General features: G+C 74.8%; 58 protein-coding genes (2 of these 58 running past the window's edge). 23 read left to right on the plus strand and 35 right to left on the minus strand.

From position 1 onward, the window contains the following. Positions 1-328: the 3' portion of a PAC2 family protein gene (locus ACQUFX_RS08795; RefSeq protein WP_067372944.1), read on the plus strand. 542 nt of this gene lie to the left of the window's left edge; the window shows 328 of its 870 coding nt (coding positions 543-870); the start codon falls outside the window, past its left edge; its stop codon occupies positions 326-328. 127 nt (positions 329-455) lie between these two features. After that, entirely contained in the window at positions 456-1247 is a 792-nt protein-coding gene (locus ACQUFX_RS08800; protein ID WP_428966905.1) for a GntR family transcriptional regulator, read from the plus strand. A 177-nt stretch (positions 1248-1424) separates the two neighbouring features. On the opposite strand, the gene mshC is transcribed toward ACQUFX_RS08800, so the two are convergent. From mshC to ACQUFX_RS08830, 6 genes are all read right to left on the minus strand, one after another. Continuing rightward, positions 1425-2663 carry a cysteine--1-D-myo-inosityl 2-amino-2-deoxy-alpha-D-glucopyranoside ligase gene (gene mshC / locus ACQUFX_RS08805; protein ID WP_428965522.1) on the minus strand — a complete coding sequence of 413 codons (1239 nt, stop codon included), beginning with the start codon at positions 2661-2663 and terminating at the stop codon, positions 1425-1427. A 104-nt stretch (positions 2664-2767) separates the two neighbouring features. Beyond that, complete coding sequence (locus ACQUFX_RS08810; RefSeq protein ID WP_428965523.1) at positions 2768-3586, minus strand: SCO1664 family protein; 819 nt, start codon at positions 3584-3586, stop codon at positions 2768-2770. Then, positions 3583-4161: a DUF3090 domain-containing protein gene (locus tag ACQUFX_RS08815; protein ID WP_067372963.1), complete on the minus strand. Its 579-nt coding sequence runs from the start codon at positions 4159-4161 to the stop codon at positions 3583-3585. Before ACQUFX_RS08815 ends, ACQUFX_RS08810 begins: the two co-directional genes overlap by 4 nt. A 130-nt stretch (positions 4162-4291) precedes the next feature. After that, positions 4292-4996 (minus strand): MSMEG_4193 family putative phosphomutase, encoded by a 705-nt coding sequence (locus ACQUFX_RS08820; RefSeq protein WP_428965524.1) that lies wholly within the window; start codon positions 4994-4996, stop codon positions 4292-4294. A gap of 89 nt (positions 4997-5085) precedes the next feature. Next, complete coding sequence (locus tag ACQUFX_RS08825; RefSeq protein WP_428965525.1) at positions 5086-5922, minus strand: undecaprenyl-diphosphate phosphatase; 837 nt, start codon at positions 5920-5922, stop codon at positions 5086-5088. After that, positions 5919-6971, minus strand: a complete 1053-nt coding sequence (locus ACQUFX_RS08830; RefSeq protein ID WP_428965526.1) for an LLM class F420-dependent oxidoreductase — start codon at positions 6969-6971, stop codon at positions 5919-5921. The genes ACQUFX_RS08825 and ACQUFX_RS08830 overlap by 4 nt, the downstream gene beginning before the upstream one ends. 221 nt (positions 6972-7192) lie before the next feature. On the opposite strand from ACQUFX_RS08830, the gene ACQUFX_RS08835 reads away from it, so the two are divergent. The 3 genes from ACQUFX_RS08835 (at position 7193) to ACQUFX_RS08845 (ending at position 9077) form a co-directional block, all read left to right on the plus strand. Then, positions 7193-8164 carry an aldo/keto reductase gene (locus ACQUFX_RS08835; protein ID WP_428965527.1) on the plus strand — a complete coding sequence of 324 codons (972 nt, stop codon included), beginning with the start codon at positions 7193-7195 and terminating at the stop codon, positions 8162-8164. A gap of 224 nt (positions 8165-8388) precedes the next feature. Then, positions 8389-8796, plus strand: coding sequence for a hypothetical protein (locus tag ACQUFX_RS08840; protein ID WP_428965528.1), 408 nt, complete (start codon positions 8389-8391; stop codon positions 8794-8796). Positions 8797-8885: 89 nt separating this feature from the next. Then, positions 8886-9077 (plus strand): DUF5703 family protein, encoded by a 192-nt coding sequence (locus ACQUFX_RS08845; protein WP_053655860.1) that lies wholly within the window; start codon positions 8886-8888, stop codon positions 9075-9077. Positions 9078-9221: 144 nt separating this feature from the next. Here the strand turns inward: ACQUFX_RS08845 and ACQUFX_RS08850 are convergent, their stop codons facing one another. Continuing rightward, the gene (locus tag ACQUFX_RS08850) at positions 9222-9875 is read right to left on the minus strand and encodes a hypothetical protein (RefSeq protein ID WP_428965529.1); all 654 of its coding nucleotides are present in this window, start codon (positions 9873-9875) and stop codon (positions 9222-9224) included. Between the two features lie 62 nt (positions 9876-9937). Next, the gene (locus tag ACQUFX_RS08855) at positions 9938-11266 is read right to left on the minus strand and encodes a M20/M25/M40 family metallo-hydrolase (RefSeq protein WP_428965530.1); all 1329 of its coding nucleotides are present in this window, start codon (positions 11264-11266) and stop codon (positions 9938-9940) included. Between the two features lie 83 nt (positions 11267-11349). Here ACQUFX_RS08855 and ACQUFX_RS08860 point away from each other — a divergent pair, with 83 nt between their 5' ends. From ACQUFX_RS08860 to ACQUFX_RS08870, 3 genes are all read left to right on the plus strand, one after another. Continuing rightward, positions 11350-11940, plus strand: coding sequence for a hemerythrin domain-containing protein (locus ACQUFX_RS08860; RefSeq protein WP_428965531.1), 591 nt, complete (start codon positions 11350-11352; stop codon positions 11938-11940). Between the two features lie 119 nt (positions 11941-12059). Beyond that, positions 12060-13073, plus strand: a complete 1014-nt coding sequence (locus ACQUFX_RS08865) for a LysR family transcriptional regulator (RefSeq protein WP_428965532.1) — start codon at positions 12060-12062, stop codon at positions 13071-13073. A 19-nt stretch (positions 13074-13092) separates the two neighbouring features. Then, complete coding sequence (locus ACQUFX_RS08870) at positions 13093-13329, plus strand: hypothetical protein (protein WP_428965533.1); 237 nt, start codon at positions 13093-13095, stop codon at positions 13327-13329. An 81-nt stretch (positions 13330-13410) separates the two neighbouring features. Here the strand turns inward: ACQUFX_RS08870 and ACQUFX_RS08875 are convergent, their stop codons facing one another. From ACQUFX_RS08875 to ACQUFX_RS08885, 3 genes are read right to left on the minus strand one after another with little or no spacing between them, the layout of a single operon-like run. Then, complete coding sequence (locus tag ACQUFX_RS08875) at positions 13411-13761, minus strand: DUF3140 domain-containing protein (RefSeq protein ID WP_067373614.1); 351 nt, start codon at positions 13759-13761, stop codon at positions 13411-13413. Beyond that, on the minus strand, positions 13761-13928 hold the full coding sequence (locus ACQUFX_RS08880; RefSeq protein WP_428965534.1) for a hypothetical protein: 168 nt from the start codon (positions 13926-13928) through the stop codon (positions 13761-13763). Before ACQUFX_RS08880 ends, ACQUFX_RS08875 begins: the two co-directional genes overlap by 1 nt. A gap of 13 nt (positions 13929-13941) precedes the next feature. Beyond that, a complete protein-coding gene (locus ACQUFX_RS08885; protein WP_428965535.1) occupies positions 13942-16488 on the minus strand; it encodes an ATP-dependent Clp protease ATP-binding subunit in 2547 nt (848 codons plus the stop codon). A gap of 90 nt (positions 16489-16578) precedes the next feature. Here ACQUFX_RS08885 and ACQUFX_RS08890 point away from each other — a divergent pair, with 90 nt between their 5' ends. The 5 genes from ACQUFX_RS08890 (at position 16579) to ACQUFX_RS08910 (ending at position 21703) form a co-directional block, all read left to right on the plus strand. Further along, positions 16579-16959 carry a hypothetical protein gene (locus tag ACQUFX_RS08890; protein ID WP_428965536.1) on the plus strand — a complete coding sequence of 127 codons (381 nt, stop codon included), beginning with the start codon at positions 16579-16581 and terminating at the stop codon, positions 16957-16959. Between the two features lie 165 nt (positions 16960-17124). After that, positions 17125-17385 carry a hypothetical protein gene (locus tag ACQUFX_RS08895; protein WP_067373605.1) on the plus strand — a complete coding sequence of 87 codons (261 nt, stop codon included), beginning with the start codon at positions 17125-17127 and terminating at the stop codon, positions 17383-17385. Positions 17386-17395: 10 nt separating this feature from the next. Continuing rightward, complete coding sequence (locus tag ACQUFX_RS08900) at positions 17396-18373, plus strand: hypothetical protein (RefSeq protein ID WP_428965537.1); 978 nt, start codon at positions 17396-17398, stop codon at positions 18371-18373. Beyond that, positions 18366-21044: an FtsK/SpoIIIE domain-containing protein gene (locus ACQUFX_RS08905; RefSeq protein ID WP_428965538.1), complete on the plus strand. Its 2679-nt coding sequence runs from the start codon at positions 18366-18368 to the stop codon at positions 21042-21044. The genes ACQUFX_RS08900 and ACQUFX_RS08905 overlap by 8 nt, the downstream gene beginning before the upstream one ends. Next, positions 21041-21703 (plus strand): hypothetical protein, encoded by a 663-nt coding sequence (locus ACQUFX_RS08910; protein WP_067374274.1) that lies wholly within the window; start codon positions 21041-21043, stop codon positions 21701-21703. Before ACQUFX_RS08905 ends, ACQUFX_RS08910 begins: the two co-directional genes overlap by 4 nt. Before the next feature lie 94 nt (positions 21704-21797). Here the strand turns inward: ACQUFX_RS08910 and ACQUFX_RS08915 are convergent, their stop codons facing one another. From ACQUFX_RS08915 to ACQUFX_RS08965, 11 genes are all read right to left on the minus strand, one after another. Then, positions 21798-23081 (minus strand): cupin domain-containing protein, encoded by a 1284-nt coding sequence (locus tag ACQUFX_RS08915; protein ID WP_428965539.1) that lies wholly within the window; start codon positions 23079-23081, stop codon positions 21798-21800. Between the two features lie 10 nt (positions 23082-23091). Further along, the gene (locus ACQUFX_RS08920) at positions 23092-23334 is read right to left on the minus strand and encodes a hypothetical protein (protein ID WP_396890558.1); all 243 of its coding nucleotides are present in this window, start codon (positions 23332-23334) and stop codon (positions 23092-23094) included. Positions 23335-23508: 174 nt separating this feature from the next. Continuing rightward, positions 23509-23937, minus strand: a complete 429-nt coding sequence (locus ACQUFX_RS08925) for a DUF2267 domain-containing protein (protein WP_428965540.1) — start codon at positions 23935-23937, stop codon at positions 23509-23511. Positions 23938-24303: 366 nt separating this feature from the next. Then, positions 24304-25176, minus strand: coding sequence for a DUF72 domain-containing protein (locus ACQUFX_RS08930; protein ID WP_428965541.1), 873 nt, complete (start codon positions 25174-25176; stop codon positions 24304-24306). 46 nt (positions 25177-25222) lie between these two features. After that, positions 25223-25621, minus strand: a complete 399-nt coding sequence (locus ACQUFX_RS08935; RefSeq protein ID WP_428965542.1) for a TraR/DksA family transcriptional regulator — start codon at positions 25619-25621, stop codon at positions 25223-25225. Positions 25622-25763: 142 nt separating this feature from the next. After that, entirely contained in the window at positions 25764-26402 is a 639-nt protein-coding gene (locus ACQUFX_RS08940; RefSeq protein ID WP_428965543.1) for a nucleoside/nucleotide kinase family protein, read from the minus strand. 39 nt (positions 26403-26441) lie between these two features. Then, the gene (locus tag ACQUFX_RS08945) at positions 26442-27050 is read right to left on the minus strand and encodes a winged helix-turn-helix domain-containing protein (protein WP_428965544.1); all 609 of its coding nucleotides are present in this window, start codon (positions 27048-27050) and stop codon (positions 26442-26444) included. A gap of 310 nt (positions 27051-27360) precedes the next feature. Then, positions 27361-27951 (minus strand): winged helix-turn-helix domain-containing protein, encoded by a 591-nt coding sequence (locus ACQUFX_RS08950; protein WP_428965545.1) that lies wholly within the window; start codon positions 27949-27951, stop codon positions 27361-27363. A gap of 53 nt (positions 27952-28004) precedes the next feature. Beyond that, the gene (locus tag ACQUFX_RS08955) at positions 28005-28499 is read right to left on the minus strand and encodes a rhodanese-like domain-containing protein (protein ID WP_428965546.1); all 495 of its coding nucleotides are present in this window, start codon (positions 28497-28499) and stop codon (positions 28005-28007) included. A gap of 53 nt (positions 28500-28552) precedes the next feature. After that, a complete protein-coding gene (locus ACQUFX_RS08960) occupies positions 28553-29014 on the minus strand; it encodes a cysteine dioxygenase (RefSeq protein WP_428965547.1) in 462 nt (153 codons plus the stop codon). Positions 29015-29205: 191 nt separating this feature from the next. Next, positions 29206-29586 (minus strand): cupin domain-containing protein, encoded by a 381-nt coding sequence (locus ACQUFX_RS08965; RefSeq protein WP_428965548.1) that lies wholly within the window; start codon positions 29584-29586, stop codon positions 29206-29208. A gap of 51 nt (positions 29587-29637) precedes the next feature. On the opposite strand from ACQUFX_RS08965, the gene ACQUFX_RS08970 reads away from it, so the two are divergent. Next, positions 29638-30030: an ankyrin repeat domain-containing protein gene (locus ACQUFX_RS08970; RefSeq protein ID WP_428965549.1), complete on the plus strand. Its 393-nt coding sequence runs from the start codon at positions 29638-29640 to the stop codon at positions 30028-30030. Positions 30031-30171: 141 nt separating this feature from the next. Continuing rightward, positions 30172-31095 (plus strand): DUF3500 domain-containing protein, encoded by a 924-nt coding sequence (locus ACQUFX_RS08975; RefSeq protein WP_428966906.1) that lies wholly within the window; start codon positions 30172-30174, stop codon positions 31093-31095. Between the two features lie 131 nt (positions 31096-31226). Here ACQUFX_RS08975 and ACQUFX_RS08980 read toward each other — a convergent pair whose 3' ends face one another. The 5 genes from ACQUFX_RS08980 to ACQUFX_RS09000 form a co-directional block, all read right to left on the minus strand. Next, positions 31227-31724 carry a DUF2231 domain-containing protein gene (locus ACQUFX_RS08980; protein WP_428965550.1) on the minus strand — a complete coding sequence of 166 codons (498 nt, stop codon included), beginning with the start codon at positions 31722-31724 and terminating at the stop codon, positions 31227-31229. A 203-nt stretch (positions 31725-31927) separates the two neighbouring features. After that, positions 31928-32668 (minus strand): GAF and ANTAR domain-containing protein, encoded by a 741-nt coding sequence (locus ACQUFX_RS08985; protein ID WP_428966907.1) that lies wholly within the window; start codon positions 32666-32668, stop codon positions 31928-31930. A gap of 189 nt (positions 32669-32857) precedes the next feature. Further along, positions 32858-35149 (minus strand): accessory Sec system translocase SecA2, encoded by a 2292-nt coding sequence (secA2, locus tag ACQUFX_RS08990; RefSeq protein WP_428965551.1) that lies wholly within the window; start codon positions 35147-35149, stop codon positions 32858-32860. A gap of 116 nt (positions 35150-35265) precedes the next feature. After that, a complete protein-coding gene (locus ACQUFX_RS08995; RefSeq protein WP_428965552.1) occupies positions 35266-36354 on the minus strand; it encodes a zinc-binding dehydrogenase in 1089 nt (362 codons plus the stop codon). Continuing rightward, positions 36347-37357, minus strand: a complete 1011-nt coding sequence (locus ACQUFX_RS09000) for a Gfo/Idh/MocA family protein (RefSeq protein WP_428965553.1) — start codon at positions 37355-37357, stop codon at positions 36347-36349. The genes ACQUFX_RS08995 and ACQUFX_RS09000 overlap by 8 nt, the downstream gene beginning before the upstream one ends. 227 nt (positions 37358-37584) lie before the next feature. On the opposite strand from ACQUFX_RS09000, the gene ACQUFX_RS09005 reads away from it, so the two are divergent. The 5 genes from ACQUFX_RS09005 to ctaD all read left to right on the plus strand — a co-directional run bounded on the left by ACQUFX_RS09005 (position 37585) and on the right by ctaD (position 43382). Beyond that, on the plus strand, positions 37585-38565 hold the full coding sequence (locus tag ACQUFX_RS09005) for a glucosyl-3-phosphoglycerate synthase (protein ID WP_428966908.1): 981 nt from the start codon (positions 37585-37587) through the stop codon (positions 38563-38565). A 37-nt stretch (positions 38566-38602) separates the two neighbouring features. Next, positions 38603-39763 carry a glycosyltransferase gene (locus ACQUFX_RS09010; protein ID WP_428965554.1) on the plus strand — a complete coding sequence of 387 codons (1161 nt, stop codon included), beginning with the start codon at positions 38603-38605 and terminating at the stop codon, positions 39761-39763. Positions 39764-39917: 154 nt separating this feature from the next. Further along, positions 39918-40406 carry a DUF4383 domain-containing protein gene (locus ACQUFX_RS09015; RefSeq protein WP_428965555.1) on the plus strand — a complete coding sequence of 163 codons (489 nt, stop codon included), beginning with the start codon at positions 39918-39920 and terminating at the stop codon, positions 40404-40406. 148 nt (positions 40407-40554) lie between these two features. After that, positions 40555-41283, plus strand: a complete 729-nt coding sequence (locus ACQUFX_RS09020; RefSeq protein ID WP_428965556.1) for an ATP-binding protein — start codon at positions 40555-40557, stop codon at positions 41281-41283. 95 nt (positions 41284-41378) lie between these two features. Further along, a complete protein-coding gene (ctaD, locus tag ACQUFX_RS09025; RefSeq protein WP_428965557.1) occupies positions 41379-43382 on the plus strand; it encodes an aa3-type cytochrome oxidase subunit I in 2004 nt (667 codons plus the stop codon). 99 nt (positions 43383-43481) lie between these two features. Here ctaD and ACQUFX_RS09030 read toward each other — a convergent pair whose 3' ends face one another. From ACQUFX_RS09030 to ACQUFX_RS09040, 3 genes are all read right to left on the minus strand, one after another. Next, positions 43482-44354, minus strand: coding sequence for a SigB/SigF/SigG family RNA polymerase sigma factor (locus ACQUFX_RS09030; RefSeq protein WP_428965558.1), 873 nt, complete (start codon positions 44352-44354; stop codon positions 43482-43484). 273 nt (positions 44355-44627) lie between these two features. Further along, the gene (locus ACQUFX_RS09035; RefSeq protein WP_428966909.1) at positions 44628-46019 is read right to left on the minus strand and encodes a hypothetical protein; all 1392 of its coding nucleotides are present in this window, start codon (positions 46017-46019) and stop codon (positions 44628-44630) included. Positions 46020-46186: 167 nt separating this feature from the next. Then, entirely contained in the window at positions 46187-47305 is a 1119-nt protein-coding gene (locus tag ACQUFX_RS09040) for a baeRF2 domain-containing protein (RefSeq protein ID WP_428965559.1), read from the minus strand. Positions 47306-47498: 193 nt separating this feature from the next. Here ACQUFX_RS09040 and ACQUFX_RS09045 point away from each other — a divergent pair, with 193 nt between their 5' ends. Further along, entirely contained in the window at positions 47499-48047 is a 549-nt protein-coding gene (locus ACQUFX_RS09045; RefSeq protein WP_428966910.1) for a hypothetical protein, read from the plus strand. A 24-nt stretch (positions 48048-48071) separates the two neighbouring features. Here the strand turns inward: ACQUFX_RS09045 and ACQUFX_RS09050 are convergent, their stop codons facing one another. Both ACQUFX_RS09050 and ACQUFX_RS09055 read right to left on the minus strand, forming a co-directional pair. Then, positions 48072-48659 (minus strand): hypothetical protein, encoded by a 588-nt coding sequence (locus ACQUFX_RS09050; protein WP_428965560.1) that lies wholly within the window; start codon positions 48657-48659, stop codon positions 48072-48074. A gap of 133 nt (positions 48660-48792) precedes the next feature. Beyond that, the gene (locus ACQUFX_RS09055; protein ID WP_428966911.1) at positions 48793-49134 is read right to left on the minus strand and encodes a DUF3817 domain-containing protein; all 342 of its coding nucleotides are present in this window, start codon (positions 49132-49134) and stop codon (positions 48793-48795) included. Positions 49135-49312: 178 nt separating this feature from the next. Here ACQUFX_RS09055 and ACQUFX_RS09060 point away from each other — a divergent pair, with 178 nt between their 5' ends. Together ACQUFX_RS09060 and ACQUFX_RS09065 are read left to right on the plus strand one after the other, a co-directional pair. Next, the gene (locus ACQUFX_RS09060) at positions 49313-50794 is read left to right on the plus strand and encodes a glutamate--cysteine ligase (protein WP_428965561.1); all 1482 of its coding nucleotides are present in this window, start codon (positions 49313-49315) and stop codon (positions 50792-50794) included. A gap of 36 nt (positions 50795-50830) precedes the next feature. Next, entirely contained in the window at positions 50831-51253 is a 423-nt protein-coding gene (locus ACQUFX_RS09065; protein WP_428965562.1) for an SUKH-4 family immunity protein, read from the plus strand. 100 nt (positions 51254-51353) lie between these two features. Here the strand turns inward: ACQUFX_RS09065 and ACQUFX_RS09070 are convergent, their stop codons facing one another. The 3 genes in view from ACQUFX_RS09070 to treY are tightly spaced (at most 49 nt apart) and all read right to left on the minus strand, a layout consistent with a single transcriptional unit that may run on beyond the window. Beyond that, positions 51354-52100 carry a class I SAM-dependent DNA methyltransferase gene (locus ACQUFX_RS09070; RefSeq protein ID WP_428965563.1) on the minus strand — a complete coding sequence of 249 codons (747 nt, stop codon included), beginning with the start codon at positions 52098-52100 and terminating at the stop codon, positions 51354-51356. A 49-nt stretch (positions 52101-52149) separates the two neighbouring features. Next, positions 52150-53883, minus strand: coding sequence for a malto-oligosyltrehalose trehalohydrolase (gene treZ, locus ACQUFX_RS09075; RefSeq protein ID WP_428965564.1), 1734 nt, complete (start codon positions 53881-53883; stop codon positions 52150-52152). Continuing rightward, a protein-coding gene (gene treY, locus ACQUFX_RS09080) for a malto-oligosyltrehalose synthase (RefSeq protein ID WP_428965565.1) crosses the window boundary here: on the minus strand, positions 53880-55100 show its 3' portion. The gene runs 1122 nt beyond the window's last position; only the last 1221 of its 2343 coding nucleotides appear in the window; its start codon lies off the right edge, out of view — the gene reads right to left on this strand; it ends in the stop codon at positions 53880-53882. Before treY ends, treZ begins: the two co-directional genes overlap by 4 nt.

Raw genomic sequence — 55100 nt, forward strand, 5'->3', positions numbered from 1 at the left:
CGCGGTGTCGTTCTGGGTGCACGTGCCGCACTACGCCAACAACCCGCCCTGCCCCAAGGCCACCCTGGCGTTGCTGCACCGGGTCGAGGAGGTGCTCGACCTGCCGGTGCCCATGGCCGACCTGGCCGAGGAGGCCGCCGAGTGGGAGCAGCGGGTGCGCAGCGCGGCCGAGCAGGACGCCGAACTCGGCGAGTACGTCCGGGAGTTGGAGGAGCGGGTCGGCGACGCCGGGATCACCCCGCTGACCGGGGACGAGATCGCCCAGGAGTTCGAGAAGTACCTGCGCCGCCGGGGCGGCTCCGCCGGCCCGACCGCCGGCTCCTGGTAGGCCCGCTCCCCCGCCCCGCGCAGTGACGGGCCCCGGTGTTCCCGGGGCCCGTTTTCGCGTGTCCGGGGTGGCGCGGTCACCCCGTCTACGGCATCCTAGGAACCTAGCCGTGATCGTGGAGGTGGGGATGCAGATCAATCCGGGAGCGGCCGAGTTCCCGCACCGGCAGATCGCCACGCAGCTCAAGGCCCAGGTGCGCCGGGGTGACTGGGCGCCGGGCGAACGGCTGCCGTCCATCCCGGCCATCGCCGAGATGTTCGGGGTGGCCAAGCAGACCGTGCAGCGCGCCGTCGACCAGTTACGGGTCGAGGGAATCCTGATCACCAAACCCGGCTCCGGTACGTACGTGCGGGGCACCCGGCGCCGGCTCAACCGGCTCTCCCGGGGCCGGTACGGCGGCTTCCGGGGCTACCACACCGACCTCGCCGCCCGGTACCGGCAGCACCTCGTCTCGGTCGGCCGCTCCCCCGCCCCGCCCGAGGTGGCCGACGCGTTCGGTGTCCCCGACGGCACCGACCTGCTCTGCCGCCGGCACCTGGTCCGCACCGAGGACTCCCCGGTCGAGGTGGGCGCCTCCTGGTTCCTGCCCGCCGACACCGCCGGCACCCCGCTGGAGCGCGCCGAGGCGTTCGGCCGCCCGCTGTACCAGGAGGCGGAGGAGGCCACCGGCCGACGGTACGTCACCGCCACCGACACCATCACCGCCCGCCAGCCCAGCCGGGAGGAGGCCGAGACCCTCCAGATCCGCCCGGACACCCCGGTGCTGCACCTGCTGCACGTCGCCTACGACGAGCGACGCAAGCCCGTCGAGGTCGCCCAGGCCACCTGGCCCGGCCCGATGACCACCCTGACCGAGGAGTACAAGATCCCCGCCCCCACCCCCGACCCGGACCCCGACCCCGGCCTCGTCCTCGGCTGACCCCCCGCCCTCCCCCACGCCCCCGCCCCCGTTCACGGCGATCTTGCAGTTCCCGCCCCGCCATAACGGGACAAAGAACCTGAACCACCGGCCCACAGTGCAAGATCGCGCGAGGAGGGCGGGCGGGGGCAGGATGACGCGGGGACGGAGCACCCCGGGTACGCCACCCAGACCGGTTCAGAGGTGGATGCCGAGGAGGGCGTCGGTGGTGGCGGCGAAGAGGGCGGGGGCGGCCGGGTCGTCGGCGGCGCCGGCGAGGACCCGGTCGGCGAACTCGTCGGCGAGCCGCAGCGCGCCGGGCGAGTCGAGGTCGTCGGCGAGGCGCTCGCGTACCCCGGTGAGCATCGCCATGCCGGACGGGCCGGCGGGCGCGGCGGCGGCCCGCCGCCAGCGGGCCAGCCGCTCCTGCGCGGTGGCGAGCAGCTCGTCGGTCCAGGACCGGTCGGCCCGGTAGTGCCCGGCGAGCAGGGACAGCCGGACCGCCATCGGGTCGACCCGGTCGGCGCGCAGCCGGGAGACGAAGACCAGGTTCCCCTTGGACTTGGACATCTTCTCGCCGTCGAGGCCGATCATGCCGGCGTGCACGTAGTGACCGGCGAAGGGGGTCACCCCGGTCAGCCGTTCGGCGTGCGCGGCGGAGCACTCGTGGTGCGGGAAGATCAGGTCGTTGCCGCCGCCCTGCACGTCGATCCGGTCGCCGAGCAGGTTCAGCGCGATGACCGTGCACTCGATGTGCCAGCCGGGCCGGCCCGCGCCCAGCTCGCCGCCGGGCCAGGAGGGCTCGTCGGGGCGGGTGCCGCGCCACAGCAGCGGGTCGAGCGGGTCCCGCTTGCCGGCCCGGAGCGGGTCACCGCCCCGCTCCGGGAAGATCTCCAGCATCTCGGCCCGGGACAGGTTGGACTCGTACCCGAACCGGGGCGCGGCGGCGAGGTCGAAGTAGACATCGCCGGTGCCGTCCTCCAGCCGGTACGCCGCACCGTCCTTGAGCAGCGTCAGCACCCGGTCGGCGATGTCCGGGATCGACTCGACCGCGCCGACGTAGTGCGCCGGCGGGATCATCCGCAGCGCCTCCATGTCCTCCCGGAACAGCGCGGTCTCCCGCATCGCGAGGACCTTCCAGTCCTCGCCGTCGCGCTCCGCCCGCTCCAGCAGCGGGTCGTCGATGTCGGTGACGTTCTGCACGTAGCGCACGGAGTGCCCGGCGTCACGCCAGAACCGCTGCACGAGATCGAAGGCGATCATCGTGGCGGCGTGTCCCAGGTGGGTGGCGTCGTACGGGGTGATGCCGCAGACGTACATCGTCGCGGTGCCCTCGGGTGTGCTCGGGTGGACGCCCTGCCGCGCCGAGTCGAACAACGCCAGCGGCCCGCCCCGGCCCGGCAGTCGTGGCACCTCGTGTCCCGCCCAAGACTCCATGACCGTCAGCCTAACGAGCCGTACGACACCGGGGACCCACCGTGGGGGTGATCAACGCGACAACGACTCGCGTCCCGGGGCGACGGCGCAGCGCGGCGCGGACGTCAGATCGGCGGCCAGGGCATGGCCGGCCAGTCCTGCGGGGGCAGCGGGAACCGGCCGGTGTCGCGGAGCCGCTCGATCCGCCCGCCGAGCGCGCCGATCTCGCCGATGGTGAGGTGCGCGGCCAACTCCTCGCCGAGGTCACCGGCGAGGAGGAAGGCGAGCTGGTCGAGGGCCTCGACGGCGTCGGGGGGCAGCTCCCTGCCGGCCCACCCCCACAGCACGGTGCGCAGTTTCGGCTCGACGTGGAAGCTGACGCCGTGGTCCACGCCGTAGAGCCGGTCGTCGGGCCCGGCCAGCACATGCCCGCCCTTGCGGTCGGCGTTGTTGATCACCGCGTCGAGGACCGCCAACCGGGCCAGCCGGGGGTCGTCGGCGTGCGCCAGGGCGTACGGCGTGCCGTCCTCGTCGCGGGCGGCGGCGACGGGGAACCAGCGCGGCGGCACCGCGTCCGCCGGCACGAACCCGACCAGCGGATCGGCGTCGGTGGGCTCGTCGATCCAGAGCTGGCAGGAGCCGGGGCCGAGCGGACCGTCCCGCAGCACCGTCGGGGGGACCAGGTCCCAGCCGACGCCCTCGGAGACCAGGTACGCGGCGACCTCCCGGTCGGCCAGGGTGCCGTCGGGGAAGTCCCACAGCGGCCGTTCCCCGCGCACCGGCTTGTAGACGCAGCGGGCGCGTACCCCGTCGAGGGTGAGCACGGCGCGCAGCGTGGTGTTGGAGGCGTCGACCAGCCGCCCCTCCAGGTCGAGATCGCCGTCGTGGAGCAGGCGCAGCGCGGCGGCACCGTCCTGGAGGGGGTGCAGCTCCGACGAGGTCACCGGTGGTAGCCGTTGTGCCGCGGGCAGAGGTGACCGGCGGGGTCGAGCGGTTGGCCGCAGAGCGGGCAGGGCGGTCGGCCGGCGTTGACCACCCGCCGGGCCCGTTCGATGAACTCGCGGGTCGCCTCGGGGGTCAGCCGGACCCGGAGCCGGTCGAGGTCCTCGTCCGGCTCCTCGTCCTCGTCGTCGGTGTCGGTCTCGTCGTCGCCCAACTCGACCTCGGCCTCCGCCTCGCCGGCGGCGATCGCCTCGATGACGACGGTCGCGGTGTCCACGTCGAAGGCCAGCCCGAGGGTGCCGACCCGGAACTCCTCGTCGACCGGGGTGTCCAGCGGGTCGTTGTCGCCGGTGGAGACGGCCGCCTCGGGCAGTTGCACCCCGAAGCGGCGCTGCGCCTCGGTGAGCAACTCCTCCAGCTTCTCCGCGAGCAGGGAGACCTGGACCTTCTCCAGCGCGACGCTGACCAGCCGGCCACCGCCGCGCGCCTGGAGGAAGAACGTGCGCTCCCCGGGCGGCCCGACGGTCCCGGCGACGAACCGCTCCGGCGGCTCGAAGGCGTGCACCTGGTGGGTCATACCCACGACCCTATCCGGCGCGTCGGGACCCCGCGTACCCCACCAAGGCAGAATCGCCCCACCTGGGCAGCGGCGGGCCGACGGGCCCGGCGCCGCCCGGGGTGACCCGCCGCCGGGCGCGGTCGCCTGGTCACCGGGCGGCCCCCGCTCCCCCGCCGACGGCGGCGTCGGAGTCCGCCGGGCGGGCCGGCCGGCGACGCCGCTTGCGCGGCGGCGGGACCAGGGCGGTCAGCTCCCCGCCGGTGTCGTTGAGGCGGACCAGGAACGGCCGCAGCGGGGTGTAGCGGATCGCGGTGACCGAGGCCGGGTCGGCGACGATCCGCTGGAACAGGTCCAGGTGCAGGCCGAGCGCGTCCGCGACGATGGCCTTGATCACATCGCCGTGGCTGCACGCCAGCCAGAGCGCCTCGGGGCCGTGCTCGGCGGTGACCCGGGCGTCCCAGGAGCGCACCGCCGCGACGGCACGGGCGGCCATCGCCGCCATCGCCTCCCCCTGCGGGAAGACCGCGGCGCTGGGGTGCTGCTGGACCACCGGCCAGAGCGGCTCCTTGGCCAGCGCCTTCAGCGGCTGCCCCTCCCAGGTGCCGTACCCGCACTCGATCAGGCCGTCCTCGACCAGCGGGGTGACCTCCGGCACCGCCAGCTCCAGGGTCTGCCGGCAGCGCACCAGCGGGCTGCTGACCACGGCGGCCAGCGGGATGCCGCGCAGCCGCTGACCCACCGCGGCGGCCTGGGCCCGACCGGTCTCGTCCAGTTCGACCGGCTGCCGGCCGGCCAGCCCGCCGTCGGCGTTGGCCGTCGTCCGGCCGTGTCGCAAGAGCAGAAGGGTCGCCACACGACCACCCTAGTTCGGCCCCGCCCACCTGAGTCGGTGGGCCGGCGGCGGCCCCGCCACCGGTGCCGGTGACGGGGCCGGGGGACGACTCAGGTGGCGGAGATGGTGCCGGTCATCAGCAGGGCCAGGACCAGGGTGCCGACGGCCACCCGGTAGAGCACGAAGACGTACAGGGTGTGGTGCGCCACGTAGCGCAGCAGCCAGGCGATGGCCGCGTACCCGACGGCGAAGGCGACCACGGTGGCCACCACCATCTGGGCCACGGAGGGGGCGGAGGTGCCGGGAGCGGCCGGGGCGAAGACGTCCGGGATGCTGAACACCCCGGACATCACCACCGCCGGGATGGCCAGCAGGAAGGAGTACCGGGCGGCGGTCTCCCGGGTGAGGTTGAGGAAGAGCCCGGCGGTGAGGGTGGCCCCGGACCGGGACACCCCGGGGATCAGCGCCATCGCCTGGGCCAGGCCCATCACCACGCCGTCGCGCATCCGGAAGTTGGTGAGGGTCCGGGTCTGCCGCCCCCAGTACTCGGCGAAGGCCAGCACGAAGGCGAAGACGATCAGGGTGGTGGCGACCACCCACAGGTTCCGGGCGGTCTCCCGGATCTGGTCCTTGAACAGGAAGCCGAGCAGCCCGATCGGGATCGAGCCGACGATGACGTACCAGCCCATCCGGTAGTCCAGGCTGCTGCGCACCGAGGAGTCCCAGATCCCCACGACCCAGGTCCGGCCGATCCGCCAGATGTCCTTGGCGAAGTAGAGCAGCACCGCCGCCTCGGTGCCGAGCTGGGTGACGGCGGTGAACGACGCCCCGGCGTCCTGGTCGAAGAAGATCGCGGAGGTGATGCGCAGGTGCCCCGAGGAGCTGACCGGCAGGAACTCGGTGAGCCCCTGCACGATGCCCAGGACGATGGCCTCGATCCAGCTCACTCGCCGACTCCGGACATCTCGAGGGCCTCGGCGGCGGCGCGCAGGGTCCGCACGCCGCTGTCCCGGTCGGCCGCGAAGAGGGTCACCGACAGGGTGGTCACCCCGGCCTCGGCGTACTCACGCATCCGCTCGGCGATCCGTTCGGTCGGCCCGAGCAGCGAGGTGCGGTCGATGAACTCCAGCGGCACGGCGGCGGCGGCGTCACGCTGCCGCTTGTCCAGGTAGAGGTCCTGCACCTCGCGGGCGGCGTCGCCGTAACCCATCCGGGTGGCGAGCTGGTTGTAGAAGTTCTGCTGCCGGCTGCCCATGCCGCCGACGTAGAGCGCGGCGTACCAGCGGACCAGTTCGGCGCAGGCGGCCACGTCGTCGCCGACCACCACGGGCACCGAGGGCACCACGTCGAAGCCGGCCAGGTCCTTGCCGGCCTTCACCCGGCCGGCCCGCACCGAGGCGAGCTGCTCCGCGGCGAACTCGGGGGCGTAGAAGACCGCCAGCCAGCCGTCGGCGATCTCCCCGGCCAGTTCCAGGTTCTTCGGCCCGACGGCGGCCAGGTAGACGGGAATGTGCTCCCGTGGGGGGTGGAAGCCCAGGCGCAGGGCCTTGCCGGGCCCGTCGGGCAGCGGCAGGGTGTAGTGCGCGCCGTCGTACGCGACGGGTTTGCGGGCCACCGCCAGCCGGACGATGTCGACGTACTCCCGGGTGCGGGCCAGGGGCTTGGCGAAACGGACACCGTGCCAGCCCTCGGAGACCTGCGGCCCGGAGACGCCCAGGCCGAGCCGGAACCGGCCGCCGGAGAGCGCGTCGATGGTCGCCGCGGTCATCGCGGTCATCGCCGGGGTCCGGGCCGGGATCTGCATCACCGCGCTGCCCAGGTCGATCCGTTCGGTCTGGCCGGCCATCCAGGCGAGCATGCTCGGCGAGTCGGAGCCGTACGCCTCCGCCGCCCACACCACCGAGTAGCCGAGCCGGTCCGCCTCCTGAGCCAGCGCCAGGTGATCGGCGGGTGTGCTCCACGCCGTCTGGTATCCGAGGCTGAGCCCGAGTCGCACTGGTCCTCCCCCATTCGCACCACAGAGTCGCATCAGGTTACGCAATCCCGACAGTGGCGCCGATCACCGCCTCACCCTGTCCGAACCCAACGCGCTGACCTGCGTAAACGCGGCACGTGTCGGGTGAGCCGGCCGACGGGGAGCCAGATCATCTGGCGGCACGGCAGAGATGACGGGAGCGAGGATATCGGTGACGCCCCTGGTGCAAATAAGGTTCACCCATGCAACAGCGACCGCTCGGCCGAAGCGGGCTGGCGGTTTCCCGGCTCGCGCTCGGCACCATGACCTGGGGCCGGGACACCGACGCCGACGACGCTGCCGCCCAACTGAAGAGTTACCTGGACGCCGGGGGCAACCTGGTCGACACCGCCGACGTGTACGCCGACGGCGACGCCGAGTCGGTGATCGGCTCGCTGCTGGGCGGTCTGGTCCCCCGCGACGAGCTGCTGATCGCCACCAAGGCGGGGCTGCGCCCCGGCAACGGGCGGCGCCGGGACGGCTCCCGGGGGCACCTGCTGCGCACCCTCGACGCCTCGCTGCGTCGGCTGGGCACCGACTACGTCGACCTGTGGCAGGTGCACGGGTACGACCCGGACACCCCGCTGGAGGAGACCCTGGCGGCGCTGGACCACGCGGTGGCCAGCGGTCGGGTCCGGTACGTCGGGGTGTCGAACTTCTCCGGCTGGCAGACCGCCCGCGCCGCCGCCTGGCAGACCGCCTGGCCGGGGCGGGCCCCGGTGGTCGCCGCGCAGGTGGAGTACTCCCTGCTGGAGCGGGGCGTGGAGCGGGAGGTGCTGCCGGCCTGCGCCGCGCTGGGCCTGGGGGTGCTGCCCTGGTCCCCGCTGGGTCGGGGGGTGCTGACCGGCAAGTACCGGCACGGGCGGCCGGCGGACTCCCGGGCCGCCTCGGCGCACTTCGAGCGCTTCGTCGCCACCTACCTGGAGCCGCGCTGCTCCAGCATCGTGGAGGCGGTGGCCACCGCGGCCGGCGGGCTCGGGGTGTCGCCGCTGGAGGTGGCGCTGGCCTGGATCCGGGACCGGCCGGGGGTGACCGCGCCGATCCTCGGGGCGCGGACGGTGGGGCAGTTGCTCGGCGCGCTCCAGGTGGAGCGGATGACCCTGCCGGCGGAGATCACCACCGCCCTGGACGACGTGTCCGCGGTCCCGGTGGGCTACCCGGAGCGCGACGGCTGAGCCACCGGCGGCGGGCCGGACGGGGGTGGGGAGCCGCCCGTGGCGCGCCGGTCCGCACCGGCCCGACGGGTACGATCCACCGGCCGCCACCTGCGGCCGAGGCCACACCGGGACGGGTCGCGACGGAGAAGGACAGGACCGATGACCGATCCAGCATCCGCGTTCGACAGGCGTACCGGCCGCCCCGGGGTGGGCCCCGCCGGCCGGTGGGGTCGGCCCGCCCGGTGGGCGCGCCGGCACTGCGGGTGGCCGACGTGACGGCGCCGGACTGGGCGGAGGCCGCCGCGCGGCTGCACGAGGCGCTGCGCCGCTGTGCCCGGGACACCGACCTGGAGTTGGCGGCCGGCGACCGTCGGCTGCACCTGATGGTCCGGCGGGCCACCGTCCGGGGGGTGTGCCCGGCCTACGACGAGCGACGCCTGGCCGAGCTGGGCTGGCAGGCGCCCGACGGGCGGGGCGGATGGTGGTACCAGACCCGGCGCGCCCCGGAGGAGCTGCGCTGGTGGAGCGGGTTCGCCGCGCGCACCGCCGCGGCGGTGCTCACCGACGACCCGGCCGGCTTCTCCTGCGCGGTGCTGCCGCCGACCGGCCCGAGGGTCCGGCCCGAGCCGACGATGCCCCGGCGGCGCTGAGGCCGCCGGCGCTGGTGGCGTGCGCCGGGCGGCGCGGGTCACCCACCAACGGGTGGCGCACGGCCGTCGGGGTGGGCAGCATAGGGCACATGGATTACGAGTACGCGCCGCTGCGGCTGCCGCCGAACGTCGACCGGTTGACCGCCGCGGCGCAGTTGGCGATCCAGGCGGAGTTCTCCGGGTGGGAGTTGGCCCGGGTCCGGCTGTTCCGCGACGGTACGCGGCAGGTGGTCCTGCGGCGCCGGCGGGTGAACCAGCCGCAGCCCGGCCTGTCGTACTGACCGGGCCCGGCACAGGCCGGGCGGCCCGGACGGCGGTGGGCGCGCTGCCCGACCGGTGGCCGGTGGGTGTCGCGCGCCCACGTCGCCGACCGGGGTGGCCGTGGTCCGGCCCGGCGCCGGGTGGCGGCGCCGGGCCGGCGGCGGTCACCGGGCCTGGCCGACCTCGTCGGCCTCGACGAAGGGGTGCTCGTCGAGGCGGCCGATCAGCCGGTCGTCGCCGGTCGGCTGGAACGGGCCGACCGGGTCGTCGTCGTCGAACGCCTCCAGGTCGACGGGGCTGGCGACCTCGCTGACCATCACCACCCCGTCGAGCGGTTCCAGCTCGGGCACGTCGAGGGCGCTGAGCGAGCCGTCCCCGCTCTGCAGCAGCTCCAGCACCGCCTCGCCGACACCCTCCACCGGCGCCGGCTCGTCCTCCTCCGGGGTGCCCTCCCGGCGGGCCGCCTCGGCCGCCCGGATCAGCGCCGCGACGCTGGGCACCCGGTAGTCGCGGCGCTGGCGCACCGAGATCACCCGGGGGTGGGGGTCGTCGGCGTCGGCGAGCGCGCCGGCCCCGCCGAACCGCTCGTCGGCCTCGTCGGGGTCGATCGACTCCACGTCCCAGGGAGTGACCTCGCCGTACGCGGCCAGCAGCCGCTGGTCGTAGTCGGACGACGCGTTGTTCAGCTCGACATACGCCTGCCAGACGTCGTCGTCGTCGATCCGGCCGTCGCCGGCCCGGACGGCGGCCAGGTGGGTGCGAGCGGACTCGATCACCCGTTCCAGGGCAGCCTCCAGCTCACCGTGCTGGTCGGTCATGTGCCAGTCCCTTTCGCATTCGGGGGGTCGCGGGCGCCCGGGGAACCGTCCCCGGGACGCGGTCAGCAGCTACGGAGGAAGCGGTCGAGCACCCGCACGCCGAACTGTAGCCCGTCCACCGGTACCCGCTCGTCGATGCCGTGGAACAGGGCGGAGAAGTTCAGGTCCGCCGGCAGTCGCAGCGGGGCGAACCCGAAGCAGCGCATGCCCAGGCGGGCGAAGGCCTTGGCGTCGGTGCCGCCGGAGAGCATGTACGGCACCGGACGGGCCCCCGGGTCCTCGGCGCGCAGCGCCGCGGACATCGCCGCGACCAGGGGCCCGTCGAAGGTGGTCTCCAGGGCCGGCTGCCGCTGGACGTACTCGATGTCGATGTCCGGGCCGACCAGGTCGCGGAGCTGCCGCTCCAGCAGTTCCGACTGCCCGGGCAGGCTGCGGCAGTCGATGGTGGCGGTGGCCCGGCCGGGGATGACGTTGTCCTTGTAGCCGGCGGCCAGCCGGGTCGGGTTGGCGGTGCTGCGGATGGTCGCGCCGATGATGTTGGCGATCGGGCCGAGCTTGGCGATCGCGGTCTCCGGGTCCTCGGGGTCGATCTCGATGCCGAGCACGTCGGAGACCTCCTCCAGGAAGGCCCGCACGGTCGGCGTGACGGTGATCGGGAACCGGTGCCGTCCGATCCGGGCGACGGCCTCGGCGAGCGCGGTGACGGCGTTGTCGTCGTGCACGAACGAGCCGTGCCCGGGGCGGCCCTTGGCGTGCAGCCGCAGCCAGTCCAGGCCCTTCTCGGCGGTCTCGATCAGGTAGAGCCGGGTCGCCTCGTTGACCGAGTACGAGAAACCGCCGACCTCGCCGACGGCCTCGGTGCAGCCGTCGAAGAGCCCCCGGTGCCGCTCGGCCAGGAAGTGCGCGCCGTAGTCGCTGCCGGCCTCCTCGTCGGCGGTGAAGGCGAGCACGATGTCGCGGGGCGGCCGGACGCCGGTGCGCTGCCAGTGCCGGACCACCGCCAGCACCATCGCGTCGAAGTCCTTCATGTCGATCGCGCCCCGGCCCCACAGGTACCCGTCGCGCAGCTCGCCGGAGAACGGGTGCACCGACCACTCGGCGGCGTCGGCCGGGACCACGTCGAGGTGCCCGTGCACCAGCAGGGCGCCCCGGCCCGGGTCGGTGCCGGGGATGCGGGCGACCAGGTTGGCCCGGCCCGGTGCCGACTCGTGGATCTCGGTGGCCACCCCCACCTCGGCCAGCTTCTCCGCCACGTACTCGGCCGCCGCGCGTTCCCCGGCGCTGGTGGCGGTGTCGCCGGTGTTGGTGGTGTCGATCCGCAGCAGGTCCCGGCAGAGGTCGACCACCTCGTCGGTGGGGGCGGGCGGGGCGGAGGCGGGGTCGCTCGTCATCGCTTCCTTATACCAGCCGGCGGTGGACCCGCCCGGTTTGGTGGTCGACCCGGCCGGGTACCGGCGGCGGCGAGGAGGTCACCGTGACCGTTCACCTGCCACCACTGCCCCCCGTTCCCGGCGACGGGTACCGCCCGGCCGGGCGCAGTCTGGTCGACATCATCGAGGCCGAACACCGTGAGCTGCTGGAGCTGGCCGGCGAGGCGACAGCGCAGGGCACGCCCCCGCCGCGCCGCCGGGAGGTCCTGGACGTGTTCACCGCCGTCCTGGCCCGCCACCTCTCCGGCGAGGAGCAGTACCTCTTCCCCGCCGCCCGGCAGGCGGTGCCCGGGGCCGGAGAGCGGATCGACCGGGCGATCGCCGGCGACGCCGGGCTGCTCGCCGCCGCGCGGGACCTGCCCGACGGCGGGTTGCCCGCGGTGGTCGAGCAGTTGCGCCGGCACGTCGAGGGGGTCGACGCGCTGCTGGGCCCGCTGCGGGCGGCGGCCAGCGAGGAGGAGTTGATCCGGCTGGGCAACCGGCTGGAGATCGCCGAGGAGGCGGCGCCGACCCGACCGCACCCGGGAAATCCGCACACCCCGCCGTGGAACCGGATCGTCGACCCGGCCGTCGGAGTGGTGGACAAGGTGCGTGACGCGGTGAGTGGACGGCACACCCACCGCTCCGACTTGTGACCCACCTCGAATCGATATCAGACGATACGTCACGAGCTGCACCTTCTCCCGCTCCACTAGAAGTTACCGCTCGGTTACGGGACTTTTCGCCGGTCCGTCGTGGTCATAACGTCACCATCATGAATCTGGAGTTGCGTCACCTGAAGGTGGTCTGCGCGATCGCGGAGACGGGGAGCGTGACCAAGGCGGCCTCCACTCTCGGCCTCGCCCAACCGGCACTCACCGCCCAGCTCCAGCGCATCGAACGCACCCTGGGCGGGCCGCTGTTCGAGCGGGACCGGCGCGGGGCACGGCCGACCGCGCTCGGCGAACTGGTGCTCGCCCGGGCCCGGGTGCTGCTGCCGGCGATGAAGGGGCTGCAGGACGAGGCGGCCCGGCTGGCCGGGTCGGTGGACACCCCACGCCGGTACCGGTTCGGCGGGGTGAACAGCCCGATCCTCGGCCGGCTGGTGCACCGGCTCGCCGCCGAGCAGCCCCAGGCGCAGATCACCACGTACGCCTCGTGGTCGGTCGACGAGTTGGCCCACCTGGTGGCCAACGGGCGGCTCGACTACGCGCTGACCGGGGTCTGCGGCGACTCCACCCCGTCGGCGGAGTTCGGGCTGAGCTGGCGGGAGGTGGCCGTCGACCCGGTCGTCGTGCTGCTGCCCGAGCAGCACCCGCTGGCCGGGCGGGACGAGGTGAGCCTGGTGGAGCTGCGCCGGGAGCAGTGGGTGGCCGCGCCGGGCGACGGCTGCTTCGGCGACTGCTTCGCCGCCGCCTGCGCCCGCGCCGGCTTCACCCCGCGCAAGGTGTACGAGACCGACGTGCGGGGCAGCATGGACCTGGTCGAGGCCGGGGAGGCGGTGGCGTTGTGCCAGGCCACCTTCCGCCCGGTCGCCGGACTGGTGACCCGGCGGCTGGCCGGCGCGCCGCTGCGCTGGCGGCTGATGCTGGGCTGGCACCCGGAGGCTCCCGCCGCCGGCTTCGCCGACCTGGTGCTGGAGACCGCCGTGGCGGCGTACACCGACTCGCTGTCCCCGCACCCGGACTACCTGGCCTGGCTGGCGGAGAACCCCGACTTCGGGCTCCGGGGGCGGGCGATCCCGCCGGGCCCGGTCGACGATGCCGTCGACGGGGTGCGAACCGCGTGAGCGTGGGTATCTCGCGGGCATGACCGACCTGTACCCGCCCGCCGACGACCGGGAGGACGTCCGCCGGACGGCCGCCGCGCACACCGCCGCCTCACGGGACGTCGAGGCGTTCCTGCGCCGGCTGCCCGAGGCGCCCGGCGCGGCCGACGTCGCCGAGTACGCCGCCCTGGTGGCCCGGGAGGAGCTGCTGCGCATGGAGCGGCAGGCCGCCGCCGACACGGCCGGGCTCACCCTGCCCAGCCTCGACCAGCCCTGACCGGCACCACCGACGCCCGGAACCCGGCGAGGGCACGGCCGCACCGGTGCGCGCCACAGGGCGCACCGGTGCGGCCGTGCCTCAGCGGACGGCCAGCGGGTCGTGGCCGAGGTCGAGCAGGGCGTGCCGCCAGCCGTCGTCGGCGTTGCCGCCGGCGGGGCGGGACCGGGTCAGGTCGTCGATGCGGTCCACGGCCCGGCGCATCACCTCGATGTCGTCCGGCGTCAGGTCCACCTTGCGCTTGCGCAGCACGGCGAGGATCTGCCGACCGGGCTCGGGCAGGTCCAGGTCCGGGTTCGGCCCGAACGCCTCCTCCCCCGAGCCCCGGGTGAGCAACCACTGCCGCAACTGCTCGGACGGCATGTTCACCCGGGCGTGGAAGTCCTCCCAGAGCAGCTCCACGTCCGCGTCGAGTCGCGCCTCGCGTGCCATCATGTCTCCTCTCCGGGCACCGGCCCGGACTCCGCCGGGCCGCCCTCGCCGGCCAGCGCCCCCGGGCCTTCGGGCGGCACCTGGACCCGGGACGGGTTCGCGGTGGGCGGGGCCGCGATCGGCTCCACCCGGTCGGTGGATTCGTCCCGCTCCTCGGGGTCGGTCACCGGTGCGCTCCGCTCATCGGGGGTGGGTGGTGGTGGCCGTGACGTGACCTCCGGCGGAGACCCGGATGTCGAGCGCGGCGTCCCGGACGTCCACGGTCACCGTCTGCCCCGGGGACAGGGAGCCGTCCAGCAGCATCCGGGACAGCCGGTTGTCCATCTCCCGCTGGATCACCCGGCGCAGCGGGCGGGCCCCGAACTCGGGCTGGTACCCGTGCTCGGCGAGCCAGTCGACGCCGGCCGTGGTGACCTCGATGGTGATGTCCTGGGCGTGCAGCCGGCGCCGGGTCTCCTCCAGCATCAGCTCGGTGATCTGCCGGAGCTGCTCGGCCTCCAGCCGACGGAAGATGATCACCTCGTCGATCCGGTTGAGGAACTCCGGGCGGAAGTTCTCCTGCAACCGGCGCATCAACCGCTCCCGCAGCTCGTCGCTCTCCCGGTCGCTGCCCGGCTCCCCGGCGCCGAAGCCGACCGCCCGTTGGGTACCGGTGATCAGCTCCGAACCCAGGTTGCTGGTCATGATCAGGACGGTGTTCTTGAAGTTGACCGTGCGGCCCTGGCTGTCGGTGAGCCGCCCGTCGTCGAGCACCTGGAGCAGGATGTTGAACACGTCCGGGTGGGCCTTCTCGATCTCGTCGAGCAGCACCACCGCGTACGGGCGGCGGCGCACCGCCTCGGTGAGCTGACCGGCCTCCTCGTACCCGACGTAGCCGGGCGGGGCGCCGACCAGGCGGCTGACCGTGTGCCGTTCCTGGAACTCGCTCATGTCCACCCGGACCATCCGGTCCGCCTCGCCGAAGAGCGCCTCGGCCAGGGCACGGGCCAGTTCGGTCTTGCCCACGCCGGTCGGGCCGAGGAACAGGAAACTGCCCATCGGCCGGTTCGGGTCGGCCAGGCCGGTCCGGGACCGGCGGACCGCCTCGGCGACCGCGCCGACCGCGTCGTCCTGGCCCACCACCTTCTCGTGCAGGTGGCCCTCCAGGCGCAGCAGCCGGTCCCGCTCCTCCTCGGTGAGCTGGGCGACCGGGATGCCGGTGGCCCGGGAGACCACCTCGGCGATCTCCTGCGGACCGACCTCGGGCACCTGCGGGGAGTCCTCCTCGCCCCGGACCCGCCGGATCTGCTCCTGCACCTCGGCGAGGCGGTCGCGCAACGTCGACGCCCGCTCGTACTGCTCGTCGGCGACCGCCTGCTCCTTGTCCCGGCGGACCTCGTCGAGCTGCTGCTCCAACTCCCGCACGTCCGAGGCGGGGGTACGGGTGCGCAGCCGGACCCGGGCGCCGGCCTGGTCGATCAGGTCGATCGCCTTGTCCGGCAGGAACCGGTCGGTGACGTACCGGTCGGAGAGTTCGGCGGCGGCGACCAGCGCCTCGTCGGTGAACCGCACCTGGTGGTGCGCCTCGTACCGGTCGCGCAGGCCGCGCAGGATGCTCACGGTGTCCTCGACGCCCGGCTCGGGGACCAGCACCGGCTGGAACCGGCGGGCCAGCGCGGCGTCCTTCTCGATGCTGCGCCGGAACTCGTCGAGCGTGGTCGCCCCGATCACCCGCAGCTCGCCCCGGGCCAGGGCCGGCTTGAGCATGTTGGACGCGTCCATCCCACCCTCGCTGCCGGCCCCGCCCGCGCCGACCAGGGTGTGGATCTCGTCCAGGAAGATGATCAGTTCCTCCCGGTGGGCGCGGATCTCCTCGATCACCTTCTTCAGCCGTTCCTCGAAGTCGCCCCGGTACCGGGTACCGGCCACCAGGCCGGCCAGGTCGAGCTGGATGACCCGCTTGTTGAGCAGGGTCTGCGGCACGTCGCCGTCGCAGATCCGCTCGGCCAGCCCCTCCACGATGGCGGTCTTGCCGACCCCGGCCTCCCCGATGAGCACCGGGTTGTTCTTGGTCCGCCGGGACAGGATCTCCACCGCCTGCTCGATCTCGTCGGCCCGGCCGATCACCGGGTCGATCTGGTCGTTGCGGGCCAGGTCGGTGAGGTCCTGGCCGTACTGGTCGAGGGTGGGGGTGCCCCGGTCGGGCCGCGGGCCGGTGGTCGCCCCCCGCTCGGCGCTGGCCGCCTGCAACGACTCGGGTTGGATCCGGCCGGCCGACAGCATCCGCCCGGCCGGCGACTCCGGGTTGAGCGGCAGCGCCATCAGGATGTGCTCGGGGCCGATGTAGTTCGCCCCCATCGCCCGGGAGAGCTGGTGGGCGTCGAGCAGCGCCCGCTTCGCCGCCGGGGTGAGCGACAGGTTCGGCGGCACCTCCCCCCGGGGCGCCCCGTCGCCCTGCCCGCCGAGCGCGTTGACCAGCGCGTCCGGGTCGGCCCCGGCGCGGTGCACCAGGTCGCGCAGGGCCTCGCGCTGCAACGCCGCCCAGAGCAGGTGGTCGGTGTCCAGGTCGGTGCTCTGCCGCTGGGCGGCCCGGCGGGCCGCGTCGGCCAGCATCTCCCGGGCGTCGGCGGTCATCAGCCGGGTGATGTCGACCCGGTGTGCCGGCCGGCGTCCGCCCTCACCCCGCCCGAAGTAGCGGGCCAGGAACTCGTCCCACGGGTCGGAGCCGAAGTCACCGGGTCCCAACATGTGCGTCCTCCGAGGTCGAAGCCAGGGTCGACACGCAGGGCTACCCGGCCCTCGGGCCGGCAAACGCCCCGCAGGTGGCACCCTGAGGGGGTGGACGAGGCACCGCTGCTGATCGTGGACGCCGCCAACGTGGTCGGCTCCCGCCCCGACGGGTGGTGGCGTGACCGGGCCGGGGCCACGGCCCGGCTGCGCGACGCGCTGGCCCCGCTGGCCGCCGAGGGCCGCCCACCGGACCTGCCCCCGGACGCCGAGGTGGTGCTGGTCGTCGAGGGCGCGGCCCGGCGGGTGCCGGGCATCCCGCAGGTACGCGTGGTGGCCGCCGAGCGCAGCGGGGACGACGCCGTGGTGGCCCTGGTCGACGCCGCCGCGTCCCGCCGGCGGCTGGTCGTCACCGCCGACCGGGAGCTGCGGGAACGGGTCCGGGCGCTGGGCGCCGAGGTGTACGGTCCGCGCTGGCTGCGCGGGTACTGAGCCGCCCCGGGGCCGGGGCGGCGGCGCCGGGACGCCGGCGAAACGGACCGCCGTCGCGTGCCGGCGGCAACCGGACAGTGGGGCAGGACACCGACAGGGCGGATGTTCTCTCGCAGACCGCAATAGGCTGTAATGGAGTCCTCCCCGCCCCCAGGAGGTTCCACAGTGGCGAGCGTCGCCGAGCTCAAGGCCGCCATCGATGTCGCTCTCCAGCAGATCGGTGACGGCCAGACCGCCGTGCAGGCCGCCGGCGAGAAGCTGGCCGAGGCGCAGCAGACCCTGGCCGGCGCGCTGGAGGGCAGCGGACACGAGACGGTGGAGGCCGCCCAGGCCTCGCTGACGCAGGCCGCCCAGGAGCTGGAGGAGTGTCTGGCCGCCACACTCGTCGCGGTGGAGCAGGCGCAGCAGTACGTGTCGACGCTCTGAGAGGCGGGTCGTGTCGATCGTCGAGGACATCGGCGCGCAGGTGCGGGCCGCCGCCGAGGAGCTGCCGCTCGGCCTGCTCGCCCAGGCGCTGGAGAAGCTCGGCCAGGCGTCGGAACGGCTGCGCTGGGTGCGGCAGGAGTCCAACAACCCGATGGGGGTGCCGGAGCTGTCCGCGGCCACCGAGCACGCCGAGACCGCCGGGTACGCGCTGCGGGTCGCCCAGGAGCAGCTCGCCGCGTACCTGACCGCGCTCGGGTTGACCGCCGACGGGACTCCCGCCCCCCGGGCGCAGCGACCGGAGCCGAAACACGACGCGCCCCGGGGTGACGCGCCCGGGCCCGAGGGCGGGGACGGACCGGCGGAGTCGGCCGACCCGACGGTCCGCCGCTGGTGGTCGGTCCGGGTCACCGAGCTGACCGGTGGCGGCACCGCCCCGACCGGCGAGCCGGACGAGCAGGTCGGCGACTCCCGGGAGCTGCTGCGGCGGGTGGTCGGCGGGGTCCGCTCCGGCGACCGGTCCCGGCTGCGCACCGAACTGTGCAAGGCCCACGCCGACGTCGGGCTGGGCCTGGCGGCGTTGGCCCCACCGCTGCTGCGCGAGCTGGCCGGGGAGCTGCTGGGGCACCCGCCGCGCGCCGACGACCTGCCCAAGCTGCGCAGCCAGCTCGACGGCCGGGTCCGCGACCTGCTGCCCGGGCTGCCACCCTCGGTGCTGGAGACCCTGCTCAGCCGGGTGTGCCGGATGCCGCCGCCGCGCTCGGACGGGGAGCAGTCGCACGCCGCCGACTCGGCGGTGACCTCGGGCGTGCTCGCCGGGGTGCTGCTGGACCGGCTCGGCCGGGACCTGCCGAAGCAGGCCACCGACCCGAAGGCCGACCCGCAGCGCCCCGCCGACGGGGACCCGCCGGGCGGCGCGGGTCGCCCCGGCCGTCCCACGCCCGGGGGCGCCCCGGCCGGCCGGCCGGCGGCCGGGAGGGCCGATGGCTGACCGCCGCGCCCAACTGGTGACCCGGGTGCGCGGCATGCTCGCCGACGCGCTGGGCGCCACCCGGGCCCGGATGGCCGCCGCCGACGCCGACCTGGCCGCCGGCCGCGAGCGCCTGACCCGGATCCGCCGCGCCGCCGCCGCCGTACCCGAGCGGGTCGGTGGGGAGCGGGACCGGCGGCTGGCCGAGATCGACGCCCACCACCGGGCCCGGATCGGCGAGCTGGCCCGCCGGGCCGCCGCCGCCGCGCAGCGGGAGGCCCCCGGGGCCGCCTCGGCCGAGTGGTCCGACTGGCGGCCCACCCCGCCCGTCGGCGCCGCGCCGCCCGGCGCGGTGCGGGTCGGCACGCTGCGCATCCCCGGCGCGGAGCCGGTGCCGGCCCTGCTGCCGCTGTTGGACGCCGGCCACGTCCACCTCTCCGGCACCGACCTGGCCGGCGGCGAGCCGGTGGTACCGGCGCTGCTGCTACGCAGCCTCGGTCGGACCGACCCCGGCGCGGTACGGCTGATCGGGTACGACCCGGAGCACCTCGGCGGCGGGCTGGCCGGGTTCGCCCCGCTGACCTCCGCCGGGCTGTTGACCTTCGTCGGCCCCGGCGGGCTGGGTCGGCTGCTGGACGACCTGGTCGAGCAGATCCGCCGGATCAACGAGACCGTGCTGGCCGGCGAGTACGCCTCGCTGCGCGACCTGGCCGCGGCCACCGGTCGCCGGCCGGAGCCGTGGCGGGTGGCGGTGCTGCTCGGCGGCGACGAGCTGAACCGGCACGAGCGGGGGCAGCTCGACCGGGTGGTCCGCACCGGCGCGGCCTGCGGCGTGCACCTGGTGGTCCGGGGCGTGCCGCTGCCCGAGCACCCGACGGTGACCCGGATCGCGGTGGAGCCCGACGGGGTACGCATCGGCGGGCCGCCCGGCCTGCCGGCCCGGCTCGACCCGCCCCCACCGGCGGCCCTGGTCACCGAGACCTGCCGGGCGGTGGCGGCCACGGTCAACGCCGGCCCACCCCCGGCGCCCTTCGCCGAGCTGCTGCCCCCGCCCGAGCGGATGTGGCAGGAGGACTCCGCCACCGGGCTGACCGCGCCGATCGGCGAGGCGGCCAACGGCCGGCAGGTGCAGCTCACCCTCGGCGACTACCCGCCGCACGCGCTGATCGGCGGCCCGTCCGGCACCGGCAAGACGAACCTGATCTTCGCCTGGATCGGCGCGCTGGCCGCCCGCTACTCCCCCGACCAGTTGGAGTTCTACCTGCTGGACTTCAAGGAGGGGGTGTCCTTCGCCCGGTTCGCCCAGGGCCGGCGCGACCCGAGCTGGCTGCCGCACATGCGATTGGTCGGGATCAACGTCAACACCGACCGGGAGTTCGGGCTGGCCCTGCTGCGCTTCCTCGCCGAGGAGCTGCGCCGCCGGGCGGACGCGGCGAAGCAGCACGAGGTCACCAAGCTCTCCGAGCTGCGGGCGGTGGACCCGGGCGGGCGGTGGCCCCGGATCGTCGCGGTGGTCGACGAGTTCCAGATGCTGCTGGCCGGGCGGGACGTGGTCGCCCGGGAGGCCGCCGACCTGCTGGAGGACCTGGCCCGGCGGGGCCGTTCCCAGGGCATCCACCTGGTGCTCGCCTCCCAGGACGTGCGCGGCATCGAGGCGCTGTGGGGCCGGCCCGCCCTGGTCGCCCAGTTCACCCTGCGGATCGCGCTGCCGAAGGCGCTGCGCATCCTCGCCGAACGCAACGACGCGGCCCAGTCGCTGCCCCGGCACCACGCGGTGGTCAACGCCGAGTCGGGGATGGTCGAGGGCAACCAGGTGGCCCGGATCCCGTCGGCCAGCGACTGGGAGAGCTGGAGCGAGTTGCAGCACCGGCTGTGGCGGATGCGTCCCACCGACGCCGCGCCGGCCCGGCTCTTCGACGGCGACGCGATCCCCCGGCTGGCCGAGGCGCCGGACTTCCGGGCGCTGGACCCGGCCGGGGAGGACCGCCGGACCCCCGTCGCCCTGCTCGGGGAGATCATCGACGTGCAGGCCCGCTCGGCGGTGCTGCGGTTGCCCCGGGCACCCGGACGGAACCTGGCGGTGATCGGTACCCGGGTGGAGGAGGCGTGCGCGGTGCTGGACGCCGCCGCCCGGTCCCTGGCCCGCCAGCACCGCCCCGGCGAGGCCCGGTTCTCCATCGCCTGCCTCGACCCGGACGCCGACCCGGCCGCCCGCGCGCTCTACGGCGAGCTGGCCGACGACGCGGCCTGGTACGACGAGGAGACCGTGCCGGAGCTGATGGCCGAGACGGCCGACGGGCTGACCCGGGCGGGCACCGGGGCCACCCCGCACTACCTGCTGCTGTTCGCGGTGGACGCGGCGGCCGGGCAGTTGGCGGCCCGCACCGGCGGACGGACCGGGCTGGAGCAGCTACGCCGGATCCTGCACGACGGGCCGGAACGGCGGACCCACGTGCTGGCCTGGTGGCGGGGGGTGGCCCGGATGCGGGTGGACCTGGGCGGGCCGGCGGCCCGCACCGACCAGATCGGCGCCTGGGTCGCCCTGGACGTGCAGGGCGGCGAGCTGGGCTCGTCGCTCTACCCGGGCACGGGCGGTCCGGACTGGTACCCGCGCCCGTGGCGTGGGCTCTTCTTCGACCGGTCGGTGCACCGCACCGGGCAGGTCATCATCCCCTACGGACCGGCGCGATGAACGAACCCGTCACCAGTGACACGTACGCCGCCGAGGTCCGGCGGCTGGCCGAGCTGACCGCCCGGGTGCACACCCAACGGCAGGAGGCCCACCGCTGGCACGACCAGCAGTGCGCCGCCGCCGAGCGCGCGGTCATCGAGGCGACCGAGCAGGTCCGGCGGGCCGAGGCCGAGGTCGAGGCGGCCCGGGAACTGCTGGAGCGGGTGGACGCCGAGGCGGCGCACCTGTGGCAGCAACTGCGCGACCGGGTCGGCGGCGGCCGGAAGGTGGGGTCGCCACCCGGCCCGGCGCGCGACGCCACCGGCGATCCGCTCCACCTGCTCCAGGGGGTACGGGACCTGCTGGGCCGGGTGGGGCAGCCCGGTGAGCTGCCCGGTTCGGTCAACCCGGTGCTGGTGCTGTGCGGGGTCTTCGGCGCGGCGGTGGCGTACGCGCTGGGGCTGGTGGCCCGCGGGATCGGGCAGAGCACCGGCGGCGACCTGGCGGTGGGCATGCCGGTGCTGGCCCTGGTGGTGACCCTGCTGGGTCCGCTGATCGGGCTGGTGCCGGCGAAGCGGGTGGCGGACCGCCGGCACGCGGTGTTCGGCCCCCGGCCGATGGCCGTGGTGCTGCTCGCCGGCCTGGCCTGCACCACCCTGCTGCTGGTGCTCGGCCGCTGAGCCGGCCCGGCGTGCCCGACCACCGGCCCGGCCGGACAGCCGGGCCGGCCGGACAGCCGGCCCCGTCCGGACGGGCGGGCCGGGCGGGGGCCGGTCAGGCCGGGACGGCGACCGCCTCGCGGAGCAGTCGACGGGCCAGCACCAGACGGTCGGCGTCGTCCAGGCCGGGCAGCTCGCCGACCCGGGTGACCGCCCCGCCGAGCAGGGCGCGCAGTGCCGGCTCGCAGGCGGTGGGCAGGGTGAGCGTCCGGTCGAACAACCGCAGGGTGACCCGGTCGGCGCCGTCGGGCGCGAGCTGCCAGCGCAGTCCGGGCCGGACGGTGAGCCGACTGTCCCCGGTGAGCCCGGCCAGCGCGGCGGCCTGGGCGAGGGGGCGGATCGGCGCGGGCCGGGCGGCGGGCCAGGCCCGCTGGCGCAGCCGGTCGGCGAGCACGGCAGGGTCGGCGCGCAGCAGCCAGTCCCGCAGCGCCTCCACGGTCTCGGTCAGCTCCGGCTCGATCGCGTCCGGGTCGGCCACGTCGGTGCCGAACGGCAGCCCGGCGCGCAGCCGGGGATCCTCGGCGGCCAGCGCCAGCAACTCCTCGACCAGGGCGTACCGGGTCAGCGCGCGGATGCCGACGGTCAGGTGCAGCGAGCTGGACTCCTGCGCCTGGGCGCTGTGCAGCCAGCCCCGGGGCAGGTAGAGGGCGTCGCCCGGTTCCAGCACCACGTCCAGCGCGGCCTCGCCCCGCGCGGTGGCGGAGACCTCGTCGGCCCGGCCGCCCCAGGGTTGGCGTTCCAGCGGGTCGGGCAGCACCGGCGGGTGGATCCGCCAGTGCTTGCGGCCGTCGACCTGGAGCACGAAGACGTCGTGGGTGTCGTAGTGGGTGGCGAAGCCCTGGCTGCCGGCCGGGGTCAGGTACGCGTTGACCTGCAACGGCTGGGCGAGGGCGGTGCCCAGCTCCCGGGCGAAGTCGACAAGCGCCGGCCAGGTGCGGTGCAGCCCCTGCAGGACCAGGGTGGCGCCGTCGGCGTACTCCTGGAGAACCTTCTCGTCGAGGACCTGGTCGCCGATCTCGGCGCCCGCGCCACCGCCGCCGGTGTACCGGGCCGCCGGGACGAGCTGCCCGTCGCGGGCCACCCGCAGGAAGGGGGTCCGCAGCCCGCGCCGGCTGAGCAGCTCGTCGGCGTCGGCGGGGCTGAACAGGTCGGTGAAGCCGTCCGGGTTGGGCAGTTCGCCGGCGCGGGACAGCAACGGGGTACGCCCCCAGTGGGCGGTGGCGAACTTGGCCGGTTCGACCGCCACGCAGCGGGCGAGCGCGGCGGCGCCGGGGTCGGGCCGGAGGACGGACGGAACCGCCGGACGGCCGTGGCCGCCCGGCGGGTCGAGGCTGGACACGGCGGGCCGGCTACCGGGCGCTGCCGTCGGCGCCGCCGTCCTGCTGGCCCGGGGTCGCCCCGCCGTCGGCCGGACCCTCCGCGCCACCGTCCGCGCCACCGTCCTGCTGGCCGGGGGTCGCCCCGCCGTCGGCCGGGCCCTCCGCGCCGCCGTCCGCGCCACCGTCCTGCTGGCCCGGGGTCGCCCCGCCGTCGGCCGGACCCTCCGCGCCGCCGCCGGTGTTGGTCCTGATGTCGTCGTCGTTGAGTGCCATCGGTGCTCCCTCGGGTGTGCCGCCCCGCCATCGGTCGGGGGTTCGTCGTGCGGCGGGTGGTACCCCACGCACGATCTTCTCTAACCCTCCCCACGGTAGACGTCGGGCGGGGCCGGCACGGCCGGTTCGCCCCGGCCGGTGGGACGGGGCGAACCAGGGCGGTGACCCCCGCGATCAGCGCATCAGCCGGCTCAGGTCCTGGGGCATGGTGGACTTGACGTCCTCCCACTCCCCCTGGGTGACGTGCCGCTGGAGGGCGTCCAGCACCACCTGGACGACCCGCTCGACGCCGCCCTGCACGTCGTACGGGAAGCCCTGGCGCACCTCGTACAGGAAGTCGTCCCGGTTGAGCTTGATCGGCACGTCGGAGGGGCGCCACCCGTCGAAGTAGATGCCCCGCACCAGCACCGGCAACTGCGCGGCGAACTCGGCGCTCTCCTGCACCGGCAGCCGGTCCCGCAGCAGGTGCAGGACGGTGCGCAGCGCCGCGTACGACTGGTTGCGCTGCGCCTTCGGCCAGCCGTACGCCTGCTCGATCTCCTTGAGGATCAGGTTGGTCTTGTCCAGCGAGGACTCGAACGCGGACAGCATCTGCTCAGCCATCTCTCCACCCCCGTAGCTCCGTCGTCCACCGTCGGTCGTCGGCGCGGCGCGGCGGGCCGACAGGGCCGCGCCACTGCCGGGCCGGGTTGATCGGCCCGGCGCGGGCCACGCAGCGGTCTGCCCGGGTCGCCCCGACAACGTGCAGCACCCGGTCCCGCCGGCGCTCCGGTACGTCCCGAACCGTCATCTGGCGACACCTCCGGTCGGCGTTCACGGCCCCGCCAGGCGCGGCGGACCCCGGACACCGTCATCGTCGGCGGCGACCGGGTGAGGCCACCTCACCCTGTGCGGGTGAACCGTGCCGAGGACGGTGGTGGGACCCTGCTGGCGGCCGGCGGGGACGCGCACGCCCGACGGTGACGGCGCTCAGGCGTCGCCGAGCAGGCCCTGCAGGTACTCGCCGTTGCGCTGGGCGTAGTCCCGGTAGCAGTTGTTGAGCAGGACGTGGGTCTGCGCGGCGGAGTCGGCCAGCTCCCGCAGCCTCGGGGCCCACTGGCGCAGTTCCCGGTCACGGTACCGGTAGCCGAACTTCTCGTGGATGTCCCGGCTGGTCCACCGGTCGCTGTGCCCGTGGAAGCGGACCATCGCCAGGTCGGCGGTGGCGGCCAGCACCGGTGGCACCGACGAGCGGTGTCCCTGGGGCATGTCCACACAGACGTACGGCAGATCGTGTCCGCGCAGGAAGTCCAGTGTCTCCTGCTGGTTGTCCCCGGCGAACCAGGAGGCGTGCCGGAACTCGACCGCCGGTCGCAGCGGCCGGCACCGCGCGGCCACCTCCAGCAGGTACTGCTTGTTGTCCCGCCGGAGGGTGAACCAGGGCGGGAACTGGAACAGCAGCGCGCCCAACCGGCCCGCCGCCACCAGCGGGTCCAGCGCGGACAGGAACCGGGTCCAGACCTCCTCGTACGCCTGCCGGGGCAGGTCGTCGGGGTAGAGGTGGCGTTTCTCCGTCTCGGGGCGCAGGTCCTTGTAGAGCGCGCCGACCCGGGTCGGGTGCCCGGTCAGCAGGCTGAACGCCTTGATGTTGAAGGTGAAGTGCGCCGGGGTCCGTGCCACCCACAGCCGGGCGGTCCGCTCGGCCGGCGGCGCGTAGTAGGTGGCGTCCACCTCGACGATCGGGAACCGTCGGGCGTACCAGGCCAGCCGCTGCTCCGGGGTGTCGGCGGTGGCCGGGTACCAGCCGGACTCCAGCAGCGTCCGGTCGGTCCAGGACGCGGCGCCCACCTTGATCTCGCCCATGTCGAGGTGTCCACCACGTCCCGGCCGGCCGGCGTCCGGGCGGGGCTCAGGCGGCCCGCCGCTCCCGGGTCTGCTTGCAGGCCACGCAGGACGTGGCGGAGGGGAAGATCTCCAGCCGCTCCACCGGGATCGGCACGGTGCAGCCCTCGCAGAACCCGTAGGTGCCCTCGTCGAGGCGGGCCAGCGCGTGCTCGAACTGGGCCCGCCGGTCCAGGATGGTGCGCAGCAGCGACTGCGCGGTGTCCCGTTCGGCCGTCTTGGTGCCGCTGTCGGCCTGGTCGTCGCCGGCGGTGTCGCCGACCTCGACCAGCCGCAGCACCTGGCTCTGCTGCACCGCCTGCTCGTACTCCGCGGACAGCTCGTCGTAGCGGGCCTTGAGAGCGAGCCGGATCTGGTCGACCTCGGCCTCGGGCCGGGCCGTGCCAACGGTGTCGTGGACGAGCATCGCTGCCTGCCTTTCGTACGCGCCGGGCGTTCCCGGGCGGCCGGGGTACTGGTCCCGGCTGCGGTCCGTGTCCGGTGCTGACGTGATCAACAGCCCCGGTGAGCCGGCCGAGTACCCAGCCGGTCGGGCCGCCAAACCAGGGTCAGTGGGAATTCACCGGTTCCACCAGCGCCGGGCGGTCCGGGTGGTCGACGCGGAGCACCACGTCGGCGAAGGAGGCCGGGGCGACCTCCGTGGCGTACCGGTGGAACGCGGGCAGGGTCCAGCGCTGCTCGTCGGGGGTGCGCCGGGCCAGCGCGGCCGGGGAGAGTTCCAGGTGGACGGCGAGGTCGAAGGGGAGCCCGCCGCCGAGCAGCAGTCCCCCGCTGACCAGGACGATGCCGCCCGGCGGCAGGTCCAGGTAGGCGGCACGGGCGGCCCGGTCGGTCCGGGCGTCCCAGAGCGCCGGCAGCAACCGGCCGCTGCCCTGCGGGCCGGCCGGGTCGAGCACCTCGCGGCGCAGCCCGGCCTCGTCGGTCCAGGCGTCGTAGTAGGAGTCGGGGTTGGTCCGGCCGAACTCCAGCCGGACCGAGGCCGGCCGCAGGAAGTCGGCGGTGCGCACGTGCAGCACCGGGCGGCCCCGGGCCCGCAGCGGGTCGACCAGGGCTGCGGCGAGCCGCTCCGGCTCGGCGGCGGGAGCGCCGTCCACGGCCACCCGCAGCCGTCCGGGCACGGTCGTGTCGGCGAGCCGGTCGGTCAGCTCGGCGACGAGCCGGTCGGGCGAGATCGGACGTACGCGCATGACGACCATGGTGCCCGGCGCACGGTGGGTGCGGCGGGCTCAGCCGGTGCGGTCGATGGTGACCCGGGCGTCGTCGGCCAGCCGGTACCCGACGCCGTAGACGGTGGTGACCAGGGGCACGTCCACGCCCACCTTGCCGCGCAGCCGGCGCACGTGCACGTCGACCGTGCGGACCCCGGCGTGCTCGTACCCCCAGACGGCGTTGAGCAGTTGCAGCCGGGTGAAGACCCGACGCGGGTGGGCGACCAGGTGCAGCAGCAGGTCGAACTCCAGCCGGGTCAGCGGCAGCGGCTCGTTGTCGCGCAGCACCGAGCGGGACGAGGCGAGGATGTGCAGGGCCGGGGTGGTCGGGGCGAGCGGGCGGGCGCCGGCCCGGCTGGCGGGCACCGCCTCGGCCCGCCGGTCGGCGGTGGCGCCGCTGCTGGTGACGGTGCACTCGCCCCGCTCCACCAGCTCCCGGGCCGCCTCGATCAGCCGGCGGGCCGGCCCGGTCAGCGACTCCTCGTTGGCCAGGGGAATGGAGAACGTGAGGGTGAGCACGGGAGCCGAACTGGTGGCCGGGCGGCGCTGACCGCCGGGGGGACGGCCCGGTACCGCGGGTTGGGACGTATGCCATCCGGCGCGCGACGAAGCGGGGCTGACCGACATGGTCCTCCTTGGCTGGTGCGGGTTATCTCCCCACGGCCCGGGACGCCGCTGCATCGATGCTTCCCGGCGCCCGTGCGAGGGTCAAGTGCCGGCTACGTTGCATGACTGTGACAATTGACGAACACACCGGAGCCGACCGCTCGCTCTGCGTACGAGGCCAGATGATTACAGCAGAGTCGTCAACGTGAACGGACCGGGGGGTACCCCCAAGCCGTGGAACCCCCCGCCCACCAGGTGAGACACCCGTCGGGACACGGGTGGGCGCCCCGGAACCGGTGGCTCCGGGACGCCCACGACGTGCCGCCGACTGTCACATCCGACGGTCGATACTGATCCGCGCCTCGTCGGCGATGCGGTAGCCGACCCCGTGCACGGTGGTGACCAACGGGGTGTCCCCGCCGAGCTTCGCCCGCAGCCGGCGCACGTGCACGTCCACGGTGCGGGCCACGGCGTGCTCGTAGCCCCACACGTTGCTCAGCAACTGCAACCGGGTGAAGACCCGGCGGGGATGCTCGGCGAGGAAGAGCAGCAGGTCGAACTCGATCCGGGTGAGCGAGACCTCCCGCCCGCCCTGGTACACGGTGCGCAGTCCGACCTGGATGCGCAGCGCGTCGGGGTGCTCGGCCGCCGGTTCCGGCCCGACCTGCGCCGGCCGGGGGCCGGGCACGGCCGGCGCGACGGGCGGCGGCTCGGTGGCGGCCGGCACGCCCGTCGTCGCCTCCCCGGCGGCGGCCAGCTCGTGCAGCAACTCGACGAGCCGGGCCAACCCCGGGCTCAGCGGGCCGGGTGTCAGGTTCACGGTGACGGTGAGCGTCGACGTGGACCGGGGCCGCACCGCCGCGACCCGGTCGGTGCGGCGGCCCGGTGACTGCGGGCGCGACGAGATGGCGACGAGGGACATGGAGCCTCCTGGAGATGGCGGTGCCGTCCGCCACGCCCGGTGAAGCGTGGCGGTCAGCGGCGGAACGCCGGACCGGCGGTCACCGGCGACGCGACGGACGGGGGGCGGTGGACCGGGGCGGGGCCGAGGGCGGGCAGCCCGGCGATCCGCCAGGCGACGAAGCCACCGACCACGTCGGTGGCGCGGTGCAGGCCGAGGTCCTGGAGCGCGGCGGCGGCCAGGGACGAGGTGTAGCCCTCCTGGCAGATGATCACCACGGCCAGGTCGTAGTCGGTCACGTTCGGCAGCCGGGCGGAGCAGCGCGGGTCGAACCGCCACTCCAGGACGTTGCGCTCGACGATCAGCGAGCCCGGCACGGTGCCGTGCGCGGCGCGCTGGGCGGCGGGGCGGATGTCGACGAGCACCGCCCCGCCCCGGTACGCCAGATGGGCCTGCTCGGGATCGAGCCGGCGCAGCCGGGTGCGGGCGGCGGCGAGGATCTGGTCGATCCCCCGGGAACCTGGTGGCGGTGGACAGGAGGCCGCAAGGGTGTCGGTGTGCGTCATCATCGGATCCTTTCCTGACGGCGGGTGGGGTGCTCCGGCGGGTGCGGGTGGTCGGCTCACCACGCCACGCCCGCCTCGGCCACCTCCGCGACCCGCAGCCGGCCGTCGGCGAGGTGGTAGCGGGTCATCCGGCGCAGCGCGGGGCGGTAGACGTGCACGCTCACCGCCGGCTGGTCCCCCCGGTTGGTCACCAGGTGGACGTGGCGGCGGCCGAAGCGCCGGCCCGTGCCGGCGGCGAGCCGGTGTGGACGCAGCACCCCGCCGCTGACCGTCTCCTCGGTGAGCACCCCGGAGACCACGAGGAAGGCGCCCGACGATCCGCCGTGGTCGTGCAGGTCGGTGCCCTGCCCGGGCAGCCAGCTCAACGCCCACACCTCGTGGTCGTCGGCGACCGCCAGCCGGGAGTACCACCGCTGCACCGGGTCGTAGCACACGGGTGTCGGCCAGGTGTGCGGCACGGCGGCGTACCGGCGGGCGATGGCGAGCAGGTCGGGGTCACGCTGGCGGATGCTGATCATGTCGGTCCTCGCGGAGCGGAGCTGTGCTTGCCGCACCAGCTTAGTGGGCAAAACCTATAGACTTAGTAGGGAATACCACATGCCGGGACGACTGTCCAGCCGACACGACGGCCGGCGCGGCGACGGCCCCGTGACCGGAGCCGGGCGCGGCGGGTCGGGCCCGGGGCGGGCTGCGGGCGCCGAGGCCCTGGTCAGGCCCGGACGACCGGCGGCCCCACCCGGTACCCGGGCACCGACGGCCAGCGCACGGTGACCAGCAACGACTCCCGCTCCGCGTACCAGGTGTGGTCCACCCCACGGCCCCAGACGACGTAGTCGCCGGCGGCGGCGAGCAGCACGGTGCGGTCCGGCAACTCCACCCGGAACCGTCCACTGACCAGCACCAGCAGCGTGGTGCGCCGCTCCCCCGTCGCCCAGCGCTCCCGGGACTCGCCGGCCCGGTGCACGCCCCACTTCACCTCGACGTCGGCGCTGTGTCGCACCTCACCGGTGGGCATGAAGTGGCCGAGCAACCAGCCGCCGTTCGTCGCGCCGTCCACCCCGGCGTTGCCGACGTACACCGTCTCGTCCATGATCCTCCCGGCTCCCGGGCTGGGACCGTACCAGGGGACTAGCCTGGGTCGGTGAGCGACGAACTCGACGCCGAGGCGCTGGCCTTCGCCCACCGGATGTTCGACCTGGCCCGCGCCGGCGACACCGGGGAACTGGCCGGGCAGATCGATGCCGGCCTGCCCGTCGACCTGACCAACGACAAGGGCGACACGCTGCTGATCCTGGCGGCGTACCACGCCCGTCCGGACACCGTCGCGGCGCTGCTGGCGCGCGGCGCCGACCCCCACCGGGTCAACGACCGGGGGCAGAGCGCGCTGGCCGCCGCGGTCTTCCGGCGCGACGCCGAGGCGGTACGGGCCCTGCTGGCCGCCGGCGCGGACCCGGACCACGGCGCCCCCTCCGCCGTCGACACCGCCCGCTTCTTCGACCTGCCGGAGATGCTCGCCCTGCTCCGCGCCGGCTGACCGCCGCGCCCCGGCCGGTCCGGCGCACCGCGCCGCACCGGGTCCTCGCTCCCGTGCCCTGGCCGGTCCGCGCGGCGGTCGCCGGTGGACGGGGCCGGTCTCCGGTATACAGAGTGCGTGGAGGATCCCGTACCGGAGCAGATGCGCGCCGCCGGCACGGCGCTGCTGGCGGCGTTGGACGGCCCCGCCGGCGAGCGCGCCCGGTACGCCTTCACCGACGACGCCGCCCGACGGTGGCTGGAGTACCGCCCCCGGCCCCGGCCCGGGGTCTGCCTGGCCGACCTGGACCCGGCCGGGCGCAAGGCCGCGCACCGGTTGCTGGCCACCGCGCTGAGCCCGGCCGCGTACGCCCAGGCGATGGCGGTCGTCGCGCTGGAGGAGGTGCTGGACCGGGCGGAGGGCTGGCGACGCGGCCGGCACAGCGGCGACTACTGGGTGGCCGTCTTCGGCGACCCGGCGCGCGACGACCGCTGGGCCTGGCGGTTCGAGGGGCACCACCTGTCGGTGAGCATGACCGTGGTGGACGACCAGGTCTCCCCCGCCCCGATCTTCCTCGGCGCGAACCCGGCCACGGTCCGGCACGGCGGCCGGACGGTGCTGCGCCCCCTGGGCCCCGAGGAGGACCTGGCCCGCGACCTGCTGGAGACGATGGGCCCGGCCGGGCGGGCCGCGGCGATCGTCGCCGACGAGGCCCCGGCGGACATCCTCAGCGCCACCCGGCCGACGGCGCCCGGCCCGATCGAGCCGCTCGGGGTGCCGGCGACCCGCCTCACGCCGGGCGGGCGGGCCCTGCTCACCCACCTGGTCGCGCTCTACCTGGACCGGCTGCCCGTGGAGCTGGCCCAACGGGAGGCCGCCCGGATCGACGGCGGCGAGCTGCACTTCGCCTGGGCCGGGTCGGAGGCGCCCGGGCAGCGGCACTACTACCGGGTGCAGGGCGACGACCTGCTGATCGAGTACGACAACACCAGTCCCGACGGCAACCACGCGCACACCGTGCTGCGCCGCCCGGCCAGCGACTTCGGCGCCGACGTCCTCGCCGAGCACCGGGCCGCGGCCCACTGACCCGCGCCGCGCCGACGGTGCGCGCGGGACCGGTGGTTCCCGGCGGATGGTGCGGTCGGAGGCGGCGGGTGCGGTCGGAGGCGGATGGCGCGGTCAGAGGCGGGGGGTGCGGTCGGAGGCGACGGGTGCGGTCAGAGGCGGCGGGTGCTCAGCTCCACGGTGGCGTCGACCCCGCCGATCGCCTCGAACGTGCCCGCCTCGGCCCGTCCGGACTCGAACTGCCGGACCAGCCGCGAGCCCAGCCCGACACCCACCGCGCCGACGGCGAGGGCGACCAGTTCGACGGCGAGCAGCGTCCCGGAGGCCCCCCGGTTCGGCGCCTCCGCCCGGATCAGACAGGCCAGCAGGAAGAGCCCGGCCATCGCGGCGTTGACCAGGTTGAAGGTGACCGCGGTGCGCCGGGTGTGCCCGCCGGGCACGTCCCACAGGTCGACCATGCCGGCGACCGCGGCCAACGCGGCGGCGACCAGCGCGGCGACGGCGGTCCAGTAGCCCACCTCGCCGAGGAAGACCGGGCCGCCGGCGAGGTCGGCCAGGTCGAAGACGGTCGCACTGACGAAGAGCCCGAACGGGAACGTCACCAGCATCGGTTGGATCGGATGGCCGTGCACCCGCAGCCGGCTCTCCATCGTGTACCTCCCCAGGTATCGTCTCAGCCCACGACCCCTGGTGCTACCCGGGCACCGGATGGCGAAAACCGTGCCGGACCACCTTGACCAGGCCGACCGGACCGGCCGGCGGGTCACGACGGGCCGGCGGCGCGGACGGCCGGTGACGACGGTCGGCGGCGCGGACGGCCGGTGACGACGGTCGGCAGCGCGGACGGGACCGGTCAGCTCTCCCGGGGTCGGGAGACCGTGGCGACCAGCCGCTCGGCGACCTCGCGCAGCGGGATGTCCAGCGAGGAGGCGGCGCTGCGCAGCACCTCGAGGGCCTCGGGCGCGGGGCAGCCACGCTGGGTCATGATCACCCCGATCGCCTGCCCCACCACCCCCTCGGTGAGCAGGGCCGCGTCGCTCTCCCCGGTCCGGGCGCTCTGCCGGGCCCGGTCCCGGACCGCCGCCAGGAGCAGACCGGCGTGCTCGGCGAGGAGCATCGCGGTGAGCTGCCGGCGCGCGGTCAGCACGTGCGGCCGGTCGGCGTACAGGTTGACCGCGCCGATCACGTGGTCGTCGACGTCCACCGGGGCGGCGACGACCCCGTGCACGCCCAGCGCGCGGGCCCGCCGGGTCCAGGCCGGCCAGCGGTCCTCGGCGGAGAGGTCGGCGCAGAGCACCATCTCCCGGCGGCGGATCGCGCTCATCGCCGGCGTGTCCGGCCCGTGTCGCAGGTCGTCGAGTTCGGCCAACCGCGGCTCGGACCCGGCCACCCCGGCCGGCTCCCCGGCCCGCAGCGTGGTGAAGCCGCACCAGGTGACCCCCGGTACCGCGTCCCGGGCGACGCGGACCAGTCGGGTCAACGCCTCGTCGAAGTCGGTCACGGCGATCAGGCCGGCGGTCAGCTCGCGCAGCAGCGCGGCCGTCTCCAACACGCCGAGGTTCTCCTCGAGCGGCTCTCGGATGTCCAGGTTCACCGCGCCGCGGCCCCCCACGTCACCGCGCTCCGCGCGGTACCGGCGTACGTTGCCCAGACCTGTGTCATGTCCCGCTCTCTTCCCGACTGCTCGGACCCGGCCTACTACCCTCGCAGACATCGGTCGAAACAGTCGCAAAAGGGGCCCTGACCTGGCGGAAATACGCTAGGTCGGGCCCCTGCGAGCGGATCAGCGGGCGGCGCTGAGCCGCCGGCCGACCGAGGCGATGAGCCGGTCGAGCTCGGAGCCGAACGGGTTGTCGTGCACCAGGTACGTCCAGGTGGCGCTCGGCCGCACCAGCTTGGCGGCGTCCGGCTCCCAGTCCTCGTCGAACTCGGTCTCGGTGAAGGTCTCGATGGTCCGGCGTTCGATCTCCGGGACCAGGTTGTTGAAGGCGGGCACCGCCGCCCGGTGGAACTCGTCGAGCGGGTCCAGGCGGCCCAGCGCGCGCAGGTGCACGCCCTCGCGGACCTCGGACAGCTCGGCCAGGTGCTCCGCCCAGAGCCGGTCGAGGTGGAACAGGGCGATCGACCGGGCCACCCGGGCGAGCAGGTCCTCGTCCATCTCGCCGGCCTTCTCCGGCTGACGGTCCAGCAGCATCAGCGCGGCCACGTCGCTGGTCAGCAGCCGCTCGCGGCGCTCGGCCAGCGCCTTGCGCTGCTGCTCGATCACCACGCTGTACCGCCAGGTGTTGCGGTGGATCTCGTGGTTGACGCCCTCGGCGACCCGCTGGGCGTGCTCCACCGCGTAGTCCACCTGGCTGTCGGTGACCAGGCCGTCGGCGTTCATCCGGGGCGAGGCCGGCACGGTGTCGCCGGCGTGCCGGACGACCAGGTCGTCCTCCAGGCTGACGAAGAAGACCGACCCGCCCGGGTCGCCCTGCCGGCCGGCCCGGCCCCGGAGCTGGTCGTCGACCCGGCGGCTGTCGTGCCGGCCGCTGCCGATGACGTACAGGCCGCCGAGGTCGGCCACCCGCTCGCGGTCGGCCTGGTCGCTGCCGCCGAGGCGGATGTCCACGCCCCGGCCGGCCATCTGGGTGGAGACGGTGACCGCGCCGTACGCGCCGGCCTCGGCGATGATCGCCGCCTCCTCGTCGTCGTTCTTGGCGTTGAGCACCACGCTGGGCACCCCGGCGGCCTCCAGCGCGGCGGCCAGCCCCTCCGACTCCTTGACGTCGAGGGTGCCGACGAGCACCGGGCGACCCGCCTCGTGGCAGCGCCGGATCTCGTCGACCAGCGCCTCCTCCTTCTCGGCCCGGGTGGCGTAGATGCGGTCCGGCTCGTCCTCCCGGATGCACGGGGTGTTCGGCGGGATCACCGCCACCTCCAGGGAGAAGAACTCCCGGAGCTGGTCACCGACGAGCACCGCGGTCGCGGTCATCCCGCACTTGCGCGGATAGAGCCCGATGTACGCCTGCACCGCGACGGTGCCGAGCACCTCCCCCTCGGCGGTGGCGTCGAGCCCCTCCTTGGCCTCCACGGCCGCCTGGAGGCCGTCCGGCCAGCGGCGGCGCTGGGCGACCCGGCCGCGCATCTCGTCGATCAGCTCGACCGAGCCGTCCCGCACGATGTAGTCGACGTCGCGGTGCAGCAGGGCGTGCGCGTGCAGCGCCACGTTCACCGCGGAGAGCTGCGCGACGTGCTCCTCGGCGTACAGGTCGATGTCGCCCAGCTTGGCCTCGACGGCGGCCAGGCCGGCGCTGGTGAGCGCGGCGCTGCGGCCGTCCTCGGCGACGGTGTAGTGCGGGCCCTTACGCAGCCCGCGCACCAGCGCGGCGGCGGCGTGCACCGGGTCCTGCTCCCCGGCGACCGCGCCGGCGAGGACCATCGGCACCCGGGCCTCGTCGATGAGGATGGAGTCGGCCTCGTCGACGATGGCGGTGGACAGCGGCGGCTGGACCCGGTCGGCCAGGTCGGTGACGAGCTGGTCGCGGAGGAAGTCGAAGCCGGCCTCGCTGACCGCGACGTAGGTGACGTCCCGGGCGTACGCCTCCCGCCGCTCCTGCGGGGTGGACGCCTCGTTGACCCAGCCCACGGTGAGCCCGAGCAGGGTGTAGACCGGCTCCATCCACTCGGCGTCCCGGCGGGCCAGGTAGTCGTTGACGGTGAGCACGTGCACCGGCCCGTTGCCGAGCCGCACGTGCCCGTACGCGGCGATCGCGGCGGTGAGCGTCTTGCCCTCACCGGTGGCCATTTCGGCGACCTTGCCGGAGAGCAGCGCCATCGCGCCGAGCAGCTGCACGTCGTACGGCCGCTGGTCCAGACCCCGGCGGGCGGCCTCCCGGCCGATCGCGCAGATCTCCGGGTACCGCTCGGCCCGGCCGGCGGCCTCGGTCAACCCGGCGTCGTCGAGCGCGGCGAGGTCGTCCTCGCGCGCCTCGATCGCCGGCAGCAGCTTCTCCAGCGGGGCCAGGTCGACCGTGGTCCCCGGGCGCTGGAGGAACCGGCGGAACCTGGACTTCAACCGTTGCGACACACCCATGAGCCGCAACGGTACGCGACCCACGCCGGTTGTCACGTCCCCGACCGGACACGATTGGAAGGAAGGGCCCCTTGTTAACCGTATGCGTTAACAAGGGGCCCTTCCTTCCCCGCAGCTCAGGGGGTGAGGATGACCTGGAGTTCCTGGCGGCGGCGCTGCGCCAGATCGGTCAGCAGGGCCGGCGCCTGGGCGAACGGGACCACCGCCGACACCAGGTGCGCGCGGATCAGGTCCCCGTGGGCGCGGAGCAGGTCGACGGTCTCGGCGCTGAGCCGGTCCCGGTCCCAGGTCGGGGCCAGCCCGCGCGGCACCCGGCCGATCTGGGCGCAGCGCAGCGACAGCCCGTTGTGGTGGAACTCCTCGCCGAGCCGGACCCGCTCCGCGCCGCCCTGGTAGAAGGCCAGGTCGACCACGGTGCCCTGGGGGCGCAGCAGGCGCAGCGCGAGCTGCAGCGCCCAGTCCTGGCCCCGGCACTGGAAGACCACGTCCGCGCCCCGGTCGCCGGGGTGGTGCGCCCAGCGGCTCTTGAGCACCACGGCGGGGTCGGCCGCGTCCGGGTCGAGGGTCTGCAGGCCGAGCGCCTCGGCCACCGCGCGCCGCCCGGGGGTCGGGTCGACCACCACCACCGAGGTGGCCCCGTGGTGGCGGGCGAACAGGGCGGTGAGCAGCGCGACCACCCCGGCGCCGACCACCGCGACCCGCCGGCCGCGGACCCCGTCGCCGAGCGTGCGCACCCCGACGCCGTACAGGTCGGCGGCGGCGTGCAGCAGCCCGTTGGCGCAGATCGGGCCCAGGTGCGCCACGTAGACGCCGAGCAACGGGTCGAGGTCGGCGGGGAGCGGGACGAACCGGTCGGCGACGGCGTCGGCCAGGTAGCCGGTGCGGTGGCCGCAGGTCAGGGCGCCGACCGTGCCCACCGCCACGGCCGGGGTGGCGCTCGCCACGACCCGACCGACCTGCATGTACCCCAGCCGGGTGACCGGGTACGCGGGGTCCGCCCGGCCCGGCCGGAACAACCCCAGGTCGGCGTCCCAGGTGCCGGTCAGGTACGGGTTGGTGCCCTTGACGTAGCTCAGCTCGGTGCCGGTGGAGACCCCGCTGTACAGCGTCTCCACCCGGAAGGTCCCGGGGCGGGGCGCGACGGCGTCCTGCTCGACCAGTTCCACCCGGCCCGGCCCGGCGACCACCACCACCCGGTCACGCATCGCCGACCGGTCCCGCCCCGGCCAGCGCCGCCGGACCGGTCGGCAGGGACACGCCCCGCCCGGTCCGGGCCGACTCGGCCACGGCCAGGGCGAGCCGCTGGGTACGCAGCGCCTCGGCGTACGGCACCCGGACGTCGTCGCCGACGCCACGGACCGCGTCGACGAAGGCCCGGTCGACGGCGACCCGGGCGCCGTCCGGTTCGGCGGGCAGGTACCGCTCGCCGGTGGCGTCCCGGACCAGCAGGCCGTCCTCGGCCAGCGACAGCGCCAGCCCGTCGGCGAGGATCTCCAGCCCGGCACGGTGCTTCCAGGTCAGCACGCACGCGGCGGCGAGGGTGCCGACCGCCCCGCTGGTGAAGCGCAGGGTGGCGGCGGTGACCGCGTCGATGTCGGCCCCGTCGACCGCCGCGGGCGGCGCGCCGTCGCCGTACGCGGTCACCTCGGCCACCTCCCCGGCCAGCACCCGGACCAGGTCGAGCACGTGGGCGGCCTGTTCGACCACGGGGCCACCGGAGCGGTCCCGCCGGGGCCACCAGGGCACCGGCGGGACCCGGTCCAGCCAGGCGCCGTTGACCATGCGGACCGGACGGCCGGCGAGCAGGTCCCGGGCCCGTTGCACGACGTGCAGGTACCGCCAGTGGTGCCCGACGGCGGTGAGCAGGCCCCGCCGCCGGACCAGGTCGGCGATCCGCTCGGCGGTGTCCAGGTCCACCGCGACGGGCTTCTCCACGAACATCGGCACCCCGGCGTCGACCACCGCCTCCACCACCGGCCCGTGCGCGAACGGCGGCACGCAGACGTACACCGCGTCCGGGCCGGCGGCGAGCAGGTCCGCCACGTCGGCGAAGGTCCGACCGCCGTACGCGGCGGCGAGGTCGGCCGCCGCCGACGCGGTCACGTCGGTCACCCCGAGCAGCTCGACGTCGTCGAACCCGGTCAGCACGCGGGCGTGCCGGGCGGCCACCCCGCCGGCCCCCACCAGTCCCACCCGGCACGTCCGCATCGATTCCGCCCCCTCGTCCCGGCCCGGCCCCTGCGGCACAGCACTGCCCGGCAGGCGCGCAACCAAACGTTCACCACCCGGGAATGCGGGGGTGCCCCCGCCGTGATCAAGTTGGCGTCGGGTATCCGGTTAACGAGGGGGGCGGGCTGGGAACACTGGCTCCGCTCGTTCCGAGCAAATCTGGGGGTGTGCCAGTGCGGGACACAGTGTCGAACGTCTCCCCGGTGGTGGAGGCGTGGGCCACCTATCGGACCACGGCGGCGACGCGGTGGACGCCGCGCCGGCTGCTGCGGGCCAAGGGGGAGAGCCGGGTCAGCGTGGTGCTGCCGGCCCGCAACGAGGAGGCCACCGTCGGCGCGATCGTGTCGACGATCCGGGAACACCTGGTCGACCGGGTGCCGCTGGTCGACGAGCTGATCGTGGTGGACTCCCGCTCCACCGACCGGACCGCCCGGGTGGCCCGCGCCGCCGGGGCCGAGGTGGTCAGCCAGGACGAGATGACCCGGGGACTGCCCCGGCTGACCGGCAAGGGCGACGCGCTGTGGGCGGGGCTGGCCGCCGCCGAGGGTGACGTCGTCGCGTTCGTCGACGCCGACCTGCGGGAGTTCCGGCCGCACTTCGTGACGGGGCTGCTCGGCCCGCTGCTGACCGACCCGTCGGTGGACTTCGTCAAGGGCTTCTACCACCGGCCGCTGGTGGGCACGACCGGGGTCGAGCCCGACGGGGGCGGGCGGGTGACGGAGCTGATGGCCCGCCCCCTGCTCAACCTCTTCTGGCCGGAGCTGGCCGGTTTCGTGCAGCCCCTCGCCGGGGAGTACGCCGGCCGCCGGGAGGTGCTGGCGAAGGTGCCGTTCGTCTCCGGGTACGGGGTGGAGACGGCGATGCTGATCGACCTGCTGGAGCTGGTCGGCCTGGACGCGCTGGCCCAGGTGGACCTCGGCGAACGCAAGCACCGCCACCAGGACACCGCCGCGCTGGGCCGGATGTCCGCGCAGATCATGCTCACCGCCTGGTCCCGGTTGCAGCGGCGCGGCTGGGCCCTGCCCGGGACCGTGCCGACGCCGCTGCTGACCCAGTTCCGCCGGGGCGGCTCGGACGCGCTGCCCAACCTGGACCGCGAGATCGTGGTCAGCGACGTCGCCGTCGAGGAGCGCCCGCCCCTGGCGGAGCTGCGGCACCGGCTGCCCCGGCGGCGGGTGGCGGCATGACGGGCAGCGACCCGGTCGACCGGGAAGGCCCGGCGCCGTGGGCCTGACCGTCCTGATGAACGCCGGCCCGTGGCTGCCCGTGCCGCCCCCCGGCTACGGCGGCATCGAGAACGTGGTCGCCACGCTGGTGCCGGAGCTGCGCCGGCTCGGCGTACGGGTGGTGCTCGCCTCGGTGGAGACCAGCACCCTGCCGGTGGACGAGCGGATCTCGGTCTTCGGCGACGGGCAGTTCCCGGCCCTGCAACGGCCGTACAACCAGGTGTGCGGGATCGCCCAGGCGCACCTGGCCGGGGTGGTCCGGGCGCTGCACCACCGCGACGACATCGACCTGGTGCACGACCACGTGGAGGCGGTCGGGCTGGCCACCCTCGCCGCGATGGGCCCGGACGCGCCGCCCGCGCTGCACACCCTGCACTGGGACCTGGCCAAGCACCCCGCCCTCTACGGCCACCTCGACGGCGGCCACCGGGTCCGGGTCAACGGGGTGTCCGCCGCGCAACTGGACCGGGCGCCCCGGGCGCTGCGGGAGCACGCCGTCGGGCACGTGCACCTGGCCACGCCGCTGGCCGTCGACGCCGACCGCCGGCCGCCGGCGCCCAAGGGCGACTACGCGGTCGTGCTGGGCCGGATCAACCCGGGCAAGGGGCAGGACGTGGGGGCCCGGCTGGCCCGCCGGCTGGGCGTGCCGCTGGTGCTGGCCGGCCCGGTCGGGCCGTACCACCGGCCGGCGGACCTGGCCGCCGCCGGGGCCGAGGCGCTGCAGAACCCGGACGTCCGGTTCTTCCACGAGAAGGTCGCCCCGCACCTCGACGGGCCCCTGGTCCGCTGGGTCGGCACGGTCGCCGGGCAGGAGCGCGACGACCTGCTGGCCGGGGCGCGGGCCGCGCTGTTCCCGTTGCGCTGGGAGGAGCCCGGCGGCACCGCCGTGGTGGAGTCGCTGGCCCTGGGTACGCCGGTGGTGGCGACCGGGCGGGGCTGCCTGCCGGAGCTGGTCGAGCACGGCCGGACCGGGCTGCTGGCCGCCGATGAGGAGGAACTGGGTGACCTGCTGCTGGCCGCCAGCGTGCTGGACCCCCGGGAGTGCCGCCGGGAGGCGGCCGTGCGGTTCACCCCGGCGGTGATGGCCCGGCGGTACGTCGAGCTGTACGAGCGGGTCCGTACCCCCGCCGCCCCGGTCGGCGACCTCCAGCCGGCCTGACCGTCGTACCCGACGGGTCCACCCTCCGGTCCGAGGCCGCCGGCGCACGCGCCTCGGTGCTGCGGGCGGTCCGGGGCGGTCGGTGAGGTTACTCGGCGCGGAGGCGGGGAACGCGGCGCCCGACGAGCCAGCCGGCGGCGAGGAGGGCGGGGCGATGACGGGGTCGACGGCGCACGCGCGGGCCCGCCGCAACCCGGCCGACGGCCAGCCCCCGGTACGGCGGGCGGCCCGGGTGGTCGCGGTGGTCTTCCTGCTCGTCGGGGTGCTCGGTTTCGTGCCCGGCGTGACCAGCGACTTCGGTGACCTGCGCTTCGCCGGCCACGGCTCCGGCGCCCGGCTGCTCGGTGTCTTCCAGGTCTCCGTGCTGCACAACGTCGTGCACCTGCTGTTCGGGCTGGCCGGACTGGCGCTGGCCCGGACCGTCGCCGGCGCCCGGGGGTACCTGGTCGGCGGCGGCGCGATCTACCTGGTGCTCTGGGTGTACGGCCTGGCGGTCGACCACGCCAGCACGGCGAACGTCCTGCCGGTCAACGACGCCGACAACTGGCTGCACCTGGGGCTGGGCGTGGGCATGGTCCTGCTCGGGCTGCTCGCCTCCCGCGCCACGCCCCGGCACCTGGCCCGCACCCGTCGCCAACGGTGACGCCGGGTGACCGTGTCCGGTCCCACCGCGGCGGTGTGTCGCCCTCCCGACGTCCGGTTTCACCCCACCGGACGTCGGGTAGTTCGCAGGCCACCGACGAGGGCGGTCGGGTAGTTCGCAGGCCACCGAGGGCGATAGCGAGGGCACGATGTCGAGCCGGATCACCTGCACGGTCCACGACGAGTCACCGGTGACCGTGGTCCGGCTCCGCGGCGACCTCGACGTGGGCACCATGCGGTCGGTGCACACCGTGCTGGCGCGCTGCCTCACCGCGCAGCCGGACGCCCTCGTCGTCGACCTGGCCCAGGTCCGGGTCGCCGACCGGCTGGCGCTGTCGGTCTTCGCGGCGATCTGCCGGCAGGCCGCCGACTGGCCGGCCGTGCCGATGGTGCTCTGCTCCCCGCCCCCGGTGGCGGCGACCTGGCTGGCCGAGTCGACCACCTGCCGGGTGGTGCCGGTCCGTCCGGACTTCGCGGCGGCGACCCGGATGGCCGGCGCCGAGGCGTCGCCGCGGCTGCGGGCCCGGCTGGAGCCGGTCACCGGCGCCTGCCGGCGGGCCCGGGAGCTGGTCGGCGAGGCCTGCGGCCGGTGGAACCTGCCGGAGCTGGTCGGCCCGGCCTCGGTGGTGCTCAGCGAGCTGGTGGGCAACGTGGTGCGGCACGCCGGCACGTCGATGCAGGTCACGCTGACCCTGCGACGGCCGTACCTGCACGTCGCGGTCTCCGACGGCAGCCGGCTGGCGGCCCGGCCCGGCAGGCCCGACCTGCGGGCCGAGGGCGGCCGGGGGTTGCTGCTGGTCCGCGAGCTGGCCCAGCGGTGGGGCAGTTCGCCGGTACCGGACGGCAAGGTGGTCTGGGCGATACTGCCCGCTGGCTGACGATATACGCCAATTTTCGCCTCTCGCCTGGTTTCATGGGCAGAGGGACGGGTAGGCACGCCCGTCCGTTCTGTCTCTACGACGGGGTGAGAGCCATGCCCAAGCGGGTAACCACGGAACCCGGACAGGACCGGGGCCCAGCGATCCTGGCGCCGGCCCGGTTCGGTGGCTTCCCCGGCCCGGTCCGCCAAGCGCTACCGGGCAATTACCTGGCCAAACTGCTCAGGACCACCGACGCGAAGCAGATCGGCCTGCTCTACCTGGCCACCTCCTTCGTCTTCTTCCTCATCGGCGGCGTGCTGGCGCTGCTGGTCCGGGCCGAGCTGGGCCGCTCCGGCATGCAGTTCCTCTCCCCCGAGCAGTACAACCAGGCGTTCACCATGCACGGCACGATCATGCTGCTGCTCTTCGCCACCCCGCTGGTGTTCGCCTTCGGCAACTACATCGTCCCGTTGCAGATCGGCGCGCCCGACGTGGCGTTCCCCCGGCTGAACGCGTTCGCGTACTGGTTGTACCTGTTCGGCGGGACCATCGTCACCGCCAGCTTCTTCACCCCCGGCGGGGCGGCCGACTTCGGCTGGTTCGCGTACACACCGCTGAGCCTGGCCCAGCACAGCCCCGGCGTCGGCGGCAACATGTGGGTCGTCGGCCTGGTCATCTCCGGCTTGGGCACCATCCTCGGCGCGGTCAACCTGATCACCACGACGCTCACCCTGCGCGCGCCGGGCATGACCATGTTCCGGATGCCGATCTTCACCTGGAACCTGCTGCTGACCAGCGTCCTGGTGATCCTGGTCTTCCCGCTGCTGGCCGCCGCGCTGATGGCGCTGCTCGCCGACCGGATCCTGCACGCCCAGGTGTACGACGCGGCGACCGGCGGGCCGTTGCTCTGGCAGCACCTGTTCTGGTTCTTCGGCCACCCCGAGGTGTACATCGTCGCGCTGCCGTTCTTCGGCATCATCACCGAGATCATCCCGGTCTTCGCGCGCAAGCCGATCTTCGGGTACACCGGCCTGGTGCTCGCCACCATCGCGATCACCGTCCTGTCGATGAGCGTGTGGGCGCACCACATGTTCGGCACCGGCCAGGTGCTGCTGCCGTTCTTCAGCTTCCTCAGCTACCTGATCGCGGTGCCCACCGGGGTGAAGTTCTTCAACTGGATCGGCACCCTGTGGAAGGGGCAGATCACCTTCGAGACCCCGATGCTGTTCGCCATCGGCTTCCTGGTCACCTTCCTGCTCGGCGGCCTGACCGGGGTGCTGCTGGCCAGCCCGCCGGTGGACTTCCAGGTGACCGACTCGTACTTCGTGGTGGCCCACTTCCACTACGTGCTCTTCGGCACCATCGTCTTCGCCGCGTTCGGCGGGGTGTACTTCTGGTTCCCGAAGATGACCGGGCGGCTGCTCGACGAGCGGCTGGGCAAGGCGCACTTCTGGACCATGTTCGTCGGCTTCCACGCCACCTTCCTGGTGCAGCACTGGCTGGGGGCGGAGGGGATGCCCCGCCGGTTTGCCGACTACCTGGAGAGCGACGGCTGGACGACGCTCAACATGATCTCCACGGTCGGGTCCTTCGTGCTCGGCCTCTCCACCCTGTTCTTCATGTACAACGTGTGGCGGTCCTGGCGGTACGGGGCGATGGTGTCGGTGGACGACCCGTGGGGCTTCGGCAACTCGCTGGAGTGGGCCACCACCTGCCCGCCGCCGCTGCGCAACTTCGACCGGATGCCCCGGATCCGCTCCGAGCGGCCCGCCTTCGACGCCAAGTACGGCCCGCTCGTCGCCGACCTGGGCCGGGACCTGCCGCAACGCACCACCCGCCCGCCCCAGGAGTTCCACGAGGAGTTCCACCGGGAACCGCACGTGCCGGAGTCCCCGGCCGCCGAGGGGGCGCACGGCGCCCGGGAGGCGGTGGCGTACCAACCGGCGCCCCAGTCCGGCGCCCGGCCGGTGGAGGTACCGGAACCGGAGGAGGTCCGCCGGCCCAGCTTCGAGCAGACCGACGAGCCGGAGGTGGGGTCGCTGGGCGCGGAGCGCGAGCCGCAGCCCGACGAGCGCTGGCGTCACCCGCACAGCCGTGGCGACACCCCCGAGCACTGAGCGCCCCCGCCGTAAGGAGGGGCCCCCTGTTAACACCCCGGTGGTGAGAGGGGGACCCCTCTCTACCGGATGCGTTAACAGGGGGCCCTTCCTTACACCTCAGCGGTCGCGGACCGGGGTGGGGGTGCGGCCGGTCGGCTCGGTCTCGGCGGCGCCGTTCTGCCAGGGTGGCGGGGTGTCGGCGAGCATCGCCTGGCGCAGCCAGGTCAACGCGCGCGACAGCAGCCGGGACACGTGCATCTGGGAGATGCCGAACCGGGCGGCGATCTCGGCCTGGGTCTGGTTGCCGTAGAAGCGCATGGCCAGGATCCGCCGCTCCCGCCAGGGCAGCCGGTGCAGCAGCCCCGAGACGGTGACCCGGTCGTCGACCGACTCGAGGGCGTTGTCCGACTCGCCGACCAGGTCGCCGAACTCGGCCGAACTCTCCCCGCCGACCGGGGCGTTGAGCGAGGCCGGACTGTACCCGGCGGCGGACTCCAGGGCGGCCAGGATCTCCTCCTCCGGGGTGTCCAGCCGTTCGGCCAGTTCGGCCACGCTGGGGGCCCGGGACAGCTCGCTGGTGAGCGCGGCGGTGGCCTGCCCGACCTCCAGGATCAGGTCCCGCAGCCGGCGGGGCACGTGCACCCCCCAGGTGCGGTCCCGGAAGTGCCGCTTGATCTCGCCGACGATGGTGATGGCCGCGTACGCGGTGAACGACCCCCGCTCCGGGTCGTACCGGTCGACGGCGTTGACCAGCCCCAGCCGGGCCACCTGCTCCAGGTCCTCCAGCGGCTCGCCCCGCCCCCGGTACCGGCGGGCGAGCCGACCGGCGAAGGGCAGCGCGAAGCGGACCAGGTCGTCGCGGGCCTCCTGCCGCCGGTGCGGGGGCAGCCCCTCGATCCGGGCCGCGTACGCCAGCGCCGCGGCGTCCAGGTCCTCCAGGCCACGCTCGTTCGTCGGCGGTGGTGTGGTCGTGCTGGTCTGTCCGAACATCCGCGCCTCCCTCAGGAAGGTCCCCGCCCGGATCGGAACCGGTTGTGCGCGTGGTCGGGCCACGCACCGGGCCGGAAGTGGGTCACGTGGCTGATTCCGCAGCCGGAGCACCAGCGGCGTCTGCTGACGCCGGGCGGCGACGACGCACGGCAGCCAGTGCTGACGGGCCGTCGCGGCCTGCGGTGTTCCCGCTCCGTAGGTACTCAATCACGAGACCCGGGATCGCGAGGATGTTTCGGCGGGGTTGGTCCCGGGCTGTTCGGCCGGGCCGGGTCAGCAGAGCGCGAGCCCCTGGCGGGGGCCGTCCTCGCGCAACGCGGCCAGCGCCGCGCCGACCGGCAGGGGCGGCGGGACCGGCAGGTCGTAGGGCTGGGCGCGGAGCACCTCGGTGGCCCGGCGGGTGGGTACCGCGGTGACCGGGTAGCCCCGGGTCGCGGTGCGGTCCAGCGCCCGGCGGCGCCGGCCGAAGGCGGCGACGGCGAGCCACTGCGGCAGGCCGGCCAGCGCCGGTGAGCGGACGCCGGGCGGCTCGGGCAGGACGTCCACCGAGGTGAACGGGGCACTGCCGGCCAGCCACCACTCGGCGCCGGCCACCGCCCGCCGGGTGGCGTTCTCGCACCAGTACGGCACCAGTCCGGCCCGGAGCACCTGCCACGGGTCGAGCAGCCGCCCGCACTCCACCACCAGCCGGTCGCCGGTCTTGCCCGCCGTGCGCAGCCACCACCGGTACAGGTCGGCGACGGTGGCGCTGAGCGCCTCCGGCTGCGGGACCAGCACCTTGTGCAGCGGGTGTCCGCGCCGTCCCGCCCATTCGCGGACGCTGTGGACGAAACCGGGCTCCACGCCGTGCTCGGCGTCGCCCCGGGCGCAGGAGACCTCGGGCGGCTCCCAGCGGGCGTCGTCTCCCCCGGCGGCGCGCAGCACCTGGCGCAGCGCGTGGCTGTCCGGGTGGAAGTCGACCGGGTCCAGGCCGCTGGCCGGGCAGCCGACCTGGAAGCTGTGCCCGGGGCCGACGTCGAGCACCGGCCAGGTCCGGCCGTCGCGCAGCACCAGCACCGGGGCCTGCGGCGCCAGCCGGTCGGCCAGGAACCGCCGGTACGCGCCGGGCAGGTGCCGCCACCGCACCGACAGCGCCACGGTCGCCCCGGCGAGGGTGCCCCGGCTGGCCGGGCAGTGCACCTGACGGAGGTGCACGTCGGCGTTGCCAGCGAGCAACCGGGCGGCCAGCGACGTGCCGTGGTCGAGGGCGGCCCCGGGTCGGTCCACGGTCCCCTCCGGCCACCGCACGGTCACCTCGAAGCCGGTGGGCAGCCAGGGCATGCCGAGCGCCACCGCCAGGTGGACGGCCGCGCCGTGCGGGGAGCCGAGCAGCACCCCCGGGTAGCGGCGGCGCGGGTACTGCTCGGCGAGCCACCGGGCGACCCGGTCGGCGTCGACCTCGGCGACCTGGGCCGGGCTGAGCGCCGCCCGGCCGGCGGCGCGGGCCACCGCCGTACGGCGGACCGCCTCCGGCGCGGCGGCGATCCGGGCGAGCGTCGCCGGCTGGCCGAGGTCCGCGCAGTCGGTGCCGCGCAGCGCGCGGGCCGTCGCGGCGACCAGCACCCGGGCCGTACTGCCCGGGGCCGCCACCCGGTCACCGGTCAGGCCGGTACCCCCGGCGACCAGCCCCGCCGGTCCCTCGCGTACCGGCTCCACCTTGCCTCGTTCGCTCACCACGGGCCCGGGCTTCCCACCGCGATGGGGTTCAAACAGGGCATAGGCCACCGGTAGGGATAATCCGTTGATCACGGACATGACCGTGCCACCGCGCCCGCCACCCCCGCGTGCGGGGATCAGCCGGCGGTGCGGCCGGGCGTGGCCTGGTCGACGTAGCGCAGCACCGCGCCGACCCCGTCGGCCAGCTCCGGCGCCTCGCCGGGCGCCAGCACGGTCAGCTCGGCGTCGGTGCCGGCCAGCGCGCGCAGCAGCGCGGCGTCGGCCCGGACCTGCTGCGGATCGCCGCCCCCGGTGAGCCGCTCCGGGTCGGTGGCGATGTCGGTCGGCGCGGACCCGATCCAGAGCTGCCCGGTGGCGGACGGGTCGTCGACGATCAGCATCGTGTCGACCTGGTTGCGTTGCAGCGCGTCGACCACCGCGTTTAGCCCCGCGCCGACGTCCTCCTGCATGCCGAACCGGTCCAGGGTGGCGTCCACCCGGGCCTGCGCGGCCTCGGCGATGACCTGCACGGTCACGTCGTCCATCGCGGCCGGGTCGGCGCCGCCGGTGCGGGCGCCCGCGTCGGTGCGGACCAGCACGTTCTGCCAGCGCCGGGGCAGTTGGGCGGCGATCACGCCGGTGGCCCGGATGTCGCCGGCGAGCACCACCACCTCCGCGTCGACCTTCTCGGCCAGTTCGGCGGTGGCCGCCGCGGTGTCCCCGGCGTTGTGGTGCCAGGCCTCGTCGGCGGCGCGCTGGTAGCGCGACTGCGACCAGCCGCCCGGGTTGGCCCGGCGCAGCGGGTAGCTCTGCCGGCCCCGGACGGTCGCCCGGCGGGGCAGTTCCCCGGCCCCCACCGCGATCGCGTCCGCGCCGGTGCGGTCGGCCAGCACCCGTACCCAGGCGACCTGTTCGCCACGCTGGGCGACCAGCGGCATGGTGTGCGGCAGCGGCGCGACGCTGGCCAGGTCCCGCAGTGGTGGCGCGGAGAGGTACTCGGAGAGCACCACCCGGCCCCCGGTGGCGAAGACGGCGATGCCGTAGTCGCCGGCCATCGGGGTGTGGCCACGGACCACCCGCTCGATCGCGTCGACGGTGGCGGCGTCGGCCCCCTGCCCGAGCAGGTCGCCCTTGAGGGCCCGCCAGCGCAGGTCCAGCGCGGGACGCGAGTCCTGGGTGTCCCGGGAGGCGTCCAGGTAGACCGAGCACCACGGCCCGGCACGGTCGTACAGCGGGCGCAGGAAGGACAGCTGCATGCTCGACCCCTTTCCAGCTCGGCCCTGCGCTTACCCGCGCCGGTGGCGGAGTCACCTGACCGCCACGCGAACATGACTCGCGTTCACTCATGTCCTTCCGGCCCGCGAACCGATACGATCGGTACCGGAAACCGGACTCTCGGTGGCGAACGACTCACGGTGGCGCACAGCTCTCGGTGGCGCACGGCTCTCGGTGGTGACCATGGACAGCGACCTCGAGTACAAGCGGATCGCCCGCCCCACGCAGCGCATCTTCACCGGTCGGGTGGTCCGGCTGATGGACGGCTACACCCGCGAGCTGAAGGTCGGCCAGCCGGTGCTGGTCGCCGTGGTGACCGCCGCCGGCGTGATGGGCCTGCTGCTGCTGGCGATCCGCTCGCTGCTGTCCAGCGCCACGGGCGGCGGCGGCCGGCGGAGCTGGAAGGAGCTGCGCAAGGGCCCCGAGTTCCTGGTCACACCGCTGCGACTGCGCGACCGCGACAACCGGCTCTTCGAGGTGGAGCTGCACGGGCACCTGGCCCAGAGCGCCCTGCACCCGGCGGACTGGGTGCAGATCACGCTCAAGCCGCAGGACCCGGATCTGCCGCCCCGGGTGGAGCAGATCGTCAACCTCACCACCGGCCAGTTGCTCCGGCCGCGTCACGCCACCCTCTGGAGCCACCTCGGCCCGCCGCTGCTGCTGCAGGCCGTCCTCGGGGCGCTGATCGTCCTCGTGGTCGTGGCGCTGCTCCTGCTGGCCTGAGCGCCCCGCGCCGGCGCCCGGTGGTCAGGGCGCCTCCGGCTCGGCCCGGAACACGACGGTCACGCTGAACGTCGTCCCGTCGACCTGGTACGCGTAGCAGCCGGGACCGCCGACCATGGTGGTGCCGGGCAGGTCGCTGTCCGGCTGGGTCAGCACCGCGTAATGCCCGCCGTCGCGGGGATCGCCGAGGTACGAGAACTCCGCGGCGGCGCTGCCGGGCCCGTCGATGCGGGCCGCCCGGACCAGCACCGGCCCGGTGTACCCGCTGGCGACCCACCGGACCTTCGTCCGGTACGTACCGTCCGCCTGCCGGTCGTGGTCGCGCAGCCGCAGCACGGTGCCGTCGCCGAAGTAGTCGGCGACCGGGTGCACCGGCCCGGGGCCGAGCACCCGGCTCGCCTGGTCGGCGCGGGGCCAGGGCTGCGGCGCGCTGGTCGGGCAGGCCCCACCGGGGCCCACCTCGGGCAGCCGCAGCGGGGGCACGGCCAGCGCCGTCGGGGTGCCGGCCGTCGCCGGCGGGCCGGGTGGCGGGGTGGTCGCCGGCGGGGCGTCGCAGGCCGCCAGGGCCGGCAGCAGCACGGCGACGGTCACCATCGGCAGGACTCGGCGCATCACGGCAGTATCGACCATCACCGACGCGCCGCGCGACCCCGGACCGCCCCGGGGAGCGCCGCCCGGTCCGCAGCGGCGCCACCCGGCTCACGGCGTCAGCGGCCTTCCCGTCCCCGACGGGAGGGACGCGGGGTCAGCCGACCGGGGTGGGCGTGCGCTGCGGGGTGTCGGCGGCGCTGCCGAGCATCCCCCGGCGGGCCGCCCAGCGCTCGAAGACGATGGTGGCGAAGGGCGGCACCGCGCAGGCCAGCGCGACCGCGGTGGCGAGCAGGCTCCACCGGTGCAGCCGGGCCACGGCCAGGACGAGGACTCCGTAGACGACGAAGAGCGCGCCGTGGATCGGCCCGAAGATCTGCACCCCGATCTCGTTGCCGGGCGGACCGTACTTGACCGCCATGCCCACCAGCAGGGCCAGCCAGGATCCCGCCTCGGCGATCGCCGCCACCACGAAGAGCCTGGTCACCACGTCGCGCATCGTCACGCTCCCACCTCCGCGCCGGCAATGGTAGACACCCCGACCGGGACCCGACACGGCGACCGGCGATTCCGGGAGCGACATCACCCGCACCGTGGGTAAGGAGAACGGTACGTCGGGTCCGGCATTGGGCCGTGACGGCACAACCGACCACACGGATGGTGACAGGATGGTGACCATGAGCGAGCATGTCGGGGTGCTGACCACCTTCAGCCGGGAGGATCGGGCCCGCTACCGCGACAAGGTGCGGCGCTGCCTCGACGTCTTCGCCGAGATGCTCCGGGAGTCCCGGTTCGACACCGACCGCCCGATGACCGGGCTGGAGCTGGAGCTGAACCTCGTCGACGCCGGCCGGCTGCCGACGATGCGCAACGCCGAGGTGCTGGCCGCCATCGCCGACCCGAGCTTCCAGACCGAGCTGGGCCAGTTCAACCTGGAGATCAACGTCGCCCCGCGCCGGCTCGCCGGGACCGGCCTGACCGCGTTCGAGGAGAGCGTCCGGGCCAGCCTCAACGCCGCCGACCGGGCCGCGCGCGGGGTCGGCGCGCAGTTGGTGATGATCGGCATCCTGCCCACCCTGCGCCCCGAGCACCTGACCGCCGGCACGCTCTCGGCCAGCCCCCGGTACCAACAGCTCAACGAGCAGATCTTCGCGGCGCGGGGTGAGGACCTGCGGATCTCGATCAACGGGGTGGAACGGCTCGCGGTCACCGCCGACGCCATCACCCCCGAGGCGGCCTGCACCAGCACCCAGTTCCACCTCCAGGTCAGCCCGGCCCAGTTCGCCGACTACTGGAACGCCGCGCAGGTGATCGCCGGGTGTCAGGTGGCGCTCGGGGCGAACTCCCCGCTGTTCTTCGGCCGGGAGCTGTGGCGGGAGACCCGGATCCCGCTGTTCCAGCAGGCCACCGACACCCGGGCCGAGGAGATCAAGGCCCAGGGGGTACGCCCCCGGGTGTGGTTCGGGGAACGCTGGATCACCAGCGTGTTCGACCTGTTCGAGGAGAACGTCCGGTACTTTCCCGCGCTGCTGCCGGTCTGTGACCCGGAGGACCCGGCGACCGCCCTGGCCAGCGGGGACGTGCCGAAGCTGGCGGAGCTGCGGCTGCACAACGGCACCGTCTACCGGTGGAACCGCCCGGTCTACGACGTGCTGCGGGGTCGACCGCACCTGCGGGTGGAGAACCGCGTCCTGCCGGCCGGGCCCACCGTGCTCGACACCATCGCCAACGGGGCGTTCTACTTCGGTCTGGTCCGCGCCCTGGCCGAGGCCGACCGTCCACTGTGGTCGCAGATGTCGTTCAGCGCCGCCGAGGAGAACTTCGTCACCGGCGCCCGGCACGGCATCGACGCGCATGTCTTCTGGCCCGGCCTGGGCTACCTGCCGGTGACCGAGCTGGTGCTGCGCCGGCTGCTGCCGCTGGCCCACCACGGTCTGGACCGGTGGGGCGTCGACCCGGCCGAACGGGACCGGCTGCTCGGCATCATCGAGCAGCGCTGCCTCACCGGGCGCAACGGGGCGAGCTGGCAGGTGGCGACCCTGCACCGGCTGGAGTCGGCCGACCACCTGGACCGCCCGGCGGCGCTGCGGGAGGTGGTCCGCCACTACGTGGAGCTGATGCACAGCAACCGGCCGGTCCACGAGTGGCCGATCCCGTGACCGGCCGCAGTGGAGGGTCGGGCTAGAGTCCTCCGCGTGGCGACCGACACCGCGGCGATCGACTCCGCGCTGACTCTGCTCCGGGCGACCGGCGACACCCTCCCCTACCCGGGCACCTGGCTCCCGGCGCCCCGGCCCGAGCCGGCCGGGCTGGTGCTGGCCGAGGACGAGGGGCTGTCCCGGCTCGTCGTCGCGACCGACACCGGCGCGGTGTCCCTGGTCGACGACGAGGGCGCCGACCTGGTCAACTCGACCCTGGCCGCCTTCGTCGCCTGCGCCGAGGCGTTCCGGGCCGCGCAGGTCGCCGCCGAGGCGATCGACGACGAGGCCGACGAGGAGTTGGCGGCCCTCGGCGAGCAGGTGACCGAGCGGTTCCGGGAGATCGACCCGCCGGCGGTCGCCCACGAGAACACCTTCTGGTCGGTGGCCGCCGAGGAACTCGGCTACGGGCTGCTCTGAGCCGCCCGGGTGGTCGGGCACGGCGCGCCGGCGGGGCCCTCCGGGCCTCCCGTCGGTGGGCCGGCCGGCCCACCGACGGGGTGTCGGCCGGCCCGGAAGGCTACCCCGGGAGGCGGTAGACCGACACGTGGGAGCGGGACTCGGCGGTGAACTCGGCGCCGACCCAGTCCGCGTGCCGGCTCTCCAGCTCGAACCCGGCGAGCTGACCCATCAGGTCCAGCTCGGCAGGCCAGACGTAGCGGTGCGGGCTGCGGAACAACGAGGCCTGCCGGCTGCCGTCGAACCGGAAGTGGTGCGACACGACGTGCTGGCGCAGCAGGTCGTAGGTGTCCAGACCGATGTAGCCGGGCTGGGTCAGCCAGACCGTGGCCTCCCGGCCGGGCGGGAGGGCCCGCAGCTCGGGCACCCAGAGCTCGATCACGAACCGGCCGCCGGGGGCGAGGTGCCGGGCCGCGTTGCGGAAGCAGGCGACCTGCTCGGCCTGGGTGAGCAGGTTCGAGATGGTGTTGAAGACCAGGTAGACCAGGGCGTACTCGCCGGAGGCGGTGGCGGTGGCCATGTCCCCGACGACGACCGGGATCGTCGCCTCGTCCACCTTCGTGCGCAGTCGCTCGATCATCGGCTCGGACAGTTCGATGCCGGTGACCGGCACGCCCCTGCCGGCCAGCGGCACGGCCACCCGCCCGGTGCCGACGGCGAACTCCAGCGCCGGCCCGCCGGCCGCCAGCTCGGCGAGCCGCTCGACGGTCGGGTCGAGGACCTCCGGCGCGAACATGCCGGTCCCCGGTGTGTCGTACTGCGCGGCGGTCTCGGCGTCCCAGGTCTCGTCCTGTCGGATATCGCTCACGATCACCATGCTCCTCCCGGTGTCCACCGGTTTCGGACGGTCCCCACCGTCAGAGCGCGACCACGGCGGCCGTCTCGGCGGGCAGGACCACCCCGTCGCGCATCACCGTGACGCCGGCACCGGTGGCGAGCAGGACCTGGCGTACCACGCCGGGCAGCGTGATCCGCTGGGCCCGGTCGGCCAGGTTGGCCACCACCAGACACCGGCCCCGCCGGACGACCACGAACCGGTCGCCGTGCCGGACGTCGACCGTGTCCAGCCGGGGGTCGGACAGGTCGGGGTGGGACTTGCGCAGCGCGATCAGCCGGCGGTGGAACTCGTACATCTCCCGGTGCTCGGGCCTGTCCAGCTCCGCCCAGTCCAGCCGGGACCGCAGGAAGGTCTCCGGGTCCTGGGGGTCGGGCACCTCCCCCGCCGGCCAGCCGTGCTCGGCGAACTCCCGGCGCCGGCCGGTGGCCACCGCCCGGGCCAGCTCCGGCTCCGGGTGGCTGGTGAAGAACTGCCAGGGGGTGGTGGCCCCCCACTCCTCCCCCATGAAGAGCATGGGGGTGAAGGGGGCGGTGAAGAGCAGGGTCGCCCCGATCCGGAGCATGGCCGGGGTGAGGGTGGCCGAGATCCGGTCCCCGGTGGCCCGGTTGCCGATCTGGTCGTGGTTCTGGAGGTAGGCCACCAGCCGGTGCCCGGGGGTGCGGTGCCGGTCCAGGGGGCGACCGTGCGCCCGGTGGCGGAAGCTGGACCGGGTACCGGTGTGGAGGAAGCCCCCGGTGAGGACCTGGCCCAGCCCCTCCAGGGAGCCGAAGTCGGCGTAGTAGCCCTGCCGTTCCCCGGTGAGCAGGGTGTGCAGGGCGTGGTGGGCGTCGTCGTTCCACTGGGCGTGCAGCCCGAGCCCGCCGGCCTCCCGGGGGGTGATCAGGCGGGGGTCGTTGAGGTCGGACTCGGCGATCAGCGACAGCGGCCGGCCCAGGTGGGTGGCGAGGGTGTCCACCTCCACGGCCAACTCCTCCAGCAACGGCACCGCCCGGGTGTCGGGCATCGCGTGCACCGCGTCCAGCCGCAGGCCGTCGACATGGTAGTCGCGCAGCCACATCAGCACGGAGTCGATGATGTAGCGGCGCACCTCGTCGGAGTCCGGGCCGTCGAGGTTGACCGTGCGCCCCCAGGTGTTGCTCCGCTCGGCGAGGTACGGCGCGAACATCGGCGCGTAGGCCCCGGAGGGCCCGAAATGGTTGTAGACGACGTCGAGGATCACCCCCAGTCCCTTGCCGTGGGCGGCGTCGACCAGCCGTTTGAGCCCGTCCGGGCCGCCGTACGCCTCGTGCGGGGCGTACCAGCACACGCCGTCGTAGCCCCAGTTGTACTCGCCGTTGAAGGCGTTCACCGGCAGCAGTTCGATCAGGTCCACGCCCAGCTCGACGAGGTGGTCGAGGCGGTCGACGGCGGCGTCGAAGGTGCCCTCCGGGGTGAAGGTGCCGACGTGCAGCTCGTACAGGACGCTGCCGGGCAGGTGCCGGCCGGTCCAGCAGCGGTCGGACCAGGCGTACGCGGCGTGGTCGTAGACCCGGCTGGGGCCGTGCACCCCCGCCGGCTGCCACGGCGACCGGGGGTCGGGCAGGGGTTGGTCGGCGTCGCCGAGCAGGAAGGCGTAGTCGGTGCCCGGCCCCGCCTCGGGCACCTCCTCCCGCCACCAGCCGTCCGGGTCCCGGGTCATCTCCCGGTCACCCGTGCCGGGCAGCCGCAGCCGGACCCGGGCGGCCTGCGGCGCCCACACGCTGAACTCGGTCATCGGGCAGCCTCCACGGACTCGGCGGGAGCCAGCAGTGCGACGGGAAGGGTGGCGAGCAGATCGGCGACGGGCACCTGCGGGTCACTGTAGACCCGCCCGGTGAACAGGTCCGTCATCTCGTGAACGGGCAGTGTCAGGGATGTGTCACGCCAGCCACCGGCGCGGGCCAGCCCCAGGGGCAGCCGGGTGGCCACGGCGAGGGCGCCGCCCCGGTCGAAGGCGACCGCGTGGGCCCCGGCCGGGCCGTGCGCCGCCACCGGCCGGTACCCGGTGAACAGCTCCGGGTGGTCCCGGCGCAGCCGCAGCGTCCGGGAGACCACCAGCAGCTTCGCCGCCCCGTCGGCGTCGACCGGCGGCAGCCAGCCGGCGTCGAGGCGGGCCAGCAGCTCCCGGCGGGCCGCGAAGTCGACCGGCCGCCGGTTGTCCGGGTCGACCAGGGAGTTGTCCCACAGCTCGGTGCCCTGGTACGTGTCCGGCACCCCCGGCATGGCGAGCTGCACCAGCTTCTGGCCCAGCGCGTTGGACCAGCCGGCCGGGGTGATCTCGGCGGCGAACGCGGTCAGCTCGGCGTGCAGCGCCGGGTCGTCGTACATCCGGTCCACCACGGCGTGCAGGGCGTCCTCGAACGCGGGGTCGGGGTCGGCCCAGCTCGTCGCCACCGACGCCTCCCGGGCGGCCTTCTCCACGTAGGCGTGCAGCCGGTCCCGCTCGATCGGCCAGGCCCCCACCGCGGTCTGCCAGAGCAGGTGCGCGAAGGCCGGGTCGGGCAGCGGCGCGGCGGCGGTGAAGGCGGTGACCCGCTCGGCCCAGCGCCGGGGCAGCTCGGCGAGGACGGCCAGCCGGGCCCGCACGTCCTCGCCGCGCTTGGTGTCGTGGGTGGAGAGCGTGGTCATCGACGCCGGCCAGCGGGCCTGCCGGGCGGCGGCGAACCGGTGGAACTCGGCCGGGGTGACCCCGAAGTGGGCCGGGGTGCCGCCGACCTCGTTGAGCGCGACGAACCGGCTCCACCGGTAGTAGGCGGTGTCCTCCACCCCCTTGGCCATCACCGCGCCGGTCAGTTGCGGGAAACGCCGGGCCAGTTCGTCGGCCGGATCGCGCAGCCGGCGGGTGACCGCGTCCAGCGCCCCGGTCAGCTCGGGTCGGCGGCGGCCCGCCTCGGCGCGGGCCACGGCCAGGTGCCGGGCCCCGTGCGGCGGGTACCCCCGGTAGACCGGGAA

The organism is Micromonospora fluostatini, assembly GCF_050410825.1.
GTDB classification, from domain to species: Bacteria; Actinomycetota; Actinomycetes; order Mycobacteriales; family Micromonosporaceae; genus Micromonospora; species Micromonospora rosaria.

Bases quoted from the DNA above. Each gene is read 5' to 3' on its own strand.
- ACQUFX_RS09055 (WP_428966911.1), bottom strand. From the start codon at position 49,134: ATGCGCGACGTGGTGACCAGGCTCTTCGTGGTGGCGGCGATCGCCGAG.
- ACQUFX_RS08905 (WP_428965538.1), top strand. From the start codon at position 18,366: ATGGCTGACCGCCGCGCCCAACTGGTGACCCGGGTGCGCGGCATGCTC.
- ACQUFX_RS08835 (WP_428965527.1), top strand. From the start codon at position 7,193: ATGCAACAGCGACCGCTCGGCCGAAGCGGGCTGGCGGTTTCCCGGCTC.
- ACQUFX_RS08875 (WP_067373614.1), bottom strand. From the start codon at position 13,761: ATGGCACGCGAGGCGCGACTCGACGCGGACGTGGAGCTGCTCTGGGAG.
- ACQUFX_RS08955 (WP_428965546.1), bottom strand. From the start codon at position 28,499: ATGATGACGCACACCGACACCCTTGCGGCCTCCTGTCCACCGCCACCA.
- ACQUFX_RS09030 (WP_428965558.1), bottom strand. From the start codon at position 44,354: ATGTTCGGACAGACCAGCACGACCACACCACCGCCGACGAACGAGCGT.
- ACQUFX_RS09000 (WP_428965553.1), bottom strand. From the start codon at position 37,357: ATGCGGACGTGCCGGGTGGGACTGGTGGGGGCCGGCGGGGTGGCCGCC.
- ACQUFX_RS08960 (WP_428965547.1), bottom strand. From the start codon at position 29,014: ATGATCAGCATCCGCCAGCGTGACCCCGACCTGCTCGCCATCGCCCGC.
- ACQUFX_RS09040 (WP_428965559.1), bottom strand. From the start codon at position 47,305: ATGCAGCTGTCCTTCCTGCGCCCGCTGTACGACCGTGCCGGGCCGTGG.
- ACQUFX_RS08865 (WP_428965532.1), top strand. From the start codon at position 12,060: ATGAATCTGGAGTTGCGTCACCTGAAGGTGGTCTGCGCGATCGCGGAG.
- ACQUFX_RS08815 (WP_067372963.1), bottom strand. From the start codon at position 4,161: ATGACCCACCAGGTGCACGCCTTCGAGCCGCCGGAGCGGTTCGTCGCC.
- ACQUFX_RS08850 (WP_428965529.1), bottom strand. From the start codon at position 9,875: ATGACCGACCAGCACGGTGAGCTGGAGGCTGCCCTGGAACGGGTGATC.
- ACQUFX_RS09020 (WP_428965556.1), top strand. From the start codon at position 40,555: ATGTCGAGCCGGATCACCTGCACGGTCCACGACGAGTCACCGGTGACC.
- ACQUFX_RS08965 (WP_428965548.1), bottom strand. From the start codon at position 29,586: ATGGACGAGACGGTGTACGTCGGCAACGCCGGGGTGGACGGCGCGACG.
- mshC (WP_428965522.1), bottom strand. From the start codon at position 2,663: ATGGAGTCTTGGGCGGGACACGAGGTGCCACGACTGCCGGGCCGGGGC.
- ACQUFX_RS08940 (WP_428965543.1), bottom strand. From the start codon at position 26,402: ATGCGCGTACGTCCGATCTCGCCCGACCGGCTCGTCGCCGAGCTGACC.
- ACQUFX_RS08910 (WP_067374274.1), top strand. From the start codon at position 21,041: ATGAACGAACCCGTCACCAGTGACACGTACGCCGCCGAGGTCCGGCGG.
- ACQUFX_RS08995 (WP_428965552.1), bottom strand. From the start codon at position 36,354: ATGCGTGACCGGGTGGTGGTGGTCGCCGGGCCGGGCCGGGTGGAACTG.
- ACQUFX_RS08930 (WP_428965541.1), bottom strand. From the start codon at position 25,176: ATGGGCGAGATCAAGGTGGGCGCCGCGTCCTGGACCGACCGGACGCTG.
- ACQUFX_RS09015 (WP_428965555.1), top strand. From the start codon at position 39,918: ATGACGGGGTCGACGGCGCACGCGCGGGCCCGCCGCAACCCGGCCGAC.
- ACQUFX_RS08800 (WP_428966905.1), top strand. From the start codon at position 456: ATGCAGATCAATCCGGGAGCGGCCGAGTTCCCGCACCGGCAGATCGCC.
- ACQUFX_RS08945 (WP_428965544.1), bottom strand. From the start codon at position 27,050: ATGTCGGTCAGCCCCGCTTCGTCGCGCGCCGGATGGCATACGTCCCAA.
- ACQUFX_RS08980 (WP_428965550.1), bottom strand. From the start codon at position 31,724: ATGGAGAGCCGGCTGCGGGTGCACGGCCATCCGATCCAACCGATGCTG.
- ctaD (WP_428965557.1), top strand. From the start codon at position 41,379: ATGCCCAAGCGGGTAACCACGGAACCCGGACAGGACCGGGGCCCAGCG.
- ACQUFX_RS08950 (WP_428965545.1), bottom strand. From the start codon at position 27,951: ATGTCCCTCGTCGCCATCTCGTCGCGCCCGCAGTCACCGGGCCGCCGC.
- ACQUFX_RS08870 (WP_428965533.1), top strand. From the start codon at position 13,093: ATGACCGACCTGTACCCGCCCGCCGACGACCGGGAGGACGTCCGCCGG.
- treZ (WP_428965564.1), bottom strand. From the start codon at position 53,883: ATGACCGAGTTCAGCGTGTGGGCGCCGCAGGCCGCCCGGGTCCGGCTG.
- ACQUFX_RS09050 (WP_428965560.1), bottom strand. From the start codon at position 48,659: ATGCGCCGAGTCCTGCCGATGGTGACCGTCGCCGTGCTGCTGCCGGCC.
- ACQUFX_RS08920 (WP_396890558.1), bottom strand. From the start codon at position 23,334: ATGGCACTCAACGACGACGACATCAGGACCAACACCGGCGGCGGCGCG.
- ACQUFX_RS08935 (WP_428965542.1), bottom strand. From the start codon at position 25,621: ATGCTCGTCCACGACACCGTTGGCACGGCCCGGCCCGAGGCCGAGGTC.
- ACQUFX_RS08845 (WP_053655860.1), top strand. From the start codon at position 8,886: ATGGATTACGAGTACGCGCCGCTGCGGCTGCCGCCGAACGTCGACCGG.
- ACQUFX_RS09060 (WP_428965561.1), top strand. From the start codon at position 49,313: ATGAGCGAGCATGTCGGGGTGCTGACCACCTTCAGCCGGGAGGATCGG.
- secA2 (WP_428965551.1), bottom strand. From the start codon at position 35,149: ATGGGTGTGTCGCAACGGTTGAAGTCCAGGTTCCGCCGGTTCCTCCAG.
- ACQUFX_RS08855 (WP_428965530.1), bottom strand. From the start codon at position 11,266: ATGACGAGCGACCCCGCCTCCGCCCCGCCCGCCCCCACCGACGAGGTG.
- ACQUFX_RS08975 (WP_428966906.1), top strand. From the start codon at position 30,172: ATGCGCGCCGCCGGCACGGCGCTGCTGGCGGCGTTGGACGGCCCCGCC.
- ACQUFX_RS08885 (WP_428965535.1), bottom strand. From the start codon at position 16,488: ATGTTGGGACCCGGTGACTTCGGCTCCGACCCGTGGGACGAGTTCCTG.
- ACQUFX_RS08925 (WP_428965540.1), bottom strand. From the start codon at position 23,937: ATGGCTGAGCAGATGCTGTCCGCGTTCGAGTCCTCGCTGGACAAGACC.